Source organism: Sphingopyxis indica, assembly GCF_032879645.1.
GTDB classification, from domain to species: Bacteria; Pseudomonadota; Alphaproteobacteria; order Sphingomonadales; family Sphingomonadaceae; genus Sphingopyxis; species Sphingopyxis indica.
In genome coordinates, this window is the sequence record NZ_CP076394.1 from 4,216,579 (window position 1) to 4,272,555 (window position 55,977).

Below are 55,977 nucleotides of genomic sequence, written 5' to 3' on the forward strand. Positions count from 1 at the left end.
GCCGCCCCATTTCCGCACGGACGAGAGCGCGTGATGATAGCAATGGCCCATCATCGTCTCCCTACAGTTCGTAATAATGGTTTTCGGATCGTTCGATCCGATAGTTGAAGTCGAAGACGACTGTCCCAGCGGGGACGTCGAAGGTGAACTCGCCAAAGCCACCTTCATTATTCTCCCAGCCGCCATGTTTGCTTTCGAGGAGGTCGTAACACATCGCCTCGATCGCATCCGGGAGCGGGACCGTTACATGCCGGACCTCCTCGTCGTGAAATTCACAGCGAGCGAGCTCGACAGATGTATCGGGCAGGTCAGCACTGCTTTCACCGGAACGTGCGTCAATCTCTTCGATCTGGCCGCTGTCACCGCCGCCGTCGAACCGCACGGTGACAAGGCTGATGCCAGATCTTGCCAGAACAGACAGGACGGCAGCCTTATTGGCCGGAAAAATCTCGCTCGCTCGTTTCTCATATTCCGCCTGGCGCGCCAGGAAGGCGGTCATGTCGAAAGCGGGAATCAAAGGCGTATTGCTCATTGTCGATCTCCGAAAATGAAAAAAGCCCGGCGCGTGGCCCGGCCGAGAATGGGGATGTGATAAAGACGGTGCGGGACGAGGCAGCGACTGCCGACCCGTCCCGCACCAGCATTCAGGCGGCGATATCGTATTCGTCGTCGCCCTCCTCGTCGTTGGCCGCTTCCTGCTCGGCGGAGGTGTCATCCCCGTCGAGGAAGGCCGGCAGCGCGTCCGCCTCATCCGTCAGCGGCAGCGGCTCCTCGATCACCGGGGTCCGCAGCGGCTCGGGGAGCCAGTCCGCATCGGCCAGCAGGCGTTCGGCTTCGCGCGCCATGTCGCCCTTTTTCAGATGGTCGATCAGCCCGGCGGTCTGCGGCCCCTTCGCCTCGGCGACCGCCTCAAGGATGCGCGGCTTCGCGACGCGGTTGAGGTAGTTGTCGAAGGTGGGACGCCAGCCTGCACCGATCATGTCGAGACCCACGGCGCGGGCCAGCACATTGGCATGGTCGATCCGGCGGGCGACGCAGCGGGCGGAAACACGGCCACCGCCATGCTTGGGGACCGGCTCCCACTGTGCGTTCACCGAATAGGCGGCGCAATGTGCGAACAGACTGGCCTGTTCGCCGCCGTCGAGCTGCTGAAGCGCGTCCCAGACATCCTTGTCGGCCTGGGGAAGCCGCTCCTTCCAGCGGGCGTGACGCTCCTGGATGGATGCCGCCGACGGGCTATTCCGCAGGTCCGCGCCCTGGAACGGCATGGTGACGCGGTTGACGCCCAGTTCCATGCAACTTTCGGTGCGGCCCACGTAGAAGACCGAGAGCACCATGGCGTGCAGCACGGCGGCGAACGCGACCGAAGGCGACTGCGCGAAGGCATCCTGAAGCGCCAGCGTGCGAGCTGCGGTCAGTTCGGCGACGAGTCGGTCCGGGAGCGGCTTGATGACCTCGCCGTCGTCATCGTCATCATTCGGCGTCGGCGCGGACGGGGCCGTGCGGACCTCGGGATCAGCCGCTTCCCCGCCGACCGCATCGGGCCTGTCGTTCGATCCGGCATCGGGCGCCTCATCGGCGCCGTCGTCTGCATCTTCCGCCTCCGGCTCATCCTCGGCACGGACATAGCCGCGATCGATATAGAGCGTGCCATCGTCCTCGAGACCGATGAACACACCGGCATTGTCGATCTCGACAGGATCGAAAACGCGGTTGCCTTGGGCGAGGACGCCCAGCTCGGCGTCGATGGCGGAGACGCGCAGCTCCACGTCAGCCGGGATGTCCGGCTTGCCGTCCCATTCGGCCTCAAGCGCATCGGCTTCGGCCCGCAGGGCGACGATCCGCGCTTCCTGCGCCTCGGTCAGCGGCTGCACCTGGCTGGCGATGGCACGGCAGTCCTCGTCATAGCCATAGGGCAGATCGACCAGCGCCTCGACCCACTTCCAGCCTTCGGCCATGATCGTGTCGGCTTCCGCCCGCAGCTTCTCGTCGACCAGGCGATCGAGCAGTGCCGGATCGGAGAGCCAGCCGCCATCGTCGGGTTCGAACAGGTCACGGATCGGACCGGCGCCGCCGGCGGCGATATAGGCGTCAAGCCCGATGAAGCGGACGCGCTTGTCCGAGACCTCGACCTTGTCCTCCAGCAGCTTGGACTTGATGAACCAGGGTGACTTGTTGCTGCTATGCGCGAGCTGGCCCCACAGATCTTCCTGGCGCTGGTGATCGTCGCTGACCGTGAACGCCATAAGCTGGTCGAGGGTCATGTCGCCTTCGGCATAGCATTCGTGCAGGGCGGGCGAGACCGAGGCAAGCTTGAGGCGCTGGCGCACGACGGCGGGCGTGACGCGGAAGTGGGCGGCGATCGCCTCCTCCTGCTCGCCCTTGTCGAACAGGGTCTTCATCGCCCGGAACTCGTCGAGCGGGTGGAGCGGCTCGCGCTCGCTGTTCTCGGCGAGCGAATCCTCTTCGGCCAGGACCGGATCGTTCGCCGCCTTGACCACGCAGGGAACCGGCGCGTCCTTGGCGAGCCGCTTGCGCTTCACCAGGATCGCCAGCGCGCTGTAGCGGCGGCCACCGGCGGGGATCTCGAACATGCCGGTTTCCTCGCCGGCCTCGTCGAGCACAGGCCGGACGTTGAGGCCGGTGAGAAGGCCGCGACGTTCGATATCATTGGCCAGATGCTCGATGGTCACGCCATGCTTCACGCGGCGGATGTTCGATTGCGAGAGGACCAGCTTGTCGAACGGAATGTTCTGGGACTGGTTGAGGGTGATCTTCGATGGGGCTTTTGCCATGACACGTCTCCATGACGGGCGGCCGGAAGACTCTCTCCCAGCCTCCAACCCGTCACGAAAACCAGAGCCTCCCTCTCACTCTATGTTTCGGCTCATGAGGGAGGTGGCAGGCGGTCCCGCGCGGCCCATGCGGATTTGATGATCCACTCAGATGCGTATCGACGGATTTACGGAATTACGGAGAGGTCGGTTGAACCCGCCGACCGGAATCGCTTTCGAGATTGGTCAGCGATATTCCTCGGGCAGATCGTCCGCATCACCGCGCCACACGATCTTATCGCCCTCATAGATCGTCACGAAGCCGCCGCGTCGGGGTATCTCCACAGGCGGCAACGGCTTGGCCGCGAAGTTGAGGCAGGAGAACTCTGCGACCGTCGCCGAGAAGGCGAGCGGCTTGCCAGGGGCCATGAGCACCCGGTCGCAGGCGCCGCTGGGCCGCTTCACGCGGCGGCGCGACAAGCCGAGCCGGAAATACTTATAGTCGCGCTCCTCCCGCTCGGACGGCGGCGACCAATGCCGGCACCATCGGCAGGTCCGAATGGTCGCCGGAGGATCGTCGTCGTCGAGCGGAGGACCGTTGTTGTGCCCCGCGCCGGGCGGCCGCCCGCTCACGGCCAGCGCTCCTCGAGCCAGCCCCGGACCTGCTGGCGCATGATACCGATCGGGCCGTTGATCTCGGTGATCCGCGCGTCGGGGGCGACGCAGCGCAGGTCGCGGAAACCGTCGAGGAAGGCCCGCATCACCCCGATGTAGAGATGCCCGCCGGCGAGCGCGACGTCGGTGAATGGCCGCGTGCCATGGTTTGAAAGCGAGGCGATCTGGCAACCGGGAGAATCGCCATAGGTGTCGGGCTTGCGCGCCGACGGCGGACGCGGCCAACGTCGGTTCATGCCGCCCGCGATCATGCGCTGGGCAAGGTCCGGGGTCAGGCGGGCGTCATAATCCTCGACCGGCGATCGGGAATCGAGAAAGCCGTAGCGGGCTGAGAGCACCGCGACCTTGATCCGCATCCGGTCTGGGCAGACCGCGCGGACAGTCTGCCAGAGCGGCCCGTCATAGCGGTCGACCGCGTCGATCCAGCCGGCATCGCGCCGCTTGGTCGCCGAGCAGGCGAGGATCAGCAGCCGGTGGGGCTCGGCCGGTGCTCCGTCTTCGGTTCGGGGAAGAGGTCGTTCGACCAGGCGCGCCGTGACGGGCCGGTCTTCCGCGGCCTGGGCGAGCCGCTCGATCAGCGCGAGATCGTCGCTGGAGCAGACCCCGCGCACATCGAAGGTGACTGCGGGCTCCCCACCCGGATCGACAAACCGATCGACAAACAGGATGCCCTTGCCGAGATTGCCGCAGAACAGCAGCGTGTCGGCATCGCCAGGCACGCCGCTCGGACTGAGCTTGCGCCGTCCGATCTGGCGGAACGCTTCGGCGAAGGTGGTTGGGGTCATTGTTGTCCGGGGCTGGACACGGGCGTGGAAGCGCCAGCCCGGCCGCGCGATGTCGAGCTTGCCCACCTCGATCTGGTGCAGGAAGTCGGCGAAGCTGTAGGGATCGGCCGGATAAGGGCATTCCCGCCAGAGCGCACGGATCGTGCGTCGGCGCTCGGCGGGCAAGGCGAACAGCCGAGCGCGGGCCTTCCGCCAAACGGCCGCTCGCTCATCACGGCGGTCCTGCTGCTGGCGGGGCCACCATTCGGCACGCCGCGCCATTTCCTCCTCGACGCTGTGTTGTCCCGCCGCGACCATGTGGGCGAACAGCGGCAGCGCCTCGCGCTCGCGGCGTTGCTTGGTGAGAAACGCCGCGCGTTTGCGCGACGTTTCTTGATACTGCGTGGGCCGGGGCCATTTGCGGAAGCGCATGGGGTCAGCCCTCCCGCTCGAGGCGGGCGATGATGCGTTCAGCCGCCCGGATGCCGCCGGCGATGTCGGCGATATCGATCCACACTGAGATCGGCGCCGTCGTCTCGAACAGGATGTCACGCTCGACGCCGAGCTGGAGCCCGACGTCGAGGCCTTGCAGTTCGGCCAGGCTGAACACGCCATATTCGACGCAATCCATGTCGAGATCGGCGATGCCGTGGAGCGTGTCGCCATCGGGTTCGAGCATGGTCACAAGCCACACGCCCGCGCCTACGGGGTTGAAGAATTTCGCGACCGGCAGATGGTCACCGTCAGGGTCGGCCGCATTGGCGATGAGCTGCGCGCGCAGCTCCGGGGTCAGGAGGATCATGCCGCCCTCCGTTCGCTCAGAGCACTTCGGGCCTCAGCTCCGGCGGCATCGCGGAAGGCGAGCAGATAGTCGGCTGCCTTCGATGCGGCGCTGGCGGCGCGAACGATCGCGCGATCATCCGCGCGCATGATGTCGAGCCACGCCCCGATATAATCGGAATGGCGGACAGTGGGCTCGATGCCGAGCGCAGCGCAGACGAAGGCGCCGGCCATCTCGGCGACCAGTTCCTCACGTCCATATGTCTCCGAACCGAAGCGGCCGCTCTGATCCCGGTCGAGGCGCTCTTTGCTGCCCGTCCAGTGACCGAGTTCATGAAAAGCCGTCCGATTCCAGTTTATCGGATCGAAATAGCGCGACGGCGGCGGGACGCAGACCCGGTCGTTCGCAACGTCATAATATGCCTGATCTCCGCCAACACGGAAATCCGCGCCCGTCGCTTTGATCAGGGCTTCCGCCTCGGGAAGGATCTGATCGGGATCGGGTCGCGGGATCTCGGCGGTATAGGCGTCAGGCAGGCCCTCGCACTGGTCCAGATTGAACACCGTGAAGCGCTTCAGGAACGGTATCGTGCCTGGAGTGCGGCCTTCCTCGGCGGCCTGGCGCCGTTCAGCGCTGGGGGTGAAGCGGTGGGCATAGACGACAGTGGTTCCGGTCGCGCCTTTGCAGACATTGCCGCCGAGTTCGAGCGCCTGGCGAAAGGTCAGGAAGGCGTTGCTCGAAAATCCCCGCGAGACCACCGCGTGCCAAAGGATGAGAATATTTATGCCCGAGTAGCAGCGGCTACTCGACGCGTTGTGCGGTATCTGGAGCGGGGCCTTGGCCGAGGCCCAGGGCTGCACCCAGGGAACGCGGCCAGCTTCCAACTCGGCGATGATCTGGTCGGTGATGTCCTGATAGAGGGTCGGCCGGTCAGGACCTGACTGCCGGGATTTGAACTTGCGCGCCATCGCGTATCTCCGCGACGGGTCGGTCCCGAGCCTCTCTCGCGACGCTCAACCCGTCACGAAAATCCGGCTTTCCTCTCACTCTCGCGGGGGCGTTGCGGGGGCGGCATGCCCCCGCTCGCAGGGGTAGCGAAAGACCGCGTCGCGGGCTTGCGGTCAGGGGAAGCCTTTCCCTTCAATCCCTTCCGGCCAGAGTAGGCTGAGGGTATCGATTGCCCTGCACAGAAACGGCGGCATGATGCGGAGATGTGCGACCTCTACTCTCTGGTCAATGGTCAGGCGGCGATTCGCGAACTCGCCGAGGTCATGGCCGACCACACGGGCAACCTGCCGGAGATGGCCGGGATCTGTCCTGATTACCCGGCGCCCATTGTCCGCAACCAGGAAGGTGCCCGGAAAATGGTGATGGCGCGATGGGGCATGCCCGCGCCGGCCTTCGCGCTCGAAGGCAAATCGGTCGACAAGGGCGTGACTAACGTCCGCAATACGAAAAGTCCGCACTGGCGCCGCTGGCTCGGACCTCAATCACGCTGTCTGGTGCCGTTCACTTCGTTCAGGGAGCCGGACCAGTCACTCGGCGGCGACCGCAAGCCGGTCTGGTTCGCACTGAACGAGGATCGGCCGCTCGCATTCTTTGCGGGGATATGGACCCATTGGACCTCGGTTCGGAAAAAGGCCGAAGGCGAGATAAGCTGCGATCTGTTCGGCTTCTTGACCACGGAGGCCAATGCCGAGGTGGGGCGCTATCACCCCAAGGCAATGCCGGTGATCCTGACCGAAAAGGAGGAATGGGATAGCTGGCTCAACGCGCCTTGGGATGAAGTCGCGGCGTTGCAGCGCCCATTGCCCGATCATGCGCTGACTATCGTCGCCAAGGGCGACACGTCGGACGGAAGCGCAGTATTTCTATGAGCAGGCGATCCAGGCGCGACACCCGAGGCGCAAGACCGAAATTCCCCCCGCGCGACAAGGTGGCGACGCTTCACATCGACACCGATAACGAGCGTTTCGTGTTCACCACCAAGGACATGATCCAGAATCAATTGAGGCGTGATGGCCCGAAGATCCGGCGATCGTTCGATCTGGTGGCCAAGGACGATATCGCGGCGTGCAGCGCGGTATTCGGATTGGCAGCCGGCCTGTGCGTTCGGCATCTGCCGCGCTTGGACGACAATGGATACAAGGCGACGGTGTCCCGGCTGCTGTCGAGTGCGATGAGCACCTATCTGGCGAGCATTGAGGTCGCTCGGCATGGCTACCGGCGTCAATATGGGATGCTTGCCCGGTCATTGATCGAGACGATCGCCACGGTGATCGCGATCGCGATCCGGCCCACGGCTCTGGAACAGTTTCACGCCGGCACGCTGCAATCCACAAAATGCGTCGGATGGGCAAAGGAGGTGCTGGAGCCGCTTGGCATGTATTATGGCATGTTGAGCAATCAGTTCGTTCATATCGGGCCGGTTCATGCCGCGTTCGAACCGATCCGGCGCTATACGCCGGATGATGAAGCCCTCAGCTTCATTGTGAGTTCGATGCGCGGCAATGTGTGGATGCTGTTCCTGACGGCCGAGCTGGTGTTCCATGATGAAATCGGGAACTGCCGCTACTGGAAGCCGATGGGCGAAGGCGTTGCATTTGATCCGTCACCGGAAGAACGGCAATGGATGGCCAGTTTTCTGATTACGTCGGATGAGCGAGCATCGGCGTGAACGATAGGTAAGGTCACGTCGCCAGAAGCACTCTTGCATTGGCGAGAGCCGTCTCAACAAAGCGCGACGTATACCCGAAGGCAGAAATCGGCTCCGGCTGGTGCGCCTTTCCCGGCGCGATGAGCTTCGTTCCCGAGACGATCTGAAACTGACTCACCTCGATGGGGTCACCTTCATGAAAGACGAAAACATCTTCGGTCTCGAAGTGATCCGCCGGGATGTCCGCGAAGCTCTGGGCGGCGTTTCCCTGTAGATGCCAACCGATTGCGACCGCGTTCGCCTTCGTTGGCACCAGTTCCCAATGCTTGCCGCTGAGGGAGACTTCCTTGACCACATCAATGTGGACAAGGCCTGCCGCGTGCTCGGCGAAGGTTGCAGCGACCAGATACAGCCAGGCTTCGGGCATCCCGCGTTTGCGCATGTCCTGCAGGCGGGTGTCGATCGCGGGTTTCACGGCGCCTGCCAAATTGGAGTCGGTATCGGGCTGAAGTGCCCATGGCCAGGCGATCTGAGGGGAACGTGGCACCCCAGCCTGCCGGGCGGCCGTGGCGATGATGTTGTCGAGCGACTGGAACATGGCGTTCGCAGCCTCGCAAGCAATCGGCTTCAGCTGGGGAAACAGTCCGCGATTGAAGTGCAGCGAGTAGATGTGACGATCATCATCGCCCCTATGGTGGCGAAGCTGCCATGTCCGGTCATTCTCTCCATAGGCGAGCGAACGATACTCAGCGGTGTGGTGCTGCGCGCGATCGTACCAGGCTTGGGCATCAGCGAGTTCGTCGGACATTCTTCTCCCTCTCGTTTCCAGCGATAGAGAGAAGACGTTTCTTTCCCGTTGCGCCGAAACGGAACGATCATGATCTGCTCGCGGGTCCGGTCTGCGATCCTGATACGCTCGATTCGACAACGACGCGGACGGGCGCCGTCCAATGAGAGAGGCGCTTCCGCAAGAAGCTACAGAAACCACGCAAAACCAAGGAGAATCGGGGGGAGTTGAGCGCAAGGTGCTTCCGTGGCCAGCCAACGCTTCGCATGACCACGATTGCCGATGGCCGATAAGGCGCTGATATTTGAGGGAAAATTGGCGCACTCGACAGGATTCGAACCTGTGGCCTCCGCCTTCGGAGCTAGAACCACAACGCTACGACAGGCTTACCAATCCAACGCTAGAGTACGATAACACGCTGTTTATACAGCATTTTATTGATCGTAAGGGTTCTCTGTGCTACGCCAACGACACCCACAGTTTTCGATACGGTGGTGAGATTTTGGTGAGTTTTTGAGCCCGCACTAGCGAGGTACTTATGTCGAAACTTACGAAAACCGTCGTGGACAAGTCCGAACCACGCGACCGTCAATACACCGTTTGGTGCGGCGAGCTGAAGGGCTTTGGCGTCTTCGTCCTGCCCTCCGGCACCCGGACCTACTTCGTCGATTATCGAAACGCCAACAATGTGCGGCGGCGGATGAAGCTGGGCCGGCACGGACAGATCACCGCCGAGCAAGCGCGCACGCTGGCCATTCAAGCCCTGGCCGAAGTCTCCAAGGGGAACGATCCCCTCGAAAACCGGAACAGCGCGCGCAAGGCGATCTCGGTAAAGGAGCTTTGCGAGCTGTATATCGCGGAACTCGAAGCCGGCCGCATCCTCGGCAAGGGCGGGCGGCCGAAGAAGGCCAGCACCAAGATCACCGACCTCGGCCGGATCAACCGCCACATCATCCCACTCCTGGGCAAGAAGCGCGTCACCCACGTCACCAAGGCCGACGTGACGACCATGATGAAGGACATCATGGCGGGCAAGACGCGCGGGATCGAGAAGACGGAGAAACTGCGCGGTAAGTCGATCGTACGGGGCGGCATCGGCGTCGCTAGCCGCACCGTCGGTCTCCTGGGTGGCATCTTCACCTATGCACGGGATGACCTGGGCATCATCGAGGTCAATCCGGCGCATGGCATCCGCAAGCCCAAGGACGCCGTGCGCCAGCGCCGTCTGAACGAGGACGAGTATCGCGCCCTCGGGCGCATCCTTGCCAATGCCGCCGAGGATGAACGCTACACGCGCACCGTGGAGATGATCCGTCAGATCGCCATGTCGGGTTGCCGGCGCAGTGAGGTCATCAAGCTGCGCAAAACGGAACTCGACACCGTGGGGAGTTGCTTCCGGTTCGAGGATACGAAGGAAGGTCAGTCCGTGCGGCCGATGGGCTTGCCGGTGCTGGAGTATTTCGACGAGCGGGACATGAGCGGCGACAGCCCCTATGTGTTTCCCGGCGAGCGGAACCTGGCCAAGCCGTTCGGCAGCTTCCCTCGGCATTGGGAAAAGATCTTCGCCGGGACGGAGCTGGCGGACATCACCGCTCATGTACTGCGCCACAGCTTCGCCAGCCTGGCGAACGACCTTGGTTTCACCGAGATCACCATCGCGGCGCTTCTCGGCCATGCCACCGGCTCTATCACCAGCCGTTATGTGCATACGCTCGATGCAGCCCTCGTCATGGCGGCCGATACGGTGTCCGGCTACATCCATGCGCTGCTCAATGGTGCTGAGCTGACACATACACATTATGCGCTTGATCGGGGCTCGCGTAAGGCTGCGTTGGTTCGGTTTCTGACGCCCCATCAAGACTCAACAGCACAAGCTGAAACGTCACAACGGCTGGCCGCCTGACAATTGCACACGATGGTATGGGATGCAGGCCGCTCCTAGACCGATGCGGCTTTCATCCCCAAAACTGTCTAAAGAACAAGAGGTCGGCCGGGTCATTATCCATCGGCACATAGGCATATTGACATACATTATATGAACACATATTGATGTGTTTAATGTATATGTCATGAAAGCTCGATAATGGCCCACTCGCACGCCGACCATGGTCATGGCCACGATCACGACCACGATCATTCGCACACGCCGACCATCACCAGCGACAATGAGCGCAAGGTGCTGCTGTCGTTCGGCCTGATCTTCACCTTCATGGCGGTCGAGGTCGTGGGCGGTCTGCTTTCAGGGTCGCTGGCGCTGCTGGCGGACGCCGGCCATATGATGACCGACGCGGCGGCGCTGGCGCTCGCCTATGCCGCCTTCCGTTTCGGCCAGCGCGCGGCTGATTCCAAACGCACCTTCGGCTATCTGCGTTTCGAGGTGATCGCCGGCTTCGTCAACGCCGTCACCCTGTTCGCGATCGTCGGCTGGATCGTCTATGAAGCCTGGCAGCGCTTTCAGGAGCCGCAGCCGATCCTTGCCGGCCCGATGTTCGGGGTCGCGATCGCGGGGCTGCTGGTCAATATCCTCGTCTTCTGGATTCTGACGCGCGGCGACAGCGAGCATGTCAACATCAAGGGCGCGGCGCTCCACGTCATGGGCGACCTGCTCGGCTCGGTCGGCGCCGTGGGCGCGGCGATCGTGATCTACCTGACGGGCTGGACGCCGATCGACCCCATCCTGTCGGTGGTCGTCTCCCTGCTGGTACTGCGTAGCGCATGGAAACTGGCGGGCAAGTCGCTGCACATCCTGCTCGAAGGCGCGCCCGACGGCGCGGCGCCGGAGAAGATCGAGCGCCATATTCTGGAGCATGTGCCGGGCGTGGCTGCGGTCGGCCATATCCATGTCTGGTCGATCACGTCGGGCCGCACGCTGGCGACGATGCACGTCCGACCGGCGAACGACACCGAGGCCCGCGTAGTGGTGCGTGCAGTGGAACGCGAGTTGGAGAGCCATTTCGAGATCGAGCACGCCACTGTAGCGGTGGATTGGAACGAGGAAGGCGAGACGTGCAGCCTCGCTCCCGGCAGCAAGCGGGATGAGGGACGCGGACCTGGGCACGACCATCCCAGCCACAGCCACGGCGGCGTGAAACACGCTTGCTCCCACTGATAGGCGGACGTTGGTGCAGCCTATCTGAAATGCTCTGTCAGACTGCCTCCCGGTGCCTGAAGGTGGCTCTTGGCAATGAACGGGAACCAAACGCCCGCAGGAACATCGCTGTTCTCACTGCCGCGCAAGCCTTGGGCGGCGCCAGCCCGCCGATCGTGATGTCGCTCGGCGGGCTGGTCGGTCAGCAACTCTCGCCCGATCCCGCCTGGGTTACCTTCCCCGTCAGCCTGTTCGGACTCGGCCTTCGCGACCACAGCGGCTGTTTCCTTTCTTGCCGGCACGATCTTGCACAGCTCGGGTTGGATGGCGATCAATTGGCTGATTTTCCCGGTAATCGCGACGAGCCTCATTCCGCTGCTGCTCCGGCAAGCCGGTTCCACAAGTGCAAGGGGATGATCGAGGAAAACCGGCAATTGGTTGGCTAGCGGGTGGTCAAGGCTGGCCCTAGAAGGATCATAAATCTACACATCGTCATATATTCACGTATAAGAGGCTCCTGATGTCCGACACCACCAACTCTGACGATCATGGCAATCCTAAGCATTCTCAGGGACTGTCGAGCCACGACGTAACGATCCTGGCCGAAACTTTCCGCTTGCTGGGCGATCCCTCCCGCCTGCGTATTCTGCTCTATTGCCTGCAAACGCCGCGATCGGTGGGCGACATCGCCGAAAGCCTCGATCTGTCGCAAACGCTGGTCAGCCACCATCTGCGCCTCCTGCGCGGCGCGCGCCTCGTCCGTAGCGAGCGACACGGCAAGCAGATATTCTATGAAGTGGCGGATGCCCATGTGAGCACCATGCTCATCGACATGGCCAGCCATATGGATGAGGATCACGACGACGAATGATCGCGCCCAGTAATATTTGTTCACAGAAAGACAGGAGGACCGGCGCACCTCGATCAGGCCCGCCGGTCCGATAACCATATCCCTCAGAACCAGGACCGGATTCCGATCAGGAAATTCCACCCACCTCTGCTTTCAGCGCGGGCGCGGCGAAAATCCGCCGTGTCGCCAAAGGCGCGTTCATATTTCACGCCGATATAGGGTGCGAACTCCGGCACGAACTGGTAGCGCAGACGCAACCCCAACTCGGCGGTGGACAGCCCGGAACCGATGCCCAGCTCGGGAACGTCCTGCGCGGAGAAGTTCAGTTCGGCGGTTGGCTGGAGGATCAGCTTCTGGGTCAGGCGCTGGTCATATTCCGCTTCGATTCGCGCGGTGACGTCACCCTTGTCGGACAGGAACAGCGCACTGTCGATCTCGAACCAGTAAGGGGCAAGGCCCTGAACGCCGATGACAGCGTAGGTGCGGTCCGGTCCGGACCGAAAATCGTGGCGTATGCCGGCCTGGAGGTTCCACCACGGATCGAGCGCGTGGCTCCAGAGCGCCTGCGCCTCGACACTTTCCGGGCTGTCGTCGAAGTGGCTTTCGCCTTCGGTCTTGAGCCAGAGCTTGTCGATATCGCCGCCATACCAGCCCTGCACGTCCCAGGCATAGCCGTCCTTGCCCTTGCCGATCACGGCTTCGAGCTGATCGATCAGGATATTGTGGCTTTTGATATCGCCATGTTCGCGGCGCACGATTTCGCGCGCCGGAGCCATGGCCGCCGCGCCGAATATGGCATCGGCGGCGTGATCGGGGCCGCCCATGGCCGCCGCCGATGGCCCGCGCACCGGCGGGTCGGGAATGCCCGGTTCATGGCCTGCATGGGCCTGGTGCGCTTCCATCGGCGCGGCTGAAGGCATGGCGTGGCCGGCATGAGGATCGGGCGCTGCGGAGGGTTCCGGCGGCATGTCGTGCCCCGCATGGGGATTGCCTTCGGCACCGTCCATACGATGCCCCGCATGGGAATCGGCCGGGTCCTGCTGTGAGGCGCCAGCATGACTCCGGTGATCGTGTTGCGCCCAAGCGGGAGTCGCGACGGCGAGGAGAGCGATGCCCACGAGCCGCATCATGCCGCGTCTCCGTCGAGCGGACGGACGGTGACGACGCGAAACATCCCGGCGTGCATGTGGAGCAGCAGATGGCAGTGAAACGCCCAGTCGCCGGGCGCATCGGCGGTCAGGTCGAAGCTGACCTTGCCGCCCGGCAGCACATTGACGGTGTGCTTGCGCGGATAGCTGCCGGTATGACCGTTCACCAGTTCGAAGAAATGGCCGTGCAGGTGGATGGGATGGGTCATCATCGTGTCGTTGATGAGGGTAACGCGGGCGCGTTCATTGCGCTCGAAGCGGATCGGTTCCACGCCCTCGCTGAACTTCTCGCCATCGAACGACCACATGAACCGTTCCATGTTGCCGGTGAGGTGGACCTCGACCGTGCGCTGCGGCGGGCGCGTGTCGGGATTGGGCGTCAAGGACATCAGATCGCGATAGGTCAGCACCTTATGGCCGACATCTTCGAGGCCCAGCCCCGGATCGCCGGTGCGATCGACCGGCGCCATGGCGATGGCGTCCACGCCCACACCGACCTTGACGCTGTCGGGAACCAAAGACTTGTCACGCATGTTCATGCCGCCCATCGAATGGGAACCGCCATGATCCATGCCGCTGTGATCCATCCCGCCATGGTCTGCTGTCACCGCGTCTGCCCCGGCCGCCATCGCGCCATGGCCCATGGCACTATGGTCCATTCCCGCCATTGATCCGTGGTCCATGCCGCCCATGCCCATGTCCTTCATGGTGAGCGTGGGACGCGGGCGCAGCGGCGGAATCGGCGCCGTCATCCCCATACGGGATGCGAGCGTGGCGCTCGCCATGCCGGAACGATCGATCGATTCCGCCACCAGCGTGAACGCCTTGTCCTCGGCGGGTTCGATGATGGCGTCATAAGTTTCGGCATTGCCGATCTGGAACTCGTCGACCGTTACGGGTCGGACATTCTGGCCATCGGCGCTGACCACCGTCATCGGCAGGCCGGGGATACGGATATTGAAGATCGTCATGGTGGCGGCATTGATGAAGCGCAGCCGCACCCGCTCGCCGGGACGGAACAGGCCGGTCCAGTTCTCCTGCGGGCCATGACCGTTGATGAGATAGGTGTAGGTGACGGCCGTCACGTCGGAAATGTCGGTGGGGTCCATCCGCATCTGCGCCCACATGGCGCGGTCCGATGCCGACATTTCCTCCTCGGGGCCGCCCTTCATCATGCCGAACAATGTCTGTTTCTGGCGATTGAAGTAGCCGCCTTCCGCCTTGAGCTTGGTGATGAGAGCGTGCGGATGCAGGAACGTCCAGTCGCTCAGCACGATCACATGCTCGCGATCATAAGCGATCGGATCGGGCTCGGCGGGATCGATCACGATCGGACCATAATGGCCCTGTTGTTCCTGAAGGCCGCTATGGCTGTGATACCAATAGGTGCCGCTTTGCAGCAACGGAAAGTCATAGACGAAGGTCGAACGCGGCTTGATCCCCGGAAAGCTGAGGCCGGGCACGCCGTCCATCTGGAATGGCACGAGCAGCCCGTGCCAGTGGATCGAGCTGTCCTCGTCGAGCGTGTTCTCGACGTGCAACCGCACATTCTGCCCCTCGCGCAGCCGGATCAGCGGCGCGGGCAATACACCATTCATAGTCACGGCGTGACCGGTCCGCCCGCCTACGGTGAAAGGCGTATTGGCAATCCTGAGGTGAATATCCTCGCCCGAGAGTGTGGGCAGGGTCGGTACAAGCCCGGTCGAGCCGGTTCTGGCCCAGGCGGGAACAAGCCCCGTGATGCCGAGTCCGGCTATGCCGATGGCTCCCGCTCGTAAAAACGACCTGCGCTCAATGAATGGTGTCATGTCTCTATGTCCTGCAGGTGCCCGATTTTCGGAAACGGGAACAAGGGCCGGAAATGCCGGACGGACGACAGCCGTCATCCGCCCGGTCGGACCTGGTGGTATGGCTACGCCTCCCTATGCCACTTCAATAGCGCGCGCGGGATAGCCGTCCTCGGCGAGCGCGACTTCGATAGCTTGCGCGCTAGCCACGGTATCGACCGTGACCTTCTTGTCCGCGATACTCACCTCGACCTTCGCATTGGCGTCGATCGCGGTGATCGCTTGCGCGATGTGCTTGATGCATGAACCGCAGCTCATGTTTTCGACGTGGAATTGCATGGGAAATCTCCATTGTTCCTGACAACGGATCACAAGCTAATCTTTCCCATCGTTGGAGGGTCAAGGCCGTTTTTCGCGGTCGCTATCGGAAAGGAGATCACGGCCCTACCGTTGAGCCATGTGCTTGCGAGGGCGGCTTGCTCTCATCAGGTCAGGATATATTTTGCCCTTGACCTTCCCATCAATGGAACCTGCATCTTGCGACAAATTCCAATCGTGAAGTGTGGAGTATCGAGCCATGATAGCCGCAGAAACCCTGAGAGATTCGGACGAATCCATCGATTCGGCGATCAGCTTGCCGATTGAGGGCATGACCTGCGCGTCCTGTGTGGCCCGCATCGAACGGTCGCTGAGCAAGGTCGAGGGCGTACAGTCCGTCAGCGTCAATCTGGCGACCGAACGCGCCGACATTCGAGCAAACGCCGCCGTCGACCGAAAGGCGCTGGTGCGGGCCGTCGAGGCCGCCGGCTACAGCGTGCCATCTGTCGCCGGCATCGAACTGGCGGTGGAGGGAATGACCTGCGCATCCTGCGTCGGTCGCGTGGAGCGGGCGCTCAAAGCTGTCCCCGGCGTCACCGAGGCGATAGTCAACCTAGCGACCGAACGCGCGAGCGTGCGCGGCGCGGCCGATGTTGAGGCGCTCATCGCAGCGATCGCGGGCGCGGGCTATACAGCGCGCCCAATTGAGGCCAGCGTTTCTGGCGACGAGGAAGCGGCCGAGCGGAAGGACGCCGAGCGCCGGGCGCTGAAGCGCGATCTCACCCTTGCGACCGTACTGGCGCTGCCGGTGTTCCTGCTCGAAATGGGCAGCCACGTCATTCCCGGCGTCCATGGCTTGATCGACCGCACGATCGGCATGCAGGCAAGCTGGTATCTCCAGTTCGTCCTGACGACGCTGGTGCTCGCCTTCCCCGGCATCCGTTTCTACAAGGCGGGCCTGCCCGCGCTGGCGCGGCTGGCGCCGGACATGAACTCGCTGGTTGCCGTCGGCACGCTGGCCGCCTACGGCTATTCGCTGGTCGCGACTTTCGCGCCCGGTCTGCTGCCCGCCGGGACGGTCAACGTCTATTATGAAGCGGCGGCGGTCATCGTTGCGCTGATCCTGTTGGGCCGTTACCTCGAAGCCCGTGCCAAGGGCCGCACCTCCGAAGCGATCAAGCGGCTGGTGGGATTGCAGGCCAAGACCGCCCGCGTGCGCCGCGACAGCGCGGTGTTCGAGGTTTCCATTAGCGAGGTCATCACCGGCGACATTATCGAAGTGCGTCCCGGCGAGCGCATCCCCGTCGATGGCGAAGTGACCGAGGGCGAGAGCTATGTCGACGAGTCGATGATCACCGGCGAACCCATCCCGGTCGCCAAGGCTGAGGGCGCCACGCTGGTCGGCGGCACCGTCAATCAGCAGGGCGCGCTGGCGTTCCGCGCCACCGCCGTTGGCGGCGCGACGATGCTGGCGCAGATCATCCGCATGGTCGAGCAGGCGCAGGGATCGAAGCTGCCGATTCAGGCGCTGGTCGACAAGGTGACGATGTGGTTCGTCCCCGCCGTGTTCGGTGTGGCGGCGCTGACTTTCGCAGCCTGGCTGTGGTTCGGCCCGTCGCCCGCACTGACCTTTGCACTGGTGAATGCGGTCGCCGTGCTCATCATCGCCTGCCCCTGCGCTATGGGGCTGGCGACGCCGACCGCCATCATGGTCGGCACCGGGCGCGGAGCGGAACTGGGTATCTTGTTCCGCAAGGGCGAGGCGCTGCAACTGCTGAAGGACGCCAGGGTTGTCGCGGTCGACAAGACCGGCACGCTGACCGAAGGTCGTCCCGCGCTCACCGACCTGCAAGTGACGGACGGCTTCGACCGGGCGGCGGTGCTGGGTCTGGTCGCCGCTGTCGAGGACAAGTCGGAGCATCCGATCGCCCGCGCAATCGTCGACGCGGCCAAGGCGGAAGGTATTGCGCTGCCCGCGATTACCGACTTCGACTCTATCACCGGCTTCGGTGTCAAGGCGGTGGCGGGTGGCGAGCTGGTCCAGATCGGTGCCGATCGCTACATGCGCGAGCTTGGGCTGGACGTGGCCGCCTTTGCGGAGACAGCACAGCGGTTGGGGCAGGAAGGCAAGTCGCCGCTCTATGCCGCCATTGGCGGGCGGCTTGCCGCGATCATCGCGGTGGCCGATCCGATCAAGGCGACCACGCCGGCAGCCATCGCGGCGCTGCACGCGCTCGGCCTCAAGGTTGCGATGCTGACCGGCGACAACCGCATGACGGCCGAGGCTATCGCCCGCCAGCTCGGTATCGACGAAGTGGTCGCCGAAGTCCTGCCCGAAGGGAAGGTGGAGGCGATAGCCCGGCTCAAGGCCGAGCATGGCCGCGTCGCCTTCGTCGGGGATGGCATCAACGATGCGCCCGCGCTGGCGGCTGCCGATGTCGGCCTAGCGGTCGGCACCGGCACGGATATCGCGATCGAGGCGGCCGATGTCGTGCTGATGTCGGGCCATCTGAACGGTGTGGCGACGGCCATCGCCCTGTCGCGCGCGACGATTGGCAATATCCGCCAGAACCTGTTCTGGGCGTTCGCCTACAACACGGCGCTGATCCCGGTCGCGGCAGGCGTGCTCTATCCGAGCCTGGGCATCCTGTTCTCGCCGGTGTTCGCGGCGGGTGCTATGGCGATGTCGAGCATCTTCGTCTTGGGTAATTCGTTGCGCCTGCGCGGTTTTCAGCCACGCGAGACAGGAGGAACGGCATGAACATCGGACAAGCCTCCAAGGCGTCGGGCGTCTCCGCCAAGATGATCCGCTATTACGAGCAGACCGGCCTCATTCCGAAAGCCGATCGCAAGGACTCCGGCTATCGCGATTACTCGCCATCGGATGTTCATATGCTGCGGTTCATCCGGCGGGCGCGTGATCTCGGTTTCTCGGTCGCGGAGATCAACGATCTTCTGAGCCTCTGGCGGGACAAGGCCCGCCAGAGCGCCGATGTGAAGCGGATCGCGCAGGCCCATATCGCCCAGCTTCAGGAGCGGATCGAAAATCTGAACCAGATGGCCGCGACGCTCGGAACGCTGGTGGATTGCTGCGCGGGCGATGATCGGCCTGACTGCCCGATCCTTGCCGATCTGGAGGAACCCGGCGCCGCGCCAGCATCCGTGCCGGCGGCAACGGGCCGCCTTCGGCACCGACCGTAAACGAATCAGATATTCGACACCGCTCCACGATGCGGCGCCGCTCCCGCTAAGCCGTGGTCAACAAGTCCGACAACAAGCGGACGCGTTGATCCCGAGTGGTGCGGTCGCCTTCAGAAAAACGCTGACGCCATAACCTATGGCGACCACCCCGCCGATTTGCAGTAGGTCTCGTCGTGAAGGGCGGCGCTTCTCCGTCATGTGTCGTCCGGGGTCGCGCCTCCCAGCGCCCGGATCAAGGCGATTGCCGTTCGGGCGCGATCATATTCGACCGTGATGCTGGCGCGTTGCGCGGCGAGCGCGGCGGTTTGGGCCGTCGTCACCTCCAGATAGTCGGCCGCGCCGTCGCGATAGCGATCAAGCGCCAGGCTCTCAGCCCGCGCCGCCGCTTGGGCGGCTATGCGCTGCTCGCGATCCTGACCCGTCAAGGCATCCATGCGAGACAGGGCATCCTCCACCTCCCGGAACGCATCCAGCACGGTCTGGCGGTAGCCCGCGGCGAGTTCTTCATAGTCCGTCCGGCTGATGGCCAGCCGCGCTCGCCGTCCGCCACCGTCGAACAGATTGAAGATCGTGGTGATCGGCCCGAGCGCCCAGAAACCAGTATCCGCGCTGACGATCGGCGCCTCGACCGCCTGATACCCCGCGCCGAGCCCGAGGCTGATGCGCGGATAGAAGGCGGCCCGCGCGACGCCGATCCGCGCATTGGCGGCGACCAGGCGGCGCTGCGCCTCGGCGATGTCGGGACGGCGCTGAAGAAGTTCGGAGGGCAGGGACGGCGGCAGGTCAGGCAGCGCAAGGCTTCGTTGCGCGGGATCGATGGCGAAAACAGAGGCGCTCTCGCCAACCAGCGCCGCGATCCGGTTCTCGATCCCCGCGCGCTGCGCCCGTAGCGCCTCCAGACGGGCGCGGGCATCGGCGAGCTGGGCCGTCGATCGGCTACGGTCCACGCCAGAGGCAATGCCGCCTTCGTGGCGGGTGCGGATCAAATCATCGGCGCGCGCATAGGCGGCCACGGTCCTGGTCAGCAGGACCTGCTCGGCATCGACGGCGCGAAGTTGGACATAGAGATCGGCGACCGAAGCCTGAAGGCTGAGCCGCGCCGAGCGCAAGGCGGCCTCCTGCGCTTCGGCATCCGCCGTAGCGGCGCGCACGCTGTTGCGGACCCGGCCCCAAAGGTCCAACTCATAATCGAGACCAACACCGAAGAGGATCTGGTTCGCGATTACGGGCTCGCCAGCTCCGATCGATCGTCCGGCTGAAAGCCGCTCGCGCGAAGCCCCGCCGGTCAGATCGACATTCGGCAACTGGTTGGAGCGGTCGAGCCGTGCCGCCGCCAACGCCCGGTCGTAACGGGCAAGCGCGGCCGCGAGCGTCGGGGTCCGCTCGTCCAGCCGCGCCATCAGCTCGTCGAGCACCGGGTCCGCGAATCCGCGCCACCACTCGCCACGGTCTAGATGATCGCCGGGCGCGGCCGTCGTCCATCCTTCCACATGGCGGAAGCTTGCCGGGGTCTCGATTGCCGGCGTTTGCATCGGCGGCAGGGTGGCGCAGCCGCCGAGGCCGATCGCGGCGACGAATGCTATCCTAGCGCTGCGCATTCGGAGCCGCCGGTTGCCGTGCGGGAACTACCCGGACCTTGTCGCCGGTGGCCAGCGCGTCGGGAGGGGTCTGAACGATGCGGTCGGTTGGACGTAGCCCCGAGATAATCTCGATGGTCGCGCCCTGGTCGCGACCCACCGCAACCTCCCGAAGCGCGACCTGACCCTGGCCATCGACCACGGCGACCCGCGCGCCGTCGGAACCGAGGATCAGGGCGCTCGCCGGCACCTGGACCGTTTCGGCGCCGCCAGGCACGGACACCCGCACCTCCGCGTAGCTGCCGGGTCTCAGGCGTCGAGCGCCGTTATCGACCAGAAATTCCACCAGCATTGCGCCGGATTGGCGGTCCACCGCCTCGGAGAGACGGGACAGTGTGGCCTCGAACACCTCGCCCGGTCTGTCAGGCACGGTGAACATCGCTTGCGTGCCGCGCACCAGCCTTCCCGAAAAAGCTTGCGGTACGCGCACATAGAGGCGCAGGCGGCTGACGTCGGCAACGGTGAACAAGGGTTCCACCCCCGGCGCGCCCGTCTGGACCAAGGCGCCGAGCTGGGCCGAGCGGCTGGTGACGACGCCATCGAACGGCGCCGTCAGCCGCGTAAATCCGGTCAGCGCCCTCAGCCGGCCGACGTCCGCCTGAGCGGCCCGTGCGCGCGCATCGGCAGCGGCAAACTGCCCCTGCCGCTCATCGGCTTCCTGCCGGGACACGGCGTCCTTTTCGAGCAGATTGTTCCAGCGCGCCGCCGTGGTTTCGGCCAGCCCGCGATCAGCGGCCGCGGTCTGATAGGCCGCCTGGGCCTGCGCGAGCTGCTGGTCGATCTCGGGCGCATCGAGGATGGCGAGCGTTTGCCCGCGCCGCACCCGGTCCCCGATGTCCGCGCGCCATTCGCGCACATAGCCGCTCACCCGCGCGTTGATCGCGGCGCGATTATAGGGATCGAGACTGCCCGGCAGCACGATCTCGCCTCCCTCGGACACGCGGGGCTGAACCAGGCTGACGGTGGGCAGCGCGTTCTCGGCCGCGATGGCTGCCTGTTCGCTTTCGGCCATGCCGCGCGAAACGAGGCCGCCTCCGACCAGTGCGGCAATCACGAGACCGGCCGCGCCGAGATAAAGGCCGGCGCGCTTCTTTGGGGTTGGATCAGACATGCTGGAGTTCAAGCTCCCTTGCGGGTGAGGAAGGCGCGCCCTTGCGATGGGCGATGCTGAACAGCGCCGGCACGAGCAGCAGTGTCGCCACGGTTGCGAAGATCAAGCCGCCGATCACCGCGCGGCCGAGCGGAGCGTTCTGCTCGGCGCCCTCGCCGATACCGAGCGCGATGGGGGTCATGCCGATGATGATCGCGAGCGCGGTCATCAGCACGGGGCGGAAACGGACCACCGCCGCCTCGATCGCGGCGCGGGTGGCGTCGCCGGTCTCGGCTAGGCGTTCGCGTGCGAAGCTGACCACCAGGATGGAGTTGGCGGTGGCGACGCCCATGCACATGATCGCGCCGGTGAGCGCGGGCACGGAGATGGTCGTGCCGGTCACGAACAGCATCCAGACGATGCCGGCGAAGGCGGCCGGCAGCGCGCCGATGATGACCAGCGGGTCGATCCAGCTCTGGAAGGTCACGACGATCACGAGGTAGATGAGGATAATCGCGCCGATCAGCCCGAAAGCGAGACCGGAGAAGGCGTGGTTCATCGTCTCATATTGTCCCGCCAGCGTGACGGTTACGCCGGCCGGGCGCTCGGCATCCATCTCGGCAATGATGCGATGAATGTCGCCGGCCACGGCGCCCAGGTCGCGAGCCTGCGGCGTGGCATAGATGTTGATGACCGGCTGGATGTCTGCTCGGCTCGCTACGTTGATGGTCGTATTGCGAGTCACGGCGCCAAGACCGCCCAGCGTCTGGGCCTCCCCGGCGCCCGTCGCCGAAACCGGCAGCGCTTCCAGCGCAGCGATCGTGTCGACCTCCAGTTCGGGGACTTGCGCCACGACAGGATAGGACACCCCGTTTTCGGGATTGAGCCAGTAAACCGGCGCAGACTGCTGCGTGCCGGCTAGGGCGGTCGCGACGCTGGTGGTTACGTCACGCTGGTTGAGCCCGTATTGCGCGATCCGCGAGCGATCGATGTCGATGTTGAGCTGCGGCGCGCGCGAGGATTGCTGGAGTCGGGCGTCGGCGAGGCCGGGCACGGTCCGAACGCGTTTGAGGATCGCTTGCGCATAAGCTTCGTTCGCCGCGAGATTCCGGCCGCGCACCTGGATATCGATCGGCGCTGGCGAGCCGAAGTTCAGGATTTGGCTGGTGATGTCGGCAGGCAGGAAGGAGAAATCAACGCCCGGAAAGCTCACGGGCAGCTCGCGCCGCAAAGTGGCGACATGCGTGTCCGTCGCGGTTCGGTTCCGCCCGAGCGAGATGAGGATATCGCCCTCGTTCAGTCCCACCGTCCCCGTATTGTTGTAGATGACGTTGAGCAGCGCGGAGGACATTCCGACATTGGCGACGACCGATTCAACCTGCTCGGCGGGGATCAATTCGCGCACCCGCGTCTGCACCCGCGAGATCAGCGCCGTGCTGTCCTCGATGCGCGTGCCTGCCGGCGCGCGCACATGCAGGGTGATTTGCCCAGCATCCACAGTGGGAAAGAAGTCGCGGCCAAGTGTGGGAATGAGCAGCAGCGACGCCACCATCGCGCCGAGGAACGCCGGGATGAAGATGCGCCGTGCGGACATCACGCGGGAAAGCACCCGCCCGAAGCGGTCCTTCTGCCTGTCGAACCCGGTCGAAAAGCGATGCTGGAACCGGACGAGTGGATTGCGCGAGCGGGCGCGCTCGGCCTCTTCGCCCTCCCGATGCGGGCGTAGCAGATACATCGCCATCGTCGGGATGAGCGTGCGCGACAGGATGAACGAGGCGATCATCGAGAAGATCACCGCCAGTGCCAGCGGCACGAACAGATAGCCTGCGACGCCCGGCAGGAAGAACATCGGCACGAAGACGATGCAGATGCACGTCACGATCACGAAGGCGGGCGTCACGATCTGCGCCGCGCCGTCCATGATCGAGCGTAGAACCGGCTTCCCTTTCTCAAGGTGCCAGTTGATGTTCTCGATCGTGACCATCGCGTCGTCGACCAATATGCCGATGGCCAGAGCCAAGCCGCTCAGCGTCATGATGTTGATCGTCTGGCCGGTCGCGCTCAGCGCCAACAACGCGGCGAGGATCGCCAAGGGTATCGTGGTCACGATGATGATCGTCGATCGCCACGATCCCAGAAACAGCAGGATCATCAGCGAGGTCAGCACGGCGGCCAACACACCCTCATAGGCCACGGTGGAGACGGCCGCCTTCACCAGCACCGACTGGTCGCCGATAAGCTGGACGCGCAGCGTTTCCGGGAGGCCCTCGGTGATCTGTGGGATACGCTCGCGAACCGTATTGACGATATCGATGGTTGAGGCCGCACCGCTCTTGAGCACGGTCATCAGGACTGACCGCTGGCCTTCGACTTGGACGATGTTCATTTGCGGCGGCGCGCCGTCGCGGACTTGGGCGATGTCGCGCATGGTGATCGTCGCGCCGTCGACCACGCGAACTGGCAGATTGTTCAACTGCTCGACCGAGCCCGGCGCATTGTTGAGCCTGACGGTGTATTGCAGGCCGCCGACCTTGGCGAAGCCCGCCGGGATGATCTGGGTTTGCGCGGCAATCGCCGCCGCGACGTCGCCGGCGGACAGGCCGCGAGCGCGCAGCGCCTCAGGGTCGATGTCGATCTGTATCTGACGCTGCTTGCCGCCGAATGGGAAGGGCATGGCGACGCCCGGCACGGTGATGAGCTGCGGGCGGATTTGATTGACGCCGAGATCGTAGAGCTGCTGTTCGCTCAGCCCTTCGCCGGAGAGGGCGAGCTGGACGATCGGCACGGTCGAGGCGTCATAGTTGACGATGAACGGCGGAGAGATGCCCGGCGGAAGCTGACGCAAAATGGCCTGCGAGATCGACGTGACCTGCGCGGTCGCGGTGCGAATGTCCGCGCCTGGCTGGAAGTAAATCCGCACGACGCCAACGCCGTTCATCGACTGGCTCTCGATCCGGTCGATGTCGTTGACGGTCGTGGTCAGCACGCGTTCGAACGGATTGATGATCCGTCCGGCCATGTCCTCGGGCGACAGCCCATTATAGGTCCAGGCGGTCGCGATCACCGGCACGCCGATGCGCGGGAAGATGTCGACCGGCATCCTCAGAACGGACAGGATGCCGAGGCCAAAGATCAGCACGGCCATCACGATGAAGGTCAGCGGTCGCGTTAGCGCGACCCGCACGAGCGCCATCATCGTGGCTGGTTCCGAAACATAGGTGACTTGCTAGGCATCGCACGTCCTCCCGCGAGATCGCGAAAATGGGCATGCTCCCGTCTTGCGTGATCGTGATCGTGGTGGCTGTGGGAATGGGGCATGTCGATCTCAAACGGAGCCATAAGATGTGCACATGAATATGTGTTCATTTGTTTGATGTCAACTCGATGCAGTCAAGCACCACCATGAGCTGGCCGTGGCGATGACGAGCAAATGGCAGCGTCATTTTTGCGCTCGGAGAAGCCGATGACGGCGTCGGCGGTTGAGGGACGGCTTCAGGAATCCGGGAATTCCTGACTTTCCGCATTGATTCGTTTGTTGCCGCAGACCGATGCTTCTTCCAACGTTTGGAAGGTCAAGGGATGAATCACTTCGGGCTCACGTCGGACCTACGCCGCCGGTACGTTGCTCGATGACTATGTGCAGTCGGGCACCATGGCCGCCGACCAAGCGGCGCTTCTAGCCGAAGTCGCCAAGGGTCCCGACCGCGTCGTCATCATTGAGGACACGCGCGAGCTTCAATGCGCCGCGCCTAATCTCGTCGCGATGCGCACCAAGGATGGCATTGCGACGCTCGACGCGCCATGCCGGCGTGCCCCTTCGACCTATCGCCTATCCTTTCATATTTATCTATATTCATATGAATGATTGTTGAAAATAATCCTTGACCTTGCCAACGCTGGAAGCCGCAAAGCGAACAGGAATCGATCAGACGCCGCGGAACGGATGAACAAGGCGCGGCACAGTTGAAAGGCAATATCATGCCGACAAAAAGCGCACTCCTGGCTTCCATAGCCTTGGCTATTGGCGGCCTTACGTCAGCTTGTAGCAAATCGGGCGGCGATCAGGGCGCACAAGCGGCGGCAGCGCCGCAAGTGCCAGTAGCGCAAGTTGTCGTGCGCGAGCTTGCCCCCTCGGCCGAGTTCAACGGTTCGCTATCGGCGCCCCAGAGCGTCGAGTTGCGGCCCCGCGTCAGCGGCGCAATCGTCTCCGTCCATGTCCCCGAAGGCGTGCTCGTCAGGAAGGGGCAGCTTCTGTTCCGCATTGATCCGCGACCATTCCAGGTCGCGCTCGATCAGGCGCAGGCGCAGCTTCGTCAGGCGCAAGCCTCCGCAACGCTCGCCGAAAGCAATTTCACCCGCTCGGAACAACTCGTCGCGACCGGCGCAATCTCGCGCAAGACTTATGACGACGCGCTGGCGCAGCGGAACGCCGCACGCGCACAGGTGCAGGCCGGTAGCGCGGCCGTAGCCGCCGCACGGCTCGACCTTTCCTTTACGCAGGTCACGGCGCCGGTCGGCGGCCGGGTCGATCGCGTGCCCTCGGACCTTCTGGCGCGCCGACCCGACATCCGCGCGGTCGAACATACGCTGCGCGCCGCCAACGCGAATATCGGCGCTGCCCGCTCAGCGTTCTTCCCGACGATCAGTCTGACCGGCTCGGCGGGAACGGCGAGCGCGAGCCTCGACGATCTGTTCTCATCGGGGTCGGGCGCATGGAGCTTCATGCCGCGCATCACCCTGCCGCTTCCAATCTTCGGCGGCAGCGCGCTGAGAGCCAACCTCGATCGCGCGGACGTGCAGAAACGGATCGAAATCGCCAACTATGAGAAGGCGATCCAATCCGCCTTCCGCGACGTGGCTGACGGGCTCGCCGGCAAAGGAACCTTGGACGCCCAAATCCGATCGGAAACGCAGCGGGTCGATGCCAGCCGCAATGCCTACAGGCTCGCGGAACAGCGGCTCAACTCAGGCGAGGATGACAACCTCGCCCTGCTCGACGCGCAGCGCACGCTTTACGGGTCACAGCAAGCCTTGGTCCGCTCCAAGCTGGTGCGGCTCAGTAATCTCATCAATCTCTACAAGGCGCTGGGTGGCGGCTGGACGGAGTTCACGACACCGCCTGATGATCCGTTAGCCCGGTGATTGAGCTGCGCCAGCTCCGCTACCTGATTGCGGCGGCCGAGGCCGGTAGCTTCAGTCGCGCGGCGCGCAGCATAAATATCAAGCAAGCAACGCTCAGCCGACACGTCCTCGAAATCGAGAAGCGGCTAGGCATGGCGCTGTTCGACCGCAAGACCCGCGGTGCCACTCTGACTCCGAATGGCAGAACCTATCTGCGAACGGCACAGCGCATCGTGAAGGAGTTCGAGGAACTGAACAACTGGGTCCGCGCCACGAACAACGGCCACGTCGGCAAGCTGGCCGTAGGCTTCTATACGTCCTTCTCCGCCGGCAACTTGCGGGCAACGCTCAGCGAGTTCGGCGAACGCCACCCCGAGGTCAAAGTATCCGGCTTTGAACGCGATCGGGATATGCTGTTGGCCGGGATCGAGAATGGCCTGCTCGATATCGCGATCATGATTGGGGAGGCCTCCTATCGGGGTCTGATGAGCCGTTCTTTCTGGAGTGAGCGCATATTTGTAGCAATGCCGGCAGGCCATCCACTCACCCAATGCGAACGCATCCATTGGCCCGACCTGACCGGCGAACACTTTTTGCTGACCGAACGAGATCCCGGCCCAGAGACCCGAAACATCCTCATGGGCAAACTTGGGGTCCCCGGTTGCATGCCAGAGATCGACATGCAGGATATCGGACGCGAGACAATGTTGAGCGCCATTGCGCTCGGTGGGCGTCTCTCGATTGTCGCCGAATCCGCCTTGGGTATCCAAGTGCCAGGCGTAACGTTCAGCGAAATCCACGACAGTCATGGACATATGCGGATCGGCTTCTCGGGCTATTGGCGTGAAGACAATGACAACCCCGTCTTGCTGCGCTTCCTTGATCTCGTGGCCGGTCGCTATTCGCTGCCGCCCATTCTGATGCCGCAGCCATCACATCACCAACCGGAAAAGGAATAGCCATGGCACGAAGCAAGACACTCTTCATCGTGCTGGTCGCGCTGGTCATCGGATTCGGCGTGGGCTTCGTGCTGCGCCCGGTGATCATGCCCGTCGAGCGTGCGCCGGCCCTCGCGAGTCCGGCCCCCGCCGCACCGGAGCCGGCCGAACCGCGCGGGACGCAGTATTTCGCGGCGCATCTCGATGAAGCACGGGAGATCGTGGGGCAATGCGCGGAAGGCTCGGTGCGGGGCAGCGAGTGCGCCAATGCCGAGCAGGCCGTGATCGAGGCGGAAGGCCGCGACCGCTTCAAGAAGTTCATGGGCAACTGACGGCAGGCGGCGCGCTCTCACTTCCCCTGCGCGCGGTGCCGGCGAAAGGCGCGGTCGGTTTCCATGAACCGGGCGAGCATCGGCGCGACCAGCTTGTCGGGCGGGACCGGCGCTCCCCCGGTCTCGGCTGCGAGCGCGGCGGCATAGGCGACGAGATCGCGATGCACGGCGGCGGGCAGCTCCACGGAGAGCTTGACCGGCCGATCGTCGGCCAGCGGCCCCAACTTCAATTTCGTCATCGTGTCGCTCCGATCGGTTCAAGCACCAGGTCGCGCGTGATGACCACGCGCAACGGATGCCCCGGCCGGATGGTGAGCGTCGGCTGCACATTGAGCTGCCGACGCACGATCTGCTGGCCGGTCTGGTTGATGGTGTCCTGCGAGCCGCGACGCAGTGCGCGAGTAAGTTCGTCCTCGCTATCCGCGCCCAATTCGGCACCGACGCCGAGCAGTGTCGAAACGGCGGCGGCTTTCAGCAGATTGCCCCAATGCTGGTTTACGCGATCCTGTAGGCCAGCATATCCGGCCGCATCAGCGCCGGGCTGGCGCTCGAGAACGATCGAGCGGCCGTCCGGCAATATCAGCCGATCCCATGCCAGCAGCACGCGCGCCTGCCCGGCGGCGATCTCGCTGTCATATTCGCCGATCAGCCGCGTGCCCTGCGGGATGAGCAGGATGCGGCCCGTAGGGCTGTCATAGACGTTTGCCGTTACCTGGGCGGTGATCTGGCCGGGAAGGTCCGAACGGATGCCGGTGATGAGCGCGGCAGGGATGATGCTGCCGGCCTGCACGATGTTGGGCGAGGCCGGCGCCACGAGGCGTTCGACGCTGACCGTCCGCTGATTAGACGCCTGCGCCAAGAAGGCTCGCTTGGCGGCCTGGTCGCCCTGCGCCGTCTCGGCAGGTTGCGGTGAGGCAGGAGCACCAGGCGCTGCCGTCGCGAGGTTCGGCAAAGACGGCATCGCAGCGGCCCCGGCGCTGCTGCCACCCAAGAACACGCCGCTCATGCGGGCGGCGTCGCGCTCCTGCTGCGCGCGCTGGCGGGCGGCTTCCTCAGCCTGCGCGCGCGGATCGGGCTGGGCGCCGACCGGCGGGACCTGGACATTCTCCCCGCGCTGCTGGGCCGAGACGATCGGGCCGCCGAGGTCGCCGGGAAGCGGCGGGCCGAGTTTCGGCGCTTGGCTATAGTCGCGCGGTCCCGACGTGATGGTCTCGGACGTGGCGCGGCTGTCGGTGTTGTAAAGCTCCTTGGCCTCCTTCTCGCCGGCCGGCTTGAGCGCATAGATCAGTGAGCCGCCGATCCCGAGGCCGGCGACGACGCCGAGGGCGGCCAGCGCCTTGCGCGACAGGCGCATGACGCGCGGCGGGTTGCCGCGAAGCTGGAAGGCTTGCGGATCGGGGCGCGGCGCTTGCGGTGCGGCCGCCTCGGGCGGGGAATTGTCGGCGGGATCGGTCACGGCCGCCCCCTGCGCCCATTGTCGCGCACGATGCGGACGCGCTGCTCGCCGCGCCGGTCGCCCAGGCGCAGCTCGGCGGCGGCGAACAGCCGGTCCACCACCATGTAGCGGCCCTGCACGCGGTAATTAACTAACTCGGCATCGCCGGCCGCGCCGGTCACGAACAGCGGCGGCATCTCGCCCTGCGAGATCCCGGCCGGAAACTCGATGAACACTTGGGCTGCATCATCGAAGGCGCGAACCGGCTTCCACGGCACGCGGTCGCCCTCGATCCGGTAGCGGAAGTTGAGCGCCGCGAGGTCGAGGCCGGTCGCGACGGGGGCAGCGGCGGCATTGGCGCCGCGCAGCGCGATGAGCTGGTCCTGCGGATAGGTCCATGAGACCGAGGCCATGTATGTCGATGCGGTCGCGCGCAATTCGATGTGATAGGTGCGCCGGTCGGTATTGATGACGAGGTTCGTGGAAATGTCGGGGCGTGTTGGCTTCGCCAGGATATGCACGCGCGCCGTCGCGCCGCTGCCGCTCACCGTGTCGCCGATGATCCAGCGCACGGTGTCGCCGGCCGCGACCGGCCCGGGCCCCACGAGCTGCTCGCCTTCCTGAAGCGCGATGTCCGTCACCTGGCCGGGCGCGGCATAGACCTGATAGAGCGCGCCGTCCGTCCAGGGATATTGCTGGATGGCGTTGAGGAAACCGTCGCGCACCGGCTGCACGCGGGCGGCCGCGTTGGCGGCCCCGACACGGCGGCGCGGATCGGCGGGCTCGGAAGTCGCTGCCCCGGCCGCGACCGGCTTCAATTGGCCGGGGAGCGGCAGGGGTTCGGGGATCGTCACCACCTCGACGGCGCGGAGCGGTTCCGCGGCCGGCGTCGCCGCGATCTCGCGCGGCGGATCATCATAGCGAATCGCGGGCGGCTTCGCCGATGTGGTGGCGCAGCCGGCGAGCGCGGTGGCGGAGACAAGCAGGACCGCCGAGGCGGAACGGCGAAATGGCGTGTGCGTCATTGCGACAGCTCCCTTGACCAATTCAAAGCGTTGACGAAGACGCCGAGCGGATTCTTGCGCAGGGCGTCGGGGGTGCGCGGCGGCTGCACGACGATGGTGAGGATCGCCGACCAGCGTTCGGTGGCGGCAAGGCTGCCGTCCTGATAGCGGCGCTCGGTCCAGGCGACGCGGAAGCTGTCGGGCGATGCCCGGATCACGCTCGACACGTCCACCGCGACCTGCACCCGGCCGACATTGGCGAAGGGGTCGTTGGCGCGGGCGTAGTCGTTGAGCGCCACCGCGCCCCGATCGGTCGTGAAGTCGTAGGCGCGCAGCCAGTTCTGGCGGACGATCACCGGATCGGCCGGGATCGCCCTGACCTGCTCGATGAAGCGGGCGAGATGGAACGCAATTTGCGGATCGGTCGGGCGATAGCCCGCCTCGGCGGGGGCGACGGCCTGGGCCTCGCCGAGCCGATCGACCTGCACCACCCAGGGCACGATATGCCCACGCGCCGATTGCCAGACGAGACCGGCGGAAAGGCCGCCCGAGAGCGCCAGCGCGCCGAAGAAGGCGAGGCGCCAGTTCTTCGCCTGCACGCGCGCGGAGCCGATGCGGTCGTCCCATTGCTGGGCTGCGCGCTGATAGGGTGTCGTGGGTTCGGGCGTCTGGCCGTAGCGGATGGTGGGGCGTCGGAACATGGGAGGTCAGTCCTTCTCTTTGATGTCGGGACCGGCGCCGCCGCCGTGGCTGTCGCCAGCCTTCATGGTGTGGGCGAGGACGGTCGCGCCGTGGCTGACGGCCTGGCGGCGTTTCATCGCGGCGGCCCATTCAGGCTGGGCGGATGCGCCGGCCGACGCGGAACCGCCAGCGGTTGCAGCCGCCGGGGCGGCGGATGCCGGCCCGCCGGTGATCGTGCCGCCGGTTGCGGTGAATCCGGCACGGGCGCCGGAGCGGAAATTGGACTTGATCGCCTCGCCGCCCTTGGCGGCCGCCTTGCGCAAGGGCGAAAGGACGGCGTTCGCCGCGCTTCCCGCCGCCGCTTGGCCGACAGCGGCCATGCCGCCCGCAACAGCGCCTGCACCGCTCTTGCCGAACGAGCCGAGGCTGTAGGCGCTGGTGGCACCGCCTGCCATCTGAGCGCCACCACGCGCGGCGGCGCCGGTCATCCGGCCGGCCGCACCGACTGCGGACCCGGCCGCGCCCACGCCAAGGCGTGCGGCGGCGGCGCCTCCGATCAGCGCGCCGCCTGCCGCCAGCGCGGTCCCGGCCGCCGTACCCGCGCCGAGCTGCGGGCCGCCCGAGACGATGCCGTTCGCAATGCTGGGGCCGAAGATCGACAGGCCCAGCAGCGACAGCGCGGCAAGCGCGATGGCCATGACCTGATTGATGTCGGGCGCGGGGCCGAGGGCAGCGCCGGTGAACTGGCTGAACAAGGTGGTGCCGATGCCGGTGATGACGGCGAGCACCAGCACCTTGATGCCGGTCGAGACGACATGGCCCAGCACCTTCTCGGCCATGAAGGCGGTCTTGTTGAAGAAGGCGAAGGGCAGCAGGACGAAGCCGGCCAGCGTCACCAGCTTGAACTCGATCAGCGTGATGAAGACCTGCACGGCGATGATGAAGAAGGCGAGCACCACGATCACCCAGGCGAGCAGCAGCACGAGGATCAGCGCGAGGTTGGAGAACACGGCCCAAAGGCTGGAGAACTGGCCCGCCGCATCGAGCAGCGGCTTGGCGGCTTCGAGCCCCTTCGCCGCGATCGTGCCGGGCTTCATGAACTCGTCGATCGTCATCGCCCCGCCGCTGGCCTGGAGGCCGAGCCCGGCGAAGCTCTCGAACACGATGGTCGCGAGCAGCGAGAAATTGCCGATGATGAAAGCGAAGGTGCCGATGTAGAGCGTCTTCTTGACGAGGCGCTGAAGCACGTCCTCGTCCGCGCCCCAGGCCCAGAACAGGCCGGCGAGCGTTACGTCGATGGCGATCAGCGTGGTCGAGAGGAACGCGACCTCGCCGCCGAGCAGGCCGAAGCCTGAGTCGATGTAGCCGGTGAAGATGTTGAGGAAATTGTCGATAACGCCGGTGTCGTTCATGGCCGGGTGCCTTCATCCGGCGCCGTGTCGCTGCCGCGCTCGATCTCGGGCGGGGGCTCGTCCTGGCGGAAGAAGCGGCGGCGGTTGACGGCCCAGGCCGCCTCGCAGCCACTATCCGGCTTGGTGAGCGAGGCGCAGCGATCCAGCTCGCGGGCGAGCCTGGCCTGGCCTTCGTCCGCCGGCAGGAAGAGCGGGGGCGCGGGCGCAGGCTCATCGGGCTGGACGGCGGCGACGATCGCCACCGTCATCATCAGCCCGGCCAGCGCCGCCACCCCTGCGATCTTCGCCGTGCGCGACATCGGGCGTCTCAGTTGCCCATGAAGCGGCGGAACCGCTCGCGCCCTTCGGCCTCCTCGGCCGCCTGGCGGGCGGATTGCAGCGCCTGCGCCCGGCCCTGCGCCGCGACCGCGGCGGTGAGGTCGGCGAGCTGCTGCGATTGCAGCGCGAGGAGCTCGTTGCCCGCCTGCGTCGCCTGGAGCGCGCCGGTCGCCGACTGGCTGGCCGAGACCAGGCTGTACATCGTCGTGCGGGCGCCTTCGATGTTGCCGACGACGCCGGCCTGCACCTGCAAGGCATCCTGAAAGGCGCCGACGCTATCCTCCCAGCGGGCATTGGCGTTGGCGACCATCTGCGCGTGGGTGCCGGTGAGCGCCGCGCCCTTGTAGCGGCCGTTGAACACCTGCTGGACGTTCTGCACGTCATAAGCGATGCGCTGCGCCTCGCCGAGAAGCTGCTGGGTGCGCTGCACCTGCTGCTGCAACTGCTGGAGCGAGCTGAACGGCAGCGAAGCCAGGTTGCGCGCCTCGTTGACGAGACTGGTCGCCTGCTGCTGGATTTGCTGAATCTGGTTGTTGACCTGCTGGAGCGACCGCGCGGCCGTCAGCACGTTCTGCGCATAATTGGTCGGGTCATAGACGATCCCGCCGAACTGAGCGTGCGCCGGCGTGGCGGCGGTGATGCCGATCATGCTCGATGTGGCGATGGCGCCGGCCAGCATGGCGCGGCGCAGGATATTGGGTTTCATGGGGTCGTGTCCTTCAAGGCAAGGGGGAGCTGGCCGGCATCTTCCCGGCGACCGGCCAGCGGATCGAGTTGGGGTTCGGGAAGAAGATCGACCGCCCAGGCCAGGCCGCGATGGCGCAGCCATTCGGCGGCGAAGCGCTCGCGGCCGTGGGTCTCGACCAGTTCGGCGATGCGGAGCTGATCGGTCTTGGAAGACGCGGCGGCGAAGGCCAACGCGACCTCGCCTAGCCCCAGCTCGAACAGCCGGTTGCCGCGCCGCGACTGGCAGTAATAGTCGCGCTTGGGCGTGGCCCGGCTGAGGATTTCGATCTGGCGAGCGTTGAGGCCGAACCGTTCGTAGATGGCGGCGATCTGCGGCTCGGCGGCGCGCTCGTTCGGCAGGAAGATGCGCGTCGGGCAGCTCTCGATGATGGCCGGCGCGATGTTAGAGGTTTCGATGTCGGCCAGGCTCTGCGTGGCGAAAACGACGCTGGCGTTCTTCTTCCGCAAGGTCTTAAGCCATTCGCGGAGCTGGGCTGCGAAGTCGGGGGTGTCGAGAACCAGCCAGCCCTCGTCGATGATGATGAGCGTCGGCGAGCCGTCCAGCCGGCCTTCGATCCGGTGGAACAGGTAGGACAGGACGGAGGCGGCTGATCCGCCGCCAACCAGGCCCTCCGTCTCGAACGCCTGCACCGACGCTTCGCCGAGCCGTTCGACCTCGGCATCGAGCAGCCGGCCCCACGGTCCACCAAGGCAATAGGGGGCGAGCGCCTGCTTGAGCTGCTGGCTCTGGAGCAGAACCGCGAGCCCGGTCAGCGTGCGTTCCGGCACGGGCGCACTGGCAAGGGAGCCGAGCGCCGACCACAGATGCTCCTTGGCCTGCGGATCGACGGGGACGCCTTCGCTGGCGAGGATCGCCGCCAGCCATTCGGCCGCCCATGCGCGCTCGGCCGGATCGTCGATACGGGCGAGCGGCTGTAGCTGGACGCTGCCGTCGCCGTCGTCGGACAGCCCGAGATCCTGCCAGTCTCCGCCCGCCGCCAGCGTGGCGGCGCGGATCGAGCCACCGAAGTCGAACGCGAAGACCTGGGCGTTCTCGTAGCGGCGGAACTGCATCGCCATTAGCGCGAGCAGCACCGACTTGCCCGCGCCGGTCGGGCCGACGATCAGCGTGTGGCCGACATCGCTGCCATCGGGGTGAAGGGAAAACCGGAACGGGGTCGAGCCTTCGGTCCTGCCATAGAGCAAGGGGGGTTGTCCGAAGTGCTCGTCCCGTTCCGGCCCCGCCCATACTGCTGACAGGGGGATCAGATGGGCGAGATTGATGGTGGAGATCGGCGGTTGCCGGACGTTGGCGTAGGTGTGGCCGGGCAGGCTCCCCAGCCATGCCTCGATCGCGTTCATCCCCTCGGGGATCACGGTGAAGTCGCGGCCCTGGATGACCTTCTCGACCAGCCGCAGCTTCTCGGCCGCAATGGCGGGATCGCCGTCCCACACCGTCACCGTCGCGGTGACATAGGCCATGCCGGCATAGTCGGAGCCCAGCTCTTGCAAGGCGGTGTCGGCGTCGGCGGCCTTGTTCGAGGCGTCGCTGTCGAGCAGCGTGGACGCCTCGTTGGTCATGACTTCCTTGAGGATGGCCGCGACCGATTTGCGCTTGGCGAACCATTGCCGCCTGATCCTGGTCAGCAGCTTGGTCGCGTCGGTCTTGTCGAGCATCAGCGCGCGGGTGGACCAGCGATACTCGAAGGCGAGCCGGTTCAGCTCGTCGAGCAGGCCGGGGAAGGTCACGCTCGGGAAGCCGACGATGGTGAGCGTGCGCAGATGGTGCTCGCCGAGCTTCGGTTCGAGCCCGCCGGTCAGCGGCTCGTCGGCGAGTAGCGCGTCGAGGTGCATCGGAGTTTCCGGCACGCGCACGCGCTGGCGGCGGGTTGAGATGGTGCTGTGCAGGTAGGTCAGCGTCTCGCCGTCATCGAGCCAGCGGACCTCGGGCACGAAGCCCTCGACCAGATTGAGAACGCGGTCGCTGCGGTCGGCGAAGCCCTTGAGCAGTTCCCACGGATCGACGCCGCTGGTGGACCGGCCCTCGTAGAGCCACCCTTCCGCGCGCGCCGCTTCCTCGGCCGGCGGCATCCACAGCAGGGTGAGATAATAGGCGCTCTCGAAATGCGCGCCTTCCTCGCGGAACTGTTCGCGGCGCTCCATGTCCACGAGCGCCGAGACCGAATCGGGAAAATCGGAATCGGGGTAGTCGAGCGCGGGACTGCGCTGCGCCTCGACAAAGATCGCCCAGCCCGAGCCGAGACGCCGGAGCGCGTTGTTGAGCCGCGCGGTGGTGGCGACCAGCTCGGCGGGTGTGGCGCTGTCGAGATCGGGGCCACGGAAACGCGCCGTGCGCTGAAAGCTGCCGTCCTTGTTGAGAACGACGCCCTCGCCGACCAGCGCGGCCCAGGGCAGGAAGTCGGCCAGGTGGGCGGCGCGATTCCTGTATTCGCGCAGGCCCATCATGGCCGCATCCACGCCGGATAGCGGAGGTGCCGCCGGGCCACGTCCACGAACTGCGGATCACGGCGCGCGGCCCAAACCGACAACGCATGACCGATTGCCCAAATCGCCAGCCCGGCGATCCAGAGGCGAAGGCCGAGGCCGATCGCGCCGGCGAGCGTGCCGTTGACGATGGCGAGCGAGCGCGGGGCGCCGCCGAGCAGGATCGGCTCGGTCAGCGCCCGATGGACCGGCGCATAGAAGCCGGCGATCGGCTCGACGGGATCGGCCGCGCCCGTCATGCGATCAGCGCCCCGCCGCCGAACGAGAAGAACGACAAAAAGAAGCTCGACGCGGCGAAGGCGATCGACAGGCCGAAGACGATCTGGATCAGCCGGCGAAAGCCGCCCGAGGTGTCGCCGAAGGCCAAGGTGAGGCCGGTCACGATGATGATGATGACCGCGATGATCTTCGCGACCGGCCCCTCGATGCTTTCGAGGATGGATTGCAGCGGGGCTTCCCACGGCATCGACGACCCGCCCGCGTGGGCGGGCGCCGAGATGGTGAGCGCGATGACGCTGGCGGTGGCGGCGAGCATGGCGCGGCGTGCGCCATGCCGAAGGGCATGGATCATGGTGCGTCTCCGAGGTTGGGGGGTGCGAGGGGGGTCAGGCGGTAATCGCCGGTCTCGGCGTCGATCCCCTCGACGCGAGCCAGCTCGGCGAGGCGGCGACCGTGCCCGTCGCGAACCAGCACGGCGATCAGGTCGATGGTCTCGGCGAGCAGCGCGCGGGGAACCGTGACGACGGCCTCCTGAATGAGCTGCTCCATGCGGCGCAGCGCCCCGAGCGCGGTCCCGGCGTGGATGGTGCCGATGCCGCCGGGGTGGCCGGTGCCCCAGGCTTTGAGGAGGTCGAGCGCCTCGGCGCCGCGCACCTCGCCGATGGGGATGCGGTCGGGGCGCAGCCGCAGGCTGGACCGCACGAGATCGGACAGCGTGACGACGCCATCCTTGGTCCGCATGGCGACGAGGTTCGGCGCGGCGCACTGAAGCTCGCGCGTGTCTTCGATCAGGACGATGCGGTCGGTGGTCTTGGCGACTTCGGCCAGGAGCGCATTGACCAGCGTGGTCTTGCCGCTGCCGGTCCCGCCTGCCACGAGGATGTTGGCGCGGGCGGCGACGCCATCACGCAGCGCCGCGGCCTCGGCCGGCGACATGATCCCGGCCGCCGCGTATTCATCGAGCGTGAAGACGGCGACGGCGGGCTTGCGGATCGCGAAGGCGGGCGCGACGACGACGGGGGGCAGCAACCCCTCGAACCGCTCCCCTCCTTCGGGCAGCTCGGCCGAGACGCGCGGGGACCGGGCATGAACCTCGACGCCGACATGGTGCGCGACCAAGCGAACGATGCGCTCGCCGTCCGCGGCGGCCAGCTTCATGCCGGTGTCGCTGATGCCTTCGCCGAGCCGATCGACCCACAGCCGGCCGTCCGGGTTCAGCATCACCTCGATGACGGCGGCATCGTCGAGCCAGGCCGCGATCGACGGGCCGAGCGCCGTGCGCAGCATCCGCGCGCCGCGTGTCTTCGCCTCGGAACGGATCGGATGGACGGTCAAAAAAAAGCCCCTGATGAGGGCCGGGCGAGCCGCCGCCCGGCGTCAGGGGCACATCAAGAGAGGCAGAAAAGACCGTGCTTCAATAAGTAAATGTGGTCGTCGTAGTCTGGCGTAGAGATACAAGAACTGGCGTAGTCAGCTCATTCTTCTTGGAGCGGAAAGTCCTCGCCAATTTCTTGCCTGACCTTCGAACCCTTCGCGAGTCGGCGGCCGAGCGCATCCATGAAGGCGTCGTAGCGGTCGCCGCCCTGGCGACGCATCGCGGCCCGCTCGCTCTCGGGCGGCGGCGGAGTGTTCGACAGCCAGAAGCGCACGAACAGCGCGATCATCTCGACACCGATCCCCGTGTCGCGCTCCAGCCGGGTGATGCGGCGGTCCAGCTTGTCGAGACGCTTGGCGATGGCGGCCTCGCGCTGCTCGTCGGCGTCGGGCGACAGGAAGGATGCGATGGCCGCCTCGGCGATCAGCGACCGGGACTTGTCCCTGCGGTCGGCATAGGCGGCGAGCGCGCGCATCAGCTCGGGGTCAAGATAGACCGACAGCGGCGTCTTGGTGCTCATAGCTCGATGCCGTCCTCGGGATCGAGCGACGCCTGCCGGGCCACGCGCTGCATCTGGCGGCGCACCGTCGCCTGCCGCGCCGCATCGCTATCGGGGTCCGGCTCGTCCAGCTCGAACTCGTTGGCGGGCGCGGGCCGGGGCGTCGGCGCGATGTCGATGTGGGGCTCCAGCGCCGGCTCGCGGCGCAGGTCCCCGTTCGCGGCATCGTCCTCAGCACCCGCCTTCTTGGCGGCCTTTTTCTTCATCGGCTTCTTGGGCGATTCATGCTCGATCGGCTCGGGCATCGGCGGCGCCTCGATCGGCGCCAGGCCGCTCCAGTCGTCGGGGCGCGGCGGGCCGCCTCCGACATTCATGTCAGGCGGCGACATCACCCGCTGCGTGAACCGCCGGTCCTTGAAGTAGCGGGCCTTCTTTGCCCGGATCGGCGGGATGCCCGCGACCATGACGATCTCGTCGTCGGGCGGTAGCTGCATGATCTCGCCGGGGGTGAGGAGTTGGCGGGCGGTCTCAGAGCGCGACACCATCAAATGCCCGAGCCAGGGCGAAAGCCGGTGGCCGGCGTAGTTCTTCATCGCCCGCATCTCGGTCGCGGTGCCGAGCGCGTCCGAGATGCGCTTGGCGGTGCGCTCGTCGTTGGTGGCGAAGCTCACGCGCACATGGCAATTGTCGAGGATCGCGTTGTTCGGCCCGTAAGCCTTCTCGATCTGGTTGAGGCTCTGGGCGATGAGGAAGCTCTGGATGCCGTAGCCGGCCATGAACGCCAGCGCGCTCTCGAAGAAGTCGAGTCGGCCGAGCGCCGGAAACTCGTCGAGCATCAACAGCAGCCGGTGGCGCGATTGCCGCGCCTTCAGGTCCTCAGTGAGCCGGCGCCCGATCTGGTTGAGGATGAGGCGAATGAGCGGCTTGGTGCGTGAGATGTCGCTGGGCGGCACGACGAGGTAGAGCGTGACCGGCAGCTCGCCCTCGACCAGATCCTTGATGCGCCATTCGCAGGTGCGCGTGACCTGCGCGACGACGGGATCGCGATAGAGGCCGAGGAACGACATGGCGGTCGAGAGCACGCCCGATCGCTCGTTGGCCGATTTGTTGAGCAGCTCGCGCGCGGCCGAGGCGACGACGGGATGGACGCCGGCCTCCCCCAAATGCGGCGTCGTCATCATCGCCCATAGCGTGCTCTCGATCGGGCGGCGGGGATCGGACAGGAAGGCGGCGACGCCCGCCAGCGTCTTGTCGGCCTCGGCGTAGAGGACATGGAGGATCGTGCCGACCAGTAGGGCATGGGAGGTCTTCTCCCAGTGGTTGCGCTTCTCCAGCGAACCTTCCGGGTCCACCAGCACGTCGGCGACGTTCTGCACGTCGCGCACTTCCCAGGCGCCCTTGCGGATTTCGAGCAGGGGGTTGTAGGCGGCCGACGCGCCGTTGGTCGGATCGAACAGCAGCACCCGCGCGTGCCGGGCGCGAAAGCCGGCGGTGAGCTGCCAATTCTCGCCCTTGATGTCATGCACGATCGCCGAGCCCGGCCAGGTGAGCAGCGTCGGCACGACCAGGCCGACGCCCTTGCCGCTCCGGGTCGGCGCGAAGCACAGCACATGCTCGGGGCCGTCGTGGCGCAGGTAGTCGCGCCCGAGCCGACCGAGCATGACGCCGCTGTCGCCCAGCAGCCCAGCGGCGGCGATCTCCCCGCGCGTCGCCCAGCGCGCCGAGCCATAGGTCTCGGCGTTCTTCAGCTCGCGCGCACGCCAGACCGACATGCCGATGGCGACGACGATCGCGGCGAACCCGCCCGACACAGCGATGAACGCGCCGGTCTGGAATATCTCCGGCGCGTAGGCGTCAAACGAAAACCACCACCAGAAGAAGGCCGGCGGCGGATAGATCGGCCAGTCGCCGAGCATGAACCAGGGCGCCCCAAGCTGGGGCTGATAGGCGAGCGCTGCGGCCGTCCATTGCGTCGCGGCCCAAATGGCTGCGAGCACGATCAGGAAGACCGTGAAGACCTGACCCCAAAGGATTTTGGTTGCCGACATGGCACCGAGGTCGATGCGTACCGGACATCAAATCAAGTCACTGTTATTGTTGAGGGAAGTCTAGCGTAGAAATACAGGGAGTAGCGTAGTTTAGTCTGCTATGTTTTCGACGGTGATCGATTGAACGGTCCCGTATGTCGCGCGCTATCAGAGCGGACAGATCGAGAACAAGGTGCTTTACCAACCAGAATGGGTATGATACCCGATCCAAGTTCGGGCATCATACCCGAACCGGAGAAAAATGGTGCGTCTAATCGGATCGCGGGATGTCCTGAAGCTGACCGGGCTTTCGGCTGATCAGCTGCGCGAATGGACCGTGCGGCGCAGGCTCATTCATCCGGACGTCCCGGCATCACGCCAGGGTCAGCAGGCTCAATTCGGCTGGCAGACAGTGCTGTTGCTCCGGCTCGCCGTCGTTATGCGCAGCCGGTTCCATGTCGAACTCCAAGTCCATCGCGACCTGCTGCTTCGCGCACGCGAGCTATTGAACGGCCGGTCCTTTCCGGGCCTGTGGAACCACCGGCTCGTTATCTTTGGACTCGATAGCTGTGCGCTGCTCGGTGGTAGCGATCCGTTGCCGGCCGACCAGGATGCAATCCTGCTTCGGCTCAACGCCCATCTTGAGGCGCTGTCGCAGGGCTTCGGCGTCTCCGAGCCGATCGCGCAACTCCCTCTCTTTCCGGCGGTGGGATTGCGCCGAAGCGAAGCGCCGGCTGACGCAGAGGGCGGCATCATGCTGCGCACTGCCGAAGGTGACGCGGCGTGACCGCGCTCGCCAGAATCGAAGCGGGACTGCGTGCGATCGGCTATCGACCGGAATCGCTCATCCACGACTATAGCTTCGCCGATGTGCTGTCGGAGGCGGGCGAGGAACAGTGCGTCGCACTTGCCGCGTTCACACAAGTTCCCGAATCCTATCGCTCGGCCGCCTTTGGCGTGATTACCGGCACGCACGATGCGGACGCCGTGCTACGCCGCCGGGCGCTCGGTGCGCCGATCTTGTTCTCGATCAGCCCTGAAGATGTCGGGGTCTGGCGGGTCGGCGCGGAAGGCAAGCCACGTCTGAGCGAACGGGTTCCGCTCGACCAGCTGGACGCGCTGTTCGAGCGCAATGCCGACAATTGGAACCCACACGCGGTTCACCGCGCCAAGTCGCTGGCCCAGACCCAGACGGCCTATCAGCTCGACTTCGTCGATCTGGGACTGATGCCGGCGATCGAACATGAGATCGAAGTGAAGCTCGATCGGCTGCTCGGCGAAGTCATTGCCCAACTGCTGTCCGGGATCGACGATCCGCAACGCGAAGAAGCGGTTTTCCGCACCACCTTCAGGCTCCTTGCCGCCAAAATCCTGATCGATCGCCAGCATCCTGACGCGACATCATGGACCCATGCGCCGGTGCGCGATGTGCTCGCCGGCATCGAGACCTATTATCATCTCGATCATATGCTGCGGCCCGCGGTCGATGCCCTTCCGTCGTCGGCCGTGGAGACTGCATGGACGACGCTTCGCGGCGCCATCACCTTCCGGAACATTTCGTCGGACAGTTTGGCATTCGCTTACGAAAACACGCTGGTGACGGCTGACACGCGCAAACGCTTCGGCACGCACTCTACCCCCAGACAAGTGGCTGAATATGTCGTTGGCCAACTCGATCTCGGCCGCTTCGATCTTGAGGACATAACGATCTACGAGCCGTTCGCTGGCGCGGGTATGTTCCTCGTCGCGGCACTGCGGCACCTGCGCGATCAGCTTCCCGATACGCTCACCGGCGAGGAGCGGCACGCTTTTCTCGTCAAGCGGATCAGCGGTGCGGAACTCGACAGCTTCGCCTGTGAAGTCGCGACGCTATCGCTGATCCTTGCTGATTACCCCAACGCAAATGGCTGGAAAATCGCATCCAAGGACTTGTTCGAGAAAGACGCGCTTCGAGCAGATGCCGCTGGCAAGCGCATCGTCCTGTGCAACCCACCCTGGGAGGACTTCGACAGCGAAGAGCGCCAGCGCTATCCCGAGATGGCGGCAAAGTCGTTCTCGAAGCCGATGGCGGTGCTGCGGACGCTCATCGAAGCCAAGCCCCAAGCGCTGGGTTTCGTTTTGCCGCAAGGCTTTCTCCGCCAGAAGCAATATGGCGAACTGCGCCAGCTGCTCGCTGACACATATGACCGGATCGAGCTGACATCGCTTCCTGACCGCATCTTTCAGCGTGCCGGGCTGGAGGCGGCCGTGATCATCGCCACCGGCCAGCGCGACGCTGATGCGAAGAATCTTCCGAGCCAGTTGCGCTCCGTCGAAGTCACCGACCGAGGCCGTCCGGATTTTCTCATGACGGGTAAGGTCACCACCGAGCGCCGCCGCACCAAGCTGGTATGTTCGGGGGACCTTTGGATTGGTGCGCTCGACGAGGTCTGGGAATATCTGGCGGACTATCCCGTGCTTGGTGGTCAAGCCGAAGTTCATCGCGGCCTTCAGTGGATCAGCCAGTCTGCCGGCTGGAGCGCAGTTCCTCGGGAGGGCTTTGCCAGAGGAATTTTCAAGCCCGCGGACTCGCTTCTTCAATTTAGTATCACCACGACCGGCTTCGTCGATATGCGCGAGGAATCCGCATATCGGTTCGGTCCACTCACGCGCGCCTGGGACAAACCCAAAATACTGGTCAACGTGGCGCGCCGGTCGCGTGGCCCCTGGCGGCTGGATGGCGCGCTAGACGCGAGCGGGCTCGTGCCGTCGCAGGCGTTCTTTGGCATCTGGCCGACCACATCAGACCTGCCAGTGGAAGCGATCGAAGCGCTGATCAACAGCCCGCTGGCGAGCGCCTTCGTCCTCGAGCGGGCCTCGAACCAGCATCTCACCAATGTTGTTATGAAGCAGCTGCCGTTGCCAAAGCGGGGCGCGCTTGGTGACGTGGTCGCCGCAGTGTGGCGCTACCGCGACGCGCTTGGCGCCGCCGCAGCCCATGCGCTACGCACGCCCGAGATCGACGAGCGGTTGGAAGGGTTGCTGATCGATATCGACGCGCAGCTCTTGAAGGCCTTCGATCTGCCTCCTCGTCTGGAGCGACGATTGCTCGAAGCGTTTCGTGGACATGAAGCTGAACGGCGTGTCGCACATACCTTCAAGGGCTGGTTCCCAGAGGACTTTACCGCCTACCTCCCGCTGCACGAATATGTCGGCCCGCTGCTACGCGAAAACACTGGCGCCTGGGCGCTCGACGTCTTCACGCCGGCACCGGAGCACGAGGTTGAGCGGCTCAGGCGCTACGTCCAGTAGCGGATGGACACCTATCTGCTCGATACGAACCTTGTGTCCGTGCTCTATGACGCGCGGAGGCCCAATCATATCGCCGTCCGCCAGGCAGTCGCCGACTTACCGGCGCAAGCCGCGCAGCTCGTATCGGTAGTAACGGTCGGCGAGCTCAGGTTCGGGTTAGCGCTCGCGCGCGCCGCAAGCCAGCCGCTCACGCACATTGAAGCGTGCCTCGTCAGCACCGAGGCACACCCGTTGGCCGAAGTCACACGGCACACGGCAGATGCCTTCGCGACCGTTAAATCGAGCGTCGCGCTGGCGCGGATCGACATCAGGCGCCGTATTCCACGCTGGGTCGAGGCCTGGACCGATCGTGTGAGCGGCCAGCTTCTGCAGATCGATGAGAATGATCTCTGGATTGCGGCACAAGCGCTTGAACGAAACTATGTCGTCGTCACCTCCGACCGGGATTTCACTCAAGTGATTGCGCCGGTGGTTCCGGACCTTCGCGTTCTTCTCGTCTGAGCGACTCCTTCTTTTGCTTCAGCTCGCTCTCGGCCCCAAACCCTTCCGCTAAAGGCCCAGCCCTCGGCCGCGCCCGAACGACCAATCTACCCCGCCGCCCGTACGCATGACGCCGGAGATGTGCTTGCCGATCTGGCGGTCGAGCGAGGGCGACCAGGGCACGAGCTGGAAGCTCAGGCCATTGTCGATCATGGCGAAGCGCCCCGAGGCGAGCGTGATCCGCTGGCGCACCGTGCCCGCGACATACTCCCCGGCCTTGGACGGCGCGTGCGGCTGGCCGATCTCGGCCGACAAGTCCTTGGCGGCCGCGTCCAGCTCGCGGCGGCGGAGCGTGTCGAGCAGGTTGCGCGCGAAGATGATCCGCTGTCCCTGCCGCCGCGCGAGCCCCTCGTCGGCGAGATGCTCGGCGCGGGCCTCCATCGCGGCGCGCACTTCGGTCCCGAACCCGCCGCCGAGATCATGGCCGTCGCCTGACAGGTTGCGCCGGTCGAGCCAGGTCGCACCCGGCGCGCGGACCTGCGCCTCAAGGTCCATGTCGGAGCGCACGGCCAGCGCCACCCGCTGCCGGCCTTTCCGGTCCTCGAAGCGGCGCAGCTCGACGATCGCGCCGGGCCGGCAATCGCCGGTCGCCTCGATGTCGGGAAGCTGGACATGGTGGGTGCGGCCGTCGATCCCGTCCACGATCGCATAGGCTTTGCCGGTCAGCTCGTCATGCAGGCCGCGATCGACCAGCCGGCCGATAACGGGCTGAGCGGGATCGGCGTCGAGGACATAGCTGCCGGCGCCCCGGTCGATGCCGCGGTCGCTCATCGCCTTGTGCATTCGCTTGATGATGTCGTCGCGCTCGCCGAGTTCGCGCAGCGCCGCCTGGGCATCGCCGGCCAACGTCCACTGGCCGGGCGCGATCTCGCTGGCGAGGCCGAGCCGCTCCAGCTTGCGCAGCCGTCCCATCCTCAGCACATGGTCGCCGTCCGGCCGGACGCTGGGCTCGGGCGCCATGTCGATCAGGCCGTTGCGCTGCATGGTCCGCGACAGGTCGCGGTCGATCTCGGTCCAGCGCTCGGCTTCGATCTGCCGCTCCAGCGATTGCCGGATTTCAAGGTCGGTGCGCGGGCCGAGTTCTTGGGTGACGATCTCGCGCGCCTGCGCCCGCATCCCTTCGCGGATATAGTCGCGCGAGATGATGAGGTTCTGCCCGTCCTCGCCGACGCCCCGCACTATGATGTGGATGTGGGGATTGTCGGTGTTCCAGTGCTCGACGGCCCGCCAGTCCAGGCGGGTGCCGAGATCCTTTTCCATGCGGGTCATCAGCTCGCGGGTGAAACCCTTGAGGTCGCGCATCTGCTCGGCATCCTCGGGCGAGACGATGAACCGGAAATGATGCCGGTCGTCCTCGCAGCGGGCGGCGAACTCGTTGCGGTCGAGGCCGTCTGCGTCGGCGCCGAACAGCACGCCCCGCTCGCCGTCGCGGGTGACGCCATCGCGTTGCAGGTAGTTGAGATGAGCCGCGAGCGAGGCGCGGCCGCCATGCCGGACCACGCGCGCCTTGACGATGACCTGGCGCGATCGGTGGCCGAGCCGATGGGTCGCGCGGACGCTCGCCACGCGGCCCCGACCGAAGGTCGAGCGGCCCGGCGCGACGATCTGGCCGCGGCGCGAGACATGGCCGCCGGCCCGCTGCGCGGCGGCGAGCGCTTGGACGATGATCGGCAGCGCCCGCTGGCTACCGCGCGAGCGGATACGGCCTGGCCGGAGGCGGAAATCGTCGTCGCGGCTCATGCCGGGACAGGCCGCAATGTGCGGCAAACCCTGCGCGCTGCTGGTTTCCAGCCAGCGCCGCACAGTGCGGGATTTCCGCACACATTGCGCAGCAATGCCCGAAAGCCTTGAGAATCAAGGCCACAACCGAGGCGCAGGTGCTCCGCACATTGCCGCCCTTTATCTTGCCCTCGACCTTCCCCCTTCAGAAAGACAGCCCTGCTCCCTTCCGGCGCTGCGAAAGCCTGCGCCGAAACCCGCCAGAGCGCGCGAAAGCCGCTCACGGCGGAGGCCGCCCGGAAAGCGGGACGAACAGGCCGTTGGAGGGAGACGCGGCATCGGCCATGACAAGCCCGGCGCGGTCGTCGGCCGGCCCTTCCGGCGGCACCTGGGATACCGTGCGATCGGCGGATCGCGGCGCAGGCGAAACCGCGCCCGGCCGCACCGCGAACAGCGCAGCGCGGCGCCAAGCGAAGGGATCGGGCAGCGGCGCGGCGGCAAGCCGAGTGTCGTCCGAACCACCGGTGATCGACGCCAGCTTTGCGAGATAGGCGCGGGTCTCGACGGGCAGCGGACGACCGCGCGACAGATATTCGTCGTAGCGGCCCGGCCCCGCGTTATAGGCTGCCAGCATCGCCGTCGCGTTGCCGTAGCGGTCGTGCATCGCGCGCAGATAGGCCGCGCCCGCCATGATGTTGTCGCGCACGTCGTAGGGGTCAGCCCCAAGCCCATAGCGTGCGCGCAGGCTGGCCCATGTCGCGGGCATGATCTGCATCAGGCCCATCGCTCCGGCCGACGAAACGGCGCGGACATCGCCGTTGCTCTCGACGCGCATGACCGCCCATATCCAGCGTTCGGGGATTCCGAAGCGCCCGGCTGCGTCGGCGACATGGGCGGCATAGGGATGGCGCGCGGCCGCTCTCTCGGCGGGCGCGTCCTGCGCCCGCGCGGCGACGGGCGCAGCGCTCGGTGCGAGCAGCAGCAGGACCGCGAGCAAGGCGGCCGACACGCCCCGGCTCCGCCGCCAGCCTGCCAGCGTGCTCGCTCCGGTAAAGGGTGCGCGCGAAGCGCCGGCCGAGGGCCGCCCTTGACCTTCGCTGCGCGCGCCGGCCGGCCTGCGACCGAGCGGGACGGAGGGATGAGGCGGTCTTTCCGCGAACAGAGGGATGATCGGGGAAGGCACTGATCAGCTCCGATCGTCGCGGGGCCGGGGGCGTTTCCACGACAGCCTGAACGTCCGTCCATCATCATCGGCACGGAACAGCACCGGCCGGAACGCCGCCGGGAACAGCGGGCTGTCGATCTCCAACGCGATATAGTCGCCGGCACGTTCGCCGACCCGTTTCCACGCGCCGCCGACCTCGGGGCCATCCTCGTCGTCGAGGTGGACGCGGTAGTCGGGCGCATTTTCGGCGTCGCTCGGATCGAGCGCGACAAGCACGATCGCCTCGTTGATACCGAATAGTCGGACGCGGCCGGCATAGCCGTCGGCGGTGGATTCAAAGATATTGGTTTGCATGGCCGATCTCCTTGGCTTCGGGGGTGGAAGGCGATGGGGACGGCGCGCGCAGATAGAGCGGCGTCGCGCGTCCGATGACGGCGGAAGCCGGCAGCGGGCCGAAGTAGCGGCCGTCCAGACTGTCGGGATGGGCGGGATTGAGCAGCAGCAGCTCGCCCGATCGCAGCGTGCGGCACCCCTGCCAGACCGGAAGCGGACGGCCCTGGCCATCACGCGCGCGGGCGATGGCGACGCGCCGGCCATCGACGCTCACCGCATCGCCGATCCGGCATGTCCGCTGCCCGGCTTTAGCCGCGACATGCTTCAAGAGCGGCACACCCTCGGGCAGATAGCCGCGCGTCGAAAGCCAATGCGCCAGCCGTTCGGGCGGCGCGACGGCGACCAGCGCGCCGATGGCGGGATCGCGGTCGGGATGGATGCGGTAGAGGCCGATGGGCGCGCTGGCGCTGGCGTTCCAGATGGCGCGCGGGAGCGGATTGGCGACGGCGATAGCGACGAACGCCGCGGCGAAGGCGGATGCGGCGATGGCCGTCGCCATGACGTAGCGGCGGCGTGTCATCCCTCGATCTCCCGGCGCTTGAGCCAGGCGTGATGGCGCTCGATCGTGTAGAGGCGCGACGGCTGGCCGACGGCGATGCGGTTGTGGACGTGGCGCCAATGGTCGGCCGCCGCGTCGCAGGGATCGACGCCGGCCGCCTCCACCGCGTCGATCGCCGCGAGCACTTGTTGGACCTTGGGCCAGCCTTCGATCTTGAGCAGGATGTCCCCGCCCGGCCGCACGAACGGCAACGTCGTGTAGGCTTCGTTGGCCGCGACCGCGCGCACCACGTCGATGCGCGAGACGATCGTGCCGAAGTCGTTCGACGCCCAGCGGACGAAGGCGAAGACGGCGCCCGGTCGGAAGCCGACCACGCGGGTTCGGCGGGTCAGGATGCGGTCCTGGGCGACGCGGCCGAAGCGTATCCAGTGCTCCAGCTTCTTCTCGATCCAGGTCAGCTCGACATGGGTGAGGCCGTCGCGGGCGAGCGCGCTGAACGCGCCGCCGCCGCGCACGGCGGGGGGCTGATCGTCGATCATGGGAGGTCTCCGGGGATGAGGCTCGCGACGGGGGCGGTGCGAGGGCGGCGACCTGGCCGCTGCGCGAGCGTCGAGCCGGCGAGCAAGGCCGCGCTGTCCACAGCCGCGCGCGCCGTTAGCAAGAATCCGAAGGATTCTTTTCTATTAGCACCGTTAGAAGTGGTGCGATTCCGCGAGGATTTCTGCGGGTTTGCGAGGCCCGCGCGTTCTCGAAAGTCCGTGTCCGGCGTTCTTGATCGTCCGAATCCGGCTGTTCCCGATAGTCCGAACCTCATGGCCAGTTCTCCACAGGCTTGAGGCCGACGCGGCGCATGGCGGCGTCGAACGGATCGACGGGGACGGGAGCGAAGTTCAGCCGGTCGCGGCCGAGCGCATGTTCGAGCGTGAGGACGTAGCCGGGGAGCGGCTGGCGCGCGACGATGGCGCGCAGCTCGAACGCGAACCGGCGCAGCGGCGAGAGCACGCCGGATTTGAGGTAAAGGTGCGGAACGTCGAAGCTCCAGCCGCCGCTCTGCCGTCCGCCATGCTTGCGCACGATGCGGTAGAGCCAGCGTTCGAGGCCGCCCGTCAGGTCGAAATAGGCGCGGTCGATGGTCAGCACGAGCGCGCGGTCGAGCACGCCGGCATAGAACCAATCGGGCAGGATCAGCTCGATCCCGAGCGCACGGCCGTTGCCGTCCGCCAGCTCGCGCCATTCGTTGATCCACGAGAAACGATGGCGGCGGCGCTGGTGCTGCTGCCGGATCGAGGTGGCGACGGTGGTGGATTGCAGGCGGTCGAGCGCGGCCTTCAGCCGCTCGTAGCTCGCCTTGCCGGTGCCGCGCCGGGTGAACGCCAGTATCTCGTGCGGCGTCGTCACCATAAGGCGCGAGGTCGGCCGTCCGGCGTCGCGCGCCTCGATGAGCTGGCTCGCCGCCCATATCAGCACGTCGGCGTCCCAAATAGTCGCCATGCCATGCTCGGGCACGGCCTCGACCGAGATCCACGTCGCGCCCATGCGGAAGTCGATGGGCGCGGTGCGGCGGGATTTGGCGAGGCTGAAGAACGGCCAGGCCATCAAGTCCTGCGCGTCGCGGGCCGCAAGGTCGCCGGGGACCGAGCGGAACAGCTCAAGCTGCGTGCGCTCGGCGCTGGACCGGCCGGAGAGGGAGCGTGCAGTGGGCATCGGCGCTCAGCGGCGCACGCAATCGGTGGGGAGGCGCTTGGCGGGATAGACGACGCCGTTGCCCGGATCGGAGGTCGAGCGGCGGGTGCCGAGCGCGGCCCAGGAGTCGAGGTCGTCGATCGCATAGACGATCCGGCCGCCGAGCCTGCGGAACACCGGGCCGGTGCCGTAGCAGCGGTGCTTCTCCAGCGTGCGGGCCGAGAGACCGAGATGGATCGCCGCGTCGGGCGTCTTGAGATAGCGTGGCGTTGTGGCGGCGACAGGCTCGGCCATGATGATCCTCCTGATGATGGCCGGCCCCGAAAAAGGGGTCCGGCGGACAGGAGGTGATCCTGGCGAAATGACCCCGGCGCGGAGAAGGGACAGCGCCGAGGGGAGCGGCAATGTCCCCTGTCAGCCGCCGCGCAGCAGGCGGAGATAGCCGCCGTCCCGCAGCTCGACGGCTTCGGCCAGCCAGCGGCGGACGCGCTTGCGCTCCTTGCTTTCAACCCATTCGGCGGCGCTGTAGCGGCGGACCCTGCGATGGATCAGCGAGGCGGCCAGCTCGCGTTGAGTGGCGCCTGCCTGGTGGCCGTCGAGCACTTGCAGCAAGGTGACGAGGTGCAGGCGCCGGAAGGGCGGCGGGCGCCACGCTGGCGGGCCGGCCGCCATGCCGTTGAGGCGGCGGCACAGGCGCTCGACCGACGCGAGGCGTGCGAAGGGGTTAGGTCCGATCGGCAGCATCACGGCCATCGGTCCGTGACACGGACCGCACATGCAAAGATGCTCGTCGCCATCGGGATCGGCGAGGATGATATGAAGGAAGTCGCCCATCCTGATCCGCGCGCGAACGTCGCCGAGCGCTCGCATGTCGAGAGGTTGCGCGCCGATTCCGGCAAGCGCGGGCGCGAGGACGATGCTGGCCGGCGACAGGTCTGGGCGCGCGACCGCCAGCTTGCGGTCGAAGGCCGAGCCGGGGGCGGCGTGGTAGCTGATGCCCCAGCGCTGCACGAGGTTGGCGGTCGCATTGTCGGCGGAGATCGTGCCGCGTTTCACGCGGCCGAGCGCACGGCGGTAGTCGGAGCGATAGCGCACGTTGCGGCTGAGATAGCCGATGGCGATATCCGAATATTGCAGCGCGTCGTCCCCGGCCTCGTCCGGGGGCGCGCGCCAGTCCTTCTCAGGCGGCATCGAGACCCTCCCAAGCATGGCCCTCTGCGGAGCGCGTTGGAAGATTTTCTCAGTCGCGGGGGCATGGAGAAGCCCTGCCGAATGGGTGGGCGCATAGCCGATTCAAGTCAGCGATTTGGCCTGATTTCTGCGCTTTTGCGATGCTGACAGAATGGTCGTTATGAGCCAGATGGACGTAGATAATGGCGATATCCGGTCTCAGACATCCATCTCGCGCGCGCAAGATGGGAGTCGTAGACCAACTGGGCGCGTTCGGGTTCCCTCTCCGGGTCAATCCCGAAAATGATCCGCACGGCCTCGCGCCAATCGGCTTTTTCCGCTGCCGCGTCTAACAGTCGCCAGTAGGTGCGGTGATGGCGTTCGTCATACTCGGTGACGTGCGGCGCATCAGGCGCGCTGTCCTCGAAAGCAGTTATGGCCATTGCCTCGCTTCGCTTTCAGCAATTGCTCCCTGCGCCCGCAGATTGGCAGGCTATACACCATAATGGACCGAAGCAATTACACTGTCTTCGCTATGGCGGCACGATGCTGAGAGCATAGTAAAGCGAACATCGACGCCCATTACTTCCTCGATTTCTCTGCCGCGCCGCGCACCAGCATGACGCCTTCGCCGCGTTCCGAATCAAGGAAGACGATGCCTGCGTCCTCCAGCGCCTTGACCACCTGATGGCGGGTATCTTCGCGCACGGGCAGGTTATTCTCGGATTCGAGACGTTTGAGCGCAGTCAACGCAACAAGGGCCTCGTCGGCAAGCATCTCCTGGGTCCAATTGAGAAGCGCGCGAGCGGCCCGCACCTGGCGGGAAGTGATCATACGCGATCACGTTCACGAGGCCGGGCCTATGCGCCATGAAAACGACTATTATAGTCGCCTTGGTATAAGGGGAACCGACAAACGCGAGCCGAGCGAACGTCCGGCGAGCGCGCCTTTTCCAGCGGCCGCGCGGACCATCGGGCCGCGCGGCCGCTGCCGATACGGGCATCCGAGTCGGCGGCGTTATGCCGGCGACAGGAAGCGAAGCCGCAGGGCCGGACGGTCCAGCCCTGCGGCAATGGGCGTCAACCTGTCTTGAGGCGTTGCATCCCTTCGGCCAGCGTCCAGAGCGCGCGGTTGAGCGTCACATTCTGGTCGATGCCGTTGATCGGTCGCGAACGGCTGCGACGGATATGGCCTTCGGCATTGCGCTTGCTGCCATGCAGCCCGCCCCGAATGATGTTCTCCTGTATCACGTTGAAGGTGGTCCACAGGCTGCTGTCCCGATCCTCGTGACGGCGCGGCTCGATGATCTGCTCGGGGGTAAGCGGGCTTTCATCATCGCCATAGCGGGCGACAAGGCTGACCTCGCCAAGCAAGCGCTGCTCATCTTCGGAAAGCCGAACCTCCTTCATCGTCTCGCTGGCGTCGATCAGCCGGGGGAAGTCCTCCGCCACGGTGTAAACGCCTTCGATGATGTCGTGCTGGATATTGCCCTTATGCGGCACGCGGACTTCCTCGAACCGCTCGCCCGCGATCATGCTGTTGGTGCAGACAAACCGCAGCATCCCGGCGAACATCTGATAGGCGCTAGTCCCGTCATGGCTGTTGACGATGATGACCTCGGCGGCCTCGGGCTTGCCGATGCCTCCGTCCCGGCGCAGCCGCAGCATATGCTTGGCGTGGCCGTGGCGGCTGCCGTCACGCGGGACCGACTGGACGGCGAAGAACGGGAACCATCCCTCTCGGCGCAGCCCCTCCACGATGTCGATGGTCGGGACATAGACATAGCGCTCCGAACGGCTGTCGTGCGCCTCGTTGGCGAAGATGGATGGGACGTGGCGATAGAGCGCCTCGTTGTCGAGCGGCTCGCGCCCGCTGATCTGATGGGCGTTGCGGCCGAACCGGGTGGCGAGGTGGTGGATGCTCATGGTCTTTCCTTCCGTGGGCTTGGGTTTCCGCGCAGCGGAGCGCCGCGCTGAAACCCTGCCCGTCGGCGAGACCGGGGGTGCAACCGGAGTGGGCGGCTTCGCGGGGAACCGGCTGCACGGAACGCGAAGCGTGGAGGAAGCTGGGCGGAAGCCGCTCCGAAGGGCGCTGGGGGCAGAGCCCCAAGCAACCGCGCCGCCCCGGCGACGCATGACGGGCCTGCGGCTCGCGGCGTTCGGGGGCGCGAGCGCGCAACGTCGCGCCGAGGAATGAACGGCGGCAGCCGTCGACTGCGAGGTTCTCAGCGCCATCCGCCGGAAGCCGGCCGGGCTATACGATCACGCATGGCCCCCGGTCGCTTTTTCGGAGGCTGGAGAAGGTGCGCCCCGCCGTGTGGCGGGGCGCCGGTGGGATCAGTCGGACACCAGCTCGTAGTCGCCAGTGGTCTCGTTCTCGAACAGCCGGAGATAGACCGGCGTGCCGCCGGGAAGGGTCAGCTTGAACGAGACGTAATCGCGCTGCTCCTTGCTGGTCTTCTTCCAGGCGGCGCCGAACTCGATGCGCTCGTCGTCGGCCGCCACGATGCGGAAGTCGGGAGCCTTGTCATTGTCCTTGCCGTCGATCGGGCGAAGCTCGACCTGCTCGCGCGTGCCGAAGAAGCGGATTTCGCCGGTGTAGCCGCGATTGGTGGTGGTGAAGATGCCGCGGATCATATCGTCAGTCCTTTCTTGCCTCGGGACCACGCCATTGCGGCCTCGATGGCTGTCGACCGGACGGGGGACGACTGACCTGCACCCGAAGGGCGGAACGAAGTGGCTGGCGGTGGCGGACGGCTTTTTTGCTTCGCGATGCAAAGCCGGCAGGGCCGGCGGCGGAAAAAAGCCGTGCGACGCCGTTGCGGGGAGGCAGGCGGACCTCGGCCAGACAAGCCTTTTCAGAGGCCGTGTGGCGGCGTGCCGAGAGCAGATGCGGGGAAGACGACGTTGCGGCATCCCTGACGCCACCTCATGTCGCGCCAAGGCGAACCGATCACATCAGAGAAGCGTGCTTTGGAGAATGAGCAGGACGACGCAGTAATAAATGACGATCCCGGTGACATCGACCAGCGTGGCGACGAACGGCGCGGTCGCGCTCGCCGGATCGAAGCCCAAGCGCGTCTGGAGCATCCGATCAGCCACCGTCGGACTGGCCCATTCGGCCAGCGCTATTCGATGAAGGCGGCGAGGTTGCGCAGCGTCGATGCCATTCCGGCCTGGTGGTCGTCGGCGCTGATACCCGGCGGCACGTTCGCGCAGAGGATGGTGACGCGGGTGCCATCGGCAACGGGCGTCAGCGTCGTCGTCACCCGCATCGTTCCGGCGAAGGCAGGATCGTCGGAAGCGAACACCACATCTTCCACGATGCGCTCGTAGGGGAGCAGCTCGACGAACTGGCCGGCGAAGCGGTCCTCCCGTTCGGAGGACTTTCCGACCACGCCGGGCGCGGGATCGTCATAGATGAAGGCCATGCGATAGCCGCCGCCAGCGCGTGCGTCGAACGACTCGATGCGCGCGTGCATCCCCTTTGGCGGCCGCCAGGACGCCACCGATTCGGCGTCGGTCATGGCCCGGAAGATGTCGCGCGGCGGAGCCAGGATCGTGCGTGAGGCCGTGTCGATTCGCGCGCTGTCCGATGCTATCGCCATGCCGGATGATTAGCGGGAAGCGGGGCCAGCCGCCAACGCATCGCGAGCCGGGCCACGCCCGGCGAGCGCATTTTTCCTGAACGCCAGAGCGGCCGCGCCCGGACAAGAGCGCGGCCGCGAATTATCCGGCCTTCACGAAGGGAAAGGCCGGAACCGCTCGCGCGGTCCCGGCCCGTCACCTATTCGGCCGCAACCGCATAATGCGGCTGACCCTCGTCCTCCGGTTCCGGCGCGATGGCGTCCGCCTCGATCCCGGTCGGCTGCGCCACGGCGTCCGCGCCGTCCTGCGCTTCGGTGTCGGGGGCCTCCGCTTCGGACGGCTGCGCGTCCGCTGCGAAATCCTCCGCCTCCACCGCCTCGGGTTCACCCTCCGGCGCGCGCAACAGGACGGGAAGCCAGCCCGTCCCGGCGACAAGCTGCTCCGCCGCGTCGGCCATGTCCGCCTTCTTCATCGGCAGGATGCGCTCGGCTGCCTCGACCGAAACGGCCTCGCTGACGGCCTGCCCGATATGGGCCTTGGTGACGCGCCCGAAATAGCTGCGGGCGGTCGCGGTCCACGTCGCGGTCATGTCGAGGTCAACGGCCTTGGCCAGTCCGTCCGCCGCCTCGATGCGGGCGGTGGAACGCTCCCAAGGCACCTTCACCGCATTGACGGTGAGCGACACGCAATGCGCCAGAAGCTCGGTGCGGCTGTCGCCGTCCAGCGCCGCGAGAAACGGCCACAGGTCCGCCGTATCGTCGGGAAGCTGCGCGCCCCATTGATCGTGCCGCGCCGCGAGCGCTTCGCCCGCGCCGCTGTCCGCGATGCCCTCGGCATGGCTGGCGATGTCTTCGCTCTTGGCGGTGATGGCGAGGCAGGACTTGCCGAACCCATGATAGAACAGGTCCAGCACCAGCGCGTGGGTGAGGGCCACCATCGCCATGTCGGGCTGCGCGCCCAACGCGAGACGGAGGCCGAGCGTCCGGTGGGCCGTGAGGTCACGAACGAGGCTGTCCGAAATGGGCTTGCCCGCGTCGGCCTCGTCCACCTCTTCTTCCTCGTCGGCGTCCTCGTCGTCCTCCACGGCTTCGCCGTCCTCCGCGATGTCATCGCCCTCGTCCTCGGTGGCAACCTCGGGCTGCGGCTCGTCCTCGGCGCGGACATAGCCGCGCTCGATCTTCACCTCGCCATTGGAGCCGAGGGAGACGAACACGCCGCCACGCTCGATGATGGCGGGATCGTAGGCCGAGCGCTTGGCGCTGATCGCGTCGATCTCGTTGCTCAACGCCTGCGCCTTCACCGCCACGTCCTCGGGCATGTCCTCGTAGGAGTCATAGCCTTCGATCAGGGCGTCGTGTGCCGCCGCCGCCTCGGACAGCCGCGCCTCGTCCTCGTCGGACAGGCCAACAGGTTGCGGATAGTAGCGCCGCATCCCATGACCGTGCGGATAGTCGATACTCGCCTCGGCCCATTTCCAGCCCTCGGCCAATATCTCCCCGGCGATCTCGCGCAACCGCTCCACGGCAAGCGTGTCGAGCAAGCCCGCATCCTCGAAGAAACCGCCGTCATCCTCGGTGAACAGGTCGCGAATGACATTGCCCCCGGCCTCGGCGTAGGCATCGGCGCCGATGAACACGGCCCGCCGGTCGCTCGCGGGCACGTTGCTCGCGGTGAGGTCGCGCCGGATGATCCACGGCTCCTTGTTCCACGACAGGTTATCGAAAACCTGCTCCTGACGGGCATGGTCGTCGGTGATGACGAACGCCGCCAACTGGTCGAGCG

56 protein-coding genes and 1 pseudogene (2 of these 57 cut by a window edge) are annotated in these 55,977 nt (G+C 65.8%); 15 read left to right on the forward strand and 42 right to left on the reverse strand.

Going from position 1 to position 55,977, the window contains the following annotated elements; all coding sequences use genetic code 11:
- The 7 genes from KNJ79_RS20125 to KNJ79_RS20155 form a co-directional block, all read right to left on the reverse strand.
- Positions 1-51 carry the start of a DUF6915 family protein gene (locus KNJ79_RS20125; protein ID WP_317153966.1) on the reverse strand. Its footprint begins 324 nt before the window's first position, so only the first 51 of its 375 coding nucleotides appear in the window; its start codon is at positions 49-51; the stop codon falls past the left edge of the window.
- 10 nt (positions 52-61) lie between these two features.
- Positions 62-532: a DUF6878 family protein gene (locus tag KNJ79_RS20130; RefSeq protein ID WP_317152341.1), complete on the reverse strand. Its 471-nt coding sequence runs from the start codon at positions 530-532 to the stop codon at positions 62-64.
- 112 nt (positions 533-644) lie between these two features.
- Complete coding sequence (locus KNJ79_RS20135) at positions 645-2,795, reverse strand: ParB/RepB/Spo0J family partition protein (RefSeq protein WP_317152342.1); 2,151 nt, start codon at positions 2,793-2,795, stop codon at positions 645-647.
- Between the two features lie 225 nt (positions 2,796-3,020).
- The gene (locus KNJ79_RS20140; RefSeq protein ID WP_317152343.1) at positions 3,021-3,407 is read right to left on the reverse strand and encodes a hypothetical protein; all 387 of its coding nucleotides are present in this window, start codon (positions 3,405-3,407) and stop codon (positions 3,021-3,023) included.
- Complete coding sequence (locus KNJ79_RS20145; RefSeq protein ID WP_317152344.1) at positions 3,404-4,645, reverse strand: hypothetical protein; 1,242 nt, start codon at positions 4,643-4,645, stop codon at positions 3,404-3,406. The genes KNJ79_RS20140 and KNJ79_RS20145 overlap by 4 nt, the downstream gene beginning before the upstream one ends.
- 4 nt (positions 4,646-4,649) lie before the next feature.
- On the reverse strand, positions 4,650-5,015 hold the full coding sequence (locus tag KNJ79_RS20150) for a DUF2958 domain-containing protein (RefSeq protein ID WP_317152345.1): 366 nt from the start codon (positions 5,013-5,015) through the stop codon (positions 4,650-4,652).
- The gene (locus KNJ79_RS20155) at positions 5,012-5,962 is read right to left on the reverse strand and encodes an ArdC family protein (RefSeq protein ID WP_317152346.1); all 951 of its coding nucleotides are present in this window, start codon (positions 5,960-5,962) and stop codon (positions 5,012-5,014) included. Before KNJ79_RS20155 ends, KNJ79_RS20150 begins: the two co-directional genes overlap by 4 nt.
- A 243-nt stretch (positions 5,963-6,205) precedes the next feature.
- On the opposite strand from KNJ79_RS20155, the gene KNJ79_RS20160 reads away from it, so the two are divergent.
- Both KNJ79_RS20160 and KNJ79_RS20165 read left to right on the forward strand, forming a co-directional pair.
- Positions 6,206-6,871: an SOS response-associated peptidase gene (locus tag KNJ79_RS20160; protein ID WP_317152347.1), complete on the forward strand. Its 666-nt coding sequence runs from the start codon at positions 6,206-6,208 to the stop codon at positions 6,869-6,871.
- A gap of 59 nt (positions 6,872-6,930) precedes the next feature.
- On the forward strand, positions 6,931-7,671 hold the full coding sequence (locus KNJ79_RS20165) for a hypothetical protein (protein WP_317152348.1): 741 nt from the start codon (positions 6,931-6,933) through the stop codon (positions 7,669-7,671).
- Between the two features lie 13 nt (positions 7,672-7,684).
- Here KNJ79_RS20165 and KNJ79_RS20170 read toward each other — a convergent pair whose 3' ends face one another.
- The gene (locus KNJ79_RS20170) at positions 7,685-8,458 is read right to left on the reverse strand and encodes a hypothetical protein (RefSeq protein WP_317152349.1); all 774 of its coding nucleotides are present in this window, start codon (positions 8,456-8,458) and stop codon (positions 7,685-7,687) included.
- Between the two features lie 517 nt (positions 8,459-8,975).
- Between KNJ79_RS20170 and KNJ79_RS20175 the strand changes: the two genes are divergently transcribed.
- From KNJ79_RS20175 to KNJ79_RS20190, 4 genes are all read left to right on the forward strand, one after another.
- Positions 8,976-10,340 (forward strand): tyrosine-type recombinase/integrase, encoded by a 1,365-nt coding sequence (locus KNJ79_RS20175; protein WP_017502059.1) that lies wholly within the window; start codon positions 8,976-8,978, stop codon positions 10,338-10,340.
- Between the two features lie 180 nt (positions 10,341-10,520).
- Positions 10,521-11,546, forward strand: coding sequence for a cation diffusion facilitator family transporter (locus KNJ79_RS20180; protein ID WP_017502060.1), 1,026 nt, complete (start codon positions 10,521-10,523; stop codon positions 11,544-11,546).
- Positions 11,547-11,608: 62 nt separating this feature from the next.
- Positions 11,609-11,971 carry a hypothetical protein gene (locus KNJ79_RS20185; RefSeq protein ID WP_228220262.1) on the forward strand — a complete coding sequence of 121 codons (363 nt, stop codon included), beginning with the start codon at positions 11,609-11,611 and terminating at the stop codon, positions 11,969-11,971.
- A 74-nt stretch (positions 11,972-12,045) separates the two neighbouring features.
- Complete coding sequence (locus tag KNJ79_RS20190; protein WP_017502062.1) at positions 12,046-12,396, forward strand: ArsR/SmtB family transcription factor; 351 nt, start codon at positions 12,046-12,048, stop codon at positions 12,394-12,396.
- Positions 12,397-12,479: 83 nt separating this feature from the next.
- On the opposite strand, the gene KNJ79_RS20195 is transcribed toward KNJ79_RS20190, so the two are convergent.
- The 3 genes from KNJ79_RS20195 to KNJ79_RS20205 all read right to left on the reverse strand — a co-directional run bounded on the left by KNJ79_RS20195 (position 12,480) and on the right by KNJ79_RS20205 (position 15,649).
- Positions 12,480-13,505: a copper resistance protein B gene (locus KNJ79_RS20195; RefSeq protein WP_151885000.1), complete on the reverse strand. Its 1,026-nt coding sequence runs from the start codon at positions 13,503-13,505 to the stop codon at positions 12,480-12,482.
- Positions 13,502-15,331: a copper resistance system multicopper oxidase gene (locus KNJ79_RS20200; RefSeq protein ID WP_026109362.1), complete on the reverse strand. Its 1,830-nt coding sequence runs from the start codon at positions 15,329-15,331 to the stop codon at positions 13,502-13,504. The genes KNJ79_RS20195 and KNJ79_RS20200 overlap by 4 nt, the downstream gene beginning before the upstream one ends.
- Positions 15,332-15,445: 114 nt before the next feature.
- The gene (locus KNJ79_RS20205) at positions 15,446-15,649 is read right to left on the reverse strand and encodes a heavy-metal-associated domain-containing protein (RefSeq protein WP_017502065.1); all 204 of its coding nucleotides are present in this window, start codon (positions 15,647-15,649) and stop codon (positions 15,446-15,448) included.
- Positions 15,650-15,887: 238 nt separating this feature from the next.
- Between KNJ79_RS20205 and KNJ79_RS20210 the strand changes: the two genes are divergently transcribed.
- Entirely contained in the window at positions 15,888-18,389 is a 2,502-nt protein-coding gene (locus KNJ79_RS20210) for a heavy metal translocating P-type ATPase (protein ID WP_282499687.1), read from the forward strand.
- Positions 18,386-18,829 carry a Cu(I)-responsive transcriptional regulator gene (gene cueR, locus KNJ79_RS20215; protein WP_017502067.1) on the forward strand — a complete coding sequence of 148 codons (444 nt, stop codon included), beginning with the start codon at positions 18,386-18,388 and terminating at the stop codon, positions 18,827-18,829. The genes KNJ79_RS20210 and cueR overlap by 4 nt, the downstream gene beginning before the upstream one ends.
- A 194-nt stretch (positions 18,830-19,023) precedes the next feature.
- Here cueR and KNJ79_RS20220 read toward each other — a convergent pair whose 3' ends face one another.
- Genes KNJ79_RS20220 through KNJ79_RS20230 form a run of 3 tightly spaced genes read right to left on the reverse strand, consistent with a single transcriptional unit; the run spans position 19,024 to position 24,752 of the window.
- Entirely contained in the window at positions 19,024-20,427 is a 1,404-nt protein-coding gene (locus KNJ79_RS20220) for an efflux transporter outer membrane subunit (protein ID WP_017502068.1), read from the reverse strand.
- Positions 20,414-21,577 carry an efflux RND transporter periplasmic adaptor subunit gene (locus KNJ79_RS20225; RefSeq protein ID WP_017502069.1) on the reverse strand — a complete coding sequence of 388 codons (1,164 nt, stop codon included), beginning with the start codon at positions 21,575-21,577 and terminating at the stop codon, positions 20,414-20,416. Before KNJ79_RS20225 ends, KNJ79_RS20220 begins: the two co-directional genes overlap by 14 nt.
- Positions 21,570-24,752: an efflux RND transporter permease subunit gene (locus KNJ79_RS20230; protein WP_017502070.1), complete on the reverse strand. Its 3,183-nt coding sequence runs from the start codon at positions 24,750-24,752 to the stop codon at positions 21,570-21,572. Before KNJ79_RS20230 ends, KNJ79_RS20225 begins: the two co-directional genes overlap by 8 nt.
- 402 nt (positions 24,753-25,154) lie before the next feature.
- On the opposite strand from KNJ79_RS20230, the pseudogene KNJ79_RS20235 reads away from it, so the two are divergent.
- The 4 genes and pseudogenes from KNJ79_RS20235 to KNJ79_RS20250 all read left to right on the forward strand — a co-directional run.
- A pseudogene (locus KNJ79_RS20235) lies at positions 25,155-25,349 on the forward strand (P-type conjugative transfer ATPase TrbB); the annotation flags it as partial.
- 170 nt (positions 25,350-25,519) lie between these two features.
- The gene (locus tag KNJ79_RS20240) at positions 25,520-26,698 is read left to right on the forward strand and encodes an efflux RND transporter periplasmic adaptor subunit (protein WP_317152350.1); all 1,179 of its coding nucleotides are present in this window, start codon (positions 25,520-25,522) and stop codon (positions 26,696-26,698) included.
- Positions 26,695-27,636, forward strand: a complete 942-nt coding sequence (locus tag KNJ79_RS20245; protein ID WP_282499690.1) for a LysR family transcriptional regulator — start codon at positions 26,695-26,697, stop codon at positions 27,634-27,636. Before KNJ79_RS20240 ends, KNJ79_RS20245 begins: the two co-directional genes overlap by 4 nt.
- 2 nt (positions 27,637-27,638) lie before the next feature.
- Positions 27,639-27,947: a hypothetical protein gene (locus KNJ79_RS20250; RefSeq protein WP_317152351.1), complete on the forward strand. Its 309-nt coding sequence runs from the start codon at positions 27,639-27,641 to the stop codon at positions 27,945-27,947.
- A gap of 17 nt (positions 27,948-27,964) precedes the next feature.
- Here KNJ79_RS20250 and KNJ79_RS20255 read toward each other — a convergent pair whose 3' ends face one another.
- The 13 genes from KNJ79_RS20255 to KNJ79_RS20315 all read right to left on the reverse strand — a co-directional run bounded on the left by KNJ79_RS20255 (position 27,965) and on the right by KNJ79_RS20315 (position 40,169).
- Complete coding sequence (locus KNJ79_RS20255; protein WP_017502075.1) at positions 27,965-28,186, reverse strand: DUF2274 domain-containing protein; 222 nt, start codon at positions 28,184-28,186, stop codon at positions 27,965-27,967.
- Complete coding sequence (locus KNJ79_RS20260) at positions 28,183-29,403, reverse strand: TrbI/VirB10 family protein (protein WP_017502076.1); 1,221 nt, start codon at positions 29,401-29,403, stop codon at positions 28,183-28,185. The genes KNJ79_RS20255 and KNJ79_RS20260 overlap by 4 nt, the downstream gene beginning before the upstream one ends.
- The gene (trbG, locus tag KNJ79_RS20265; RefSeq protein WP_017502077.1) at positions 29,400-30,407 is read right to left on the reverse strand and encodes a P-type conjugative transfer protein TrbG; all 1,008 of its coding nucleotides are present in this window, start codon (positions 30,405-30,407) and stop codon (positions 29,400-29,402) included. Before trbG ends, KNJ79_RS20260 begins: the two co-directional genes overlap by 4 nt.
- Positions 30,404-31,087 (reverse strand): conjugal transfer protein TrbF, encoded by a 684-nt coding sequence (trbF, locus tag KNJ79_RS20270; RefSeq protein ID WP_012049883.1) that lies wholly within the window; start codon positions 31,085-31,087, stop codon positions 30,404-30,406. Before trbF ends, trbG begins: the two co-directional genes overlap by 4 nt.
- A 6-nt stretch (positions 31,088-31,093) precedes the next feature.
- Complete coding sequence (gene trbL / locus KNJ79_RS20275) at positions 31,094-32,479, reverse strand: P-type conjugative transfer protein TrbL (RefSeq protein WP_048938181.1); 1,386 nt, start codon at positions 32,477-32,479, stop codon at positions 31,094-31,096.
- Positions 32,476-32,778, reverse strand: a complete 303-nt coding sequence (gene trbK-alt, locus KNJ79_RS20280) for a putative entry exclusion protein TrbK-alt (RefSeq protein WP_017503599.1) — start codon at positions 32,776-32,778, stop codon at positions 32,476-32,478. The genes trbL and trbK-alt overlap by 4 nt, the downstream gene beginning before the upstream one ends.
- A gap of 8 nt (positions 32,779-32,786) precedes the next feature.
- Positions 32,787-33,503, reverse strand: coding sequence for a P-type conjugative transfer protein TrbJ (gene trbJ / locus KNJ79_RS20285; RefSeq protein ID WP_017503598.1), 717 nt, complete (start codon positions 33,501-33,503; stop codon positions 32,787-32,789).
- A complete protein-coding gene (trbE, locus tag KNJ79_RS20290; protein WP_282499692.1) occupies positions 33,500-35,989 on the reverse strand; it encodes a conjugal transfer protein TrbE in 2,490 nt (829 codons plus the stop codon). Before trbE ends, trbJ begins: the two co-directional genes overlap by 4 nt.
- A complete protein-coding gene (locus tag KNJ79_RS20295) occupies positions 35,986-36,267 on the reverse strand; it encodes a VirB3 family type IV secretion system protein (protein WP_017503596.1) in 282 nt (93 codons plus the stop codon). Before KNJ79_RS20295 ends, trbE begins: the two co-directional genes overlap by 4 nt.
- Positions 36,264-36,599, reverse strand: a complete 336-nt coding sequence (locus KNJ79_RS20300) for a TrbC/VirB2 family protein (protein ID WP_007406001.1) — start codon at positions 36,597-36,599, stop codon at positions 36,264-36,266. Before KNJ79_RS20300 ends, KNJ79_RS20295 begins: the two co-directional genes overlap by 4 nt.
- Positions 36,596-37,582, reverse strand: coding sequence for a P-type conjugative transfer ATPase TrbB (trbB, locus tag KNJ79_RS20305; RefSeq protein ID WP_048938180.1), 987 nt, complete (start codon positions 37,580-37,582; stop codon positions 36,596-36,598). Before trbB ends, KNJ79_RS20300 begins: the two co-directional genes overlap by 4 nt.
- Before the next feature lie 140 nt (positions 37,583-37,722).
- Entirely contained in the window at positions 37,723-38,142 is a 420-nt protein-coding gene (locus KNJ79_RS20310; RefSeq protein WP_017502704.1) for a CopG family ribbon-helix-helix protein, read from the reverse strand.
- Positions 38,139-40,169 (reverse strand): conjugal transfer protein TraG, encoded by a 2,031-nt coding sequence (locus KNJ79_RS20315; RefSeq protein WP_017502705.1) that lies wholly within the window; start codon positions 40,167-40,169, stop codon positions 38,139-38,141. The genes KNJ79_RS20310 and KNJ79_RS20315 overlap by 4 nt, the downstream gene beginning before the upstream one ends.
- Before the next feature lie 316 nt (positions 40,170-40,485).
- Between KNJ79_RS20315 and KNJ79_RS20320 the strand changes: the two genes are divergently transcribed.
- The 3 genes from KNJ79_RS20320 to KNJ79_RS20330 are packed head-to-tail and all read left to right on the forward strand — an operon-like array spanning position 40,486 to position 43,940.
- Positions 40,486-40,935 carry a hypothetical protein gene (locus tag KNJ79_RS20320; protein ID WP_225982241.1) on the forward strand — a complete coding sequence of 150 codons (450 nt, stop codon included), beginning with the start codon at positions 40,486-40,488 and terminating at the stop codon, positions 40,933-40,935.
- On the forward strand, positions 40,932-43,439 hold the full coding sequence (locus KNJ79_RS20325) for an HsdM family class I SAM-dependent methyltransferase (RefSeq protein WP_317152352.1): 2,508 nt from the start codon (positions 40,932-40,934) through the stop codon (positions 43,437-43,439). Before KNJ79_RS20320 ends, KNJ79_RS20325 begins: the two co-directional genes overlap by 4 nt.
- Positions 43,440-43,442: 3 nt before the next feature.
- Positions 43,443-43,940 (forward strand): PIN domain-containing protein, encoded by a 498-nt coding sequence (locus KNJ79_RS20330; protein WP_017502708.1) that lies wholly within the window; start codon positions 43,443-43,445, stop codon positions 43,938-43,940.
- A gap of 48 nt (positions 43,941-43,988) precedes the next feature.
- On the opposite strand, the gene KNJ79_RS20335 is transcribed toward KNJ79_RS20330, so the two are convergent.
- From KNJ79_RS20335 to KNJ79_RS20405, 15 genes are all read right to left on the reverse strand, one after another.
- Positions 43,989-45,719, reverse strand: coding sequence for a relaxase/mobilization nuclease domain-containing protein (locus KNJ79_RS20335; protein ID WP_026109512.1), 1,731 nt, complete (start codon positions 45,717-45,719; stop codon positions 43,989-43,991).
- 259 nt (positions 45,720-45,978) lie between these two features.
- The gene (locus KNJ79_RS20340) at positions 45,979-46,881 is read right to left on the reverse strand and encodes a lytic transglycosylase domain-containing protein (RefSeq protein WP_026109513.1); all 903 of its coding nucleotides are present in this window, start codon (positions 46,879-46,881) and stop codon (positions 45,979-45,981) included.
- 3 nt (positions 46,882-46,884) lie between these two features.
- On the reverse strand, positions 46,885-47,217 hold the full coding sequence (locus tag KNJ79_RS20345; protein WP_017502711.1) for a DUF736 domain-containing protein: 333 nt from the start codon (positions 47,215-47,217) through the stop codon (positions 46,885-46,887).
- Positions 47,198-47,776 (reverse strand): S26 family signal peptidase, encoded by a 579-nt coding sequence (locus KNJ79_RS20350; RefSeq protein ID WP_017502712.1) that lies wholly within the window; start codon positions 47,774-47,776, stop codon positions 47,198-47,200. The genes KNJ79_RS20345 and KNJ79_RS20350 overlap by 20 nt, the downstream gene beginning before the upstream one ends.
- Entirely contained in the window at positions 47,773-48,294 is a 522-nt protein-coding gene (locus tag KNJ79_RS20355) for a DUF2840 domain-containing protein (protein ID WP_017502713.1), read from the reverse strand. Before KNJ79_RS20355 ends, KNJ79_RS20350 begins: the two co-directional genes overlap by 4 nt.
- Positions 48,295-48,565: 271 nt before the next feature.
- Positions 48,566-49,459, reverse strand: a complete 894-nt coding sequence (locus KNJ79_RS20360; RefSeq protein ID WP_017502714.1) for a replication initiator protein A — start codon at positions 49,457-49,459, stop codon at positions 48,566-48,568.
- Positions 49,460-49,465: 6 nt separating this feature from the next.
- Entirely contained in the window at positions 49,466-49,732 is a 267-nt protein-coding gene (locus KNJ79_RS20365) for a helix-turn-helix transcriptional regulator (protein WP_017502715.1), read from the reverse strand.
- Positions 49,733-49,852: 120 nt separating this feature from the next.
- Positions 49,853-50,629 carry a DUF2285 domain-containing protein gene (locus KNJ79_RS20370; RefSeq protein WP_017502716.1) on the reverse strand — a complete coding sequence of 259 codons (777 nt, stop codon included), beginning with the start codon at positions 50,627-50,629 and terminating at the stop codon, positions 49,853-49,855.
- A gap of 158 nt (positions 50,630-50,787) precedes the next feature.
- Entirely contained in the window at positions 50,788-51,051 is a 264-nt protein-coding gene (locus tag KNJ79_RS20375; RefSeq protein WP_017502717.1) for a hypothetical protein, read from the reverse strand.
- Between the two features lie 139 nt (positions 51,052-51,190).
- Entirely contained in the window at positions 51,191-51,442 is a 252-nt protein-coding gene (locus KNJ79_RS20380; protein ID WP_017502718.1) for a helix-turn-helix domain-containing protein, read from the reverse strand.
- 245 nt (positions 51,443-51,687) lie between these two features.
- On the reverse strand, positions 51,688-52,533 hold the full coding sequence (locus KNJ79_RS20385) for a DUF932 domain-containing protein (RefSeq protein ID WP_017502719.1): 846 nt from the start codon (positions 52,531-52,533) through the stop codon (positions 51,688-51,690).
- Positions 52,534-52,944: 411 nt separating this feature from the next.
- Positions 52,945-53,244, reverse strand: a complete 300-nt coding sequence (locus KNJ79_RS20390) for a DUF736 domain-containing protein (RefSeq protein ID WP_017502721.1) — start codon at positions 53,242-53,244, stop codon at positions 52,945-52,947.
- 321 nt (positions 53,245-53,565) lie between these two features.
- Positions 53,566-53,709 (reverse strand): magnesium transporter, encoded by a 144-nt coding sequence (locus tag KNJ79_RS20395; RefSeq protein WP_156440760.1) that lies wholly within the window; start codon positions 53,707-53,709, stop codon positions 53,566-53,568.
- A gap of 26 nt (positions 53,710-53,735) precedes the next feature.
- Positions 53,736-54,134, reverse strand: a complete 399-nt coding sequence (locus KNJ79_RS20400; RefSeq protein WP_202965490.1) for an SRPBCC domain-containing protein — start codon at positions 54,132-54,134, stop codon at positions 53,736-53,738.
- A 260-nt stretch (positions 54,135-54,394) separates the two neighbouring features.
- On the reverse strand, positions 54,395-55,977 hold the 3' portion of the coding sequence (locus tag KNJ79_RS20405) for a ParB/RepB/Spo0J family partition protein (protein ID WP_043090875.1). It continues 547 nt past the right edge of the window; only the last 1,583 of its 2,130 coding nucleotides appear in the window; its start codon lies beyond the right edge, outside the window; its stop codon occupies positions 54,395-54,397.

Coding starts and splice junctions, on each gene's coding strand:
- KNJ79_RS20180 (WP_017502060.1), top strand. CDS start 10,521: ATGGCCCACTCGCACGCCGACCATGGTCATGGCCACGATCACGACCAC.
- trbF (WP_012049883.1), bottom strand. CDS start 31,087: ATGTTCCGACGCCCCACCATCCGCTACGGCCAGACGCCCGAACCCACG.
- KNJ79_RS20220 (WP_017502068.1), bottom strand. CDS start 20,427: ATGCGCAGCGCTAGGATAGCATTCGTCGCCGCGATCGGCCTCGGCGGC.
- KNJ79_RS20390 (WP_017502721.1), bottom strand. CDS start 53,244: ATGATCCGCGGCATCTTCACCACCACCAATCGCGGCTACACCGGCGAA.
- KNJ79_RS20385 (WP_017502719.1), bottom strand. CDS start 52,533: ATGAGCATCCACCACCTCGCCACCCGGTTCGGCCGCAACGCCCATCAG.
- cueR (WP_017502067.1), top strand. CDS start 18,386: ATGAACATCGGACAAGCCTCCAAGGCGTCGGGCGTCTCCGCCAAGATG.
- KNJ79_RS20200 (WP_026109362.1), bottom strand. CDS start 15,331: ATGACACCATTCATTGAGCGCAGGTCGTTTTTACGAGCGGGAGCCATC.
- KNJ79_RS20375 (WP_017502717.1), bottom strand. CDS start 51,051: ATGGCCATAACTGCTTTCGAGGACAGCGCGCCTGATGCGCCGCACGTC.
- KNJ79_RS20360 (WP_017502714.1), bottom strand. CDS start 49,459: ATGCCCACTGCACGCTCCCTCTCCGGCCGGTCCAGCGCCGAGCGCACG.
- KNJ79_RS20150 (WP_317152345.1), bottom strand. CDS start 5,015: ATGATCCTCCTGACCCCGGAGCTGCGCGCGCAGCTCATCGCCAATGCG.
- KNJ79_RS20295 (WP_017503596.1), bottom strand. CDS start 36,267: ATGACGGGCGCGGCCGATCCCGTCGAGCCGATCGCCGGCTTCTATGCG.
- KNJ79_RS20355 (WP_017502713.1), bottom strand. CDS start 48,294: ATGATCGACGATCAGCCCCCCGCCGTGCGCGGCGGCGGCGCGTTCAGC.
- KNJ79_RS20170 (WP_317152349.1), bottom strand. CDS start 8,458: ATGTCCGACGAACTCGCTGATGCCCAAGCCTGGTACGATCGCGCGCAG.
- KNJ79_RS20310 (WP_017502704.1), bottom strand. CDS start 38,142: ATGAGCACCAAGACGCCGCTGTCGGTCTATCTTGACCCCGAGCTGATG.
- KNJ79_RS20160 (WP_317152347.1), top strand. CDS start 6,206: ATGTGCGACCTCTACTCTCTGGTCAATGGTCAGGCGGCGATTCGCGAA.
- KNJ79_RS20130 (WP_317152341.1), bottom strand. CDS start 532: ATGAGCAATACGCCTTTGATTCCCGCTTTCGACATGACCGCCTTCCTG.
- KNJ79_RS20400 (WP_202965490.1), bottom strand. CDS start 54,134: ATGACCGACGCCGAATCGGTGGCGTCCTGGCGGCCGCCAAAGGGGATG.
- KNJ79_RS20350 (WP_017502712.1), bottom strand. CDS start 47,776: ATGACACGCCGCCGCTACGTCATGGCGACGGCCATCGCCGCATCCGCC.
- trbE (WP_282499692.1), bottom strand. CDS start 35,989: ATGATGGGCCTGCGCGAATACAGGAATCGCGCCGCCCACCTGGCCGAC.
- KNJ79_RS20345 (WP_017502711.1), bottom strand. CDS start 47,217: ATGCAAACCAATATCTTTGAATCCACCGCCGACGGCTATGCCGGCCGC.
- KNJ79_RS20135 (WP_317152342.1), bottom strand. CDS start 2,795: ATGGCAAAAGCCCCATCGAAGATCACCCTCAACCAGTCCCAGAACATT.
- trbK-alt (WP_017503599.1), bottom strand. CDS start 32,778: ATGTCGCGCACGGCGAAGATCGCAGGGGTGGCGGCGCTGGCCGGGCTG.
- KNJ79_RS20205 (WP_017502065.1), bottom strand. CDS start 15,649: ATGCAATTCCACGTCGAAAACATGAGCTGCGGTTCATGCATCAAGCAC.
- KNJ79_RS20225 (WP_017502069.1), bottom strand. CDS start 21,577: ATGTCTGATCCAACCCCAAAGAAGCGCGCCGGCCTTTATCTCGGCGCG.
- KNJ79_RS20195 (WP_151885000.1), bottom strand. CDS start 13,505: ATGATGCGGCTCGTGGGCATCGCTCTCCTCGCCGTCGCGACTCCCGCT.
- KNJ79_RS20365 (WP_017502715.1), bottom strand. CDS start 49,732: ATGGCCGAGCCTGTCGCCGCCACAACGCCACGCTATCTCAAGACGCCC.
- KNJ79_RS20230 (WP_017502070.1), bottom strand. CDS start 24,752: ATGATGGCGCTCGTGCGGGTCGCGCTAACGCGACCGCTGACCTTCATC.
- trbL (WP_048938181.1), bottom strand. CDS start 32,479: ATGAACGACACCGGCGTTATCGACAATTTCCTCAACATCTTCACCGGC.
- KNJ79_RS20210 (WP_282499687.1), top strand. CDS start 15,888: ATGATAGCCGCAGAAACCCTGAGAGATTCGGACGAATCCATCGATTCG.
- KNJ79_RS20190 (WP_017502062.1), top strand. CDS start 12,046: ATGTCCGACACCACCAACTCTGACGATCATGGCAATCCTAAGCATTCT.
- KNJ79_RS20155 (WP_317152346.1), bottom strand. CDS start 5,962: ATGGCGCGCAAGTTCAAATCCCGGCAGTCAGGTCCTGACCGGCCGACC.
- KNJ79_RS20145 (WP_317152344.1), bottom strand. CDS start 4,645: ATGCGCTTCCGCAAATGGCCCCGGCCCACGCAGTATCAAGAAACGTCG.
- KNJ79_RS20175 (WP_017502059.1), top strand. CDS start 8,976: ATGTCGAAACTTACGAAAACCGTCGTGGACAAGTCCGAACCACGCGAC.
- trbJ (WP_017503598.1), bottom strand. CDS start 33,503: ATGAAACCCAATATCCTGCGCCGCGCCATGCTGGCCGGCGCCATCGCC.
- KNJ79_RS20370 (WP_017502716.1), bottom strand. CDS start 50,629: ATGCCGCCTGAGAAGGACTGGCGCGCGCCCCCGGACGAGGCCGGGGAC.
- KNJ79_RS20380 (WP_017502718.1), bottom strand. CDS start 51,442: ATGATCACTTCCCGCCAGGTGCGGGCCGCTCGCGCGCTTCTCAATTGG.
- KNJ79_RS20335 (WP_026109512.1), bottom strand. CDS start 45,719: ATGAGCCGCGACGACGATTTCCGCCTCCGGCCAGGCCGTATCCGCTCG.
- KNJ79_RS20330 (WP_017502708.1), top strand. CDS start 43,443: ATGGACACCTATCTGCTCGATACGAACCTTGTGTCCGTGCTCTATGAC.
- trbG (WP_017502077.1), bottom strand. CDS start 30,407: ATGACGCACACGCCATTTCGCCGTTCCGCCTCGGCGGTCCTGCTTGTC.
- KNJ79_RS20250 (WP_317152351.1), top strand. CDS start 27,639: ATGGCACGAAGCAAGACACTCTTCATCGTGCTGGTCGCGCTGGTCATC.
- KNJ79_RS20255 (WP_017502075.1), bottom strand. CDS start 28,186: ATGACGAAATTGAAGTTGGGGCCGCTGGCCGACGATCGGCCGGTCAAG.
- KNJ79_RS20315 (WP_017502705.1), bottom strand. CDS start 40,169: ATGTCGGCAACCAAAATCCTTTGGGGTCAGGTCTTCACGGTCTTCCTG.
- KNJ79_RS20300 (WP_007406001.1), bottom strand. CDS start 36,599: ATGATCCATGCCCTTCGGCATGGCGCACGCCGCGCCATGCTCGCCGCC.